General features: G+C 68.9%; 50 protein-coding genes and 1 pseudogene (1 of these 51 running past the window's edge). 31 read left to right on the top strand and 20 right to left on the bottom strand.

The window, feature by feature from the left end:
• The 4 genes from ACIBI9_RS46335 to ACIBI9_RS46320 all read right to left on the bottom strand — a co-directional run.
• Nucleotides 1–203: the start of an ATP-binding cassette domain-containing protein gene (locus ACIBI9_RS46335; RefSeq protein WP_397232651.1), read on the bottom strand. 586 nt of this gene lie to the left of the window's left edge; the window shows 203 of its 789 coding nt (coding positions 1–203); the start codon lies at nt 201–203; the stop codon falls past the left edge of the window.
• A complete protein-coding gene (locus ACIBI9_RS46330; protein WP_397232649.1) occupies nt 200–1,267 on the bottom strand; it encodes an ABC transporter permease in 1,068 nt (355 codons plus the stop codon). Before ACIBI9_RS46330 ends, ACIBI9_RS46335 begins: the two co-directional genes overlap by 4 nt.
• A 76-nt stretch (nt 1,268–1,343) precedes the next feature.
• On the bottom strand, nt 1,344–2,504 hold the full coding sequence (locus ACIBI9_RS46325; protein WP_397232647.1) for a sugar ABC transporter substrate-binding protein: 1,161 nt from the start codon (nt 2,502–2,504) through the stop codon (nt 1,344–1,346).
• 28 nt (nt 2,505–2,532) lie between these two features.
• On the bottom strand, nt 2,533–3,654 hold the full coding sequence (locus ACIBI9_RS46320) for an aldose epimerase family protein (RefSeq protein ID WP_397232645.1): 1,122 nt from the start codon (nt 3,652–3,654) through the stop codon (nt 2,533–2,535).
• A 302-nt stretch (nt 3,655–3,956) separates the two neighbouring features.
• Between ACIBI9_RS46320 and ACIBI9_RS46315 the strand changes: the two genes are divergently transcribed.
• The 4 genes from ACIBI9_RS46315 (at nt 3,957) to ACIBI9_RS46300 (ending at nt 8,931) form a co-directional block, all read left to right on the top strand.
• Complete coding sequence (locus ACIBI9_RS46315; protein WP_397232643.1) at nt 3,957–5,279, top strand: ABC transporter substrate-binding protein; 1,323 nt, start codon at nt 3,957–3,959, stop codon at nt 5,277–5,279.
• Between the two features lie 69 nt (nt 5,280–5,348).
• Nucleotides 5,349–6,227 carry a carbohydrate ABC transporter permease gene (locus tag ACIBI9_RS46310; protein WP_397232641.1) on the top strand — a complete coding sequence of 293 codons (879 nt, stop codon included), beginning with the start codon at nt 5,349–5,351 and terminating at the stop codon, nt 6,225–6,227.
• On the top strand, nt 6,224–7,057 hold the full coding sequence (locus ACIBI9_RS46305) for a carbohydrate ABC transporter permease (protein WP_397232639.1): 834 nt from the start codon (nt 6,224–6,226) through the stop codon (nt 7,055–7,057). Before ACIBI9_RS46310 ends, ACIBI9_RS46305 begins: the two co-directional genes overlap by 4 nt.
• Nucleotides 7,054–8,931, top strand: coding sequence for a glycoside hydrolase family 127 protein (locus ACIBI9_RS46300; RefSeq protein ID WP_397232637.1), 1,878 nt, complete (start codon nt 7,054–7,056; stop codon nt 8,929–8,931). The genes ACIBI9_RS46305 and ACIBI9_RS46300 overlap by 4 nt, the downstream gene beginning before the upstream one ends.
• Here the strand turns inward: ACIBI9_RS46300 and ACIBI9_RS46295 are convergent.
• The 3 genes from ACIBI9_RS46295 to ACIBI9_RS46285 all read right to left on the bottom strand — a co-directional run bounded on the left by ACIBI9_RS46295 (nt 8,879) and on the right by ACIBI9_RS46285 (nt 10,602).
• Nucleotides 8,879–9,937: a LacI family DNA-binding transcriptional regulator gene (locus ACIBI9_RS46295; protein WP_397232635.1), complete on the bottom strand. Its 1,059-nt coding sequence runs from the start codon at nt 9,935–9,937 to the stop codon at nt 8,879–8,881. The genes ACIBI9_RS46300 and ACIBI9_RS46295 overlap by 53 nt on opposite strands.
• Nucleotides 9,938–9,992: 55 nt before the next feature.
• Nucleotides 9,993–10,115: a hypothetical protein gene (locus ACIBI9_RS46290; RefSeq protein ID WP_397232633.1), complete on the bottom strand. Its 123-nt coding sequence runs from the start codon at nt 10,113–10,115 to the stop codon at nt 9,993–9,995.
• Nucleotides 10,116–10,251: 136 nt separating this feature from the next.
• Entirely contained in the window at nt 10,252–10,602 is a 351-nt protein-coding gene (locus tag ACIBI9_RS46285) for a hypothetical protein (RefSeq protein ID WP_397232631.1), read from the bottom strand.
• Nucleotides 10,603–10,658: 56 nt separating this feature from the next.
• On the opposite strand from ACIBI9_RS46285, the gene ACIBI9_RS46280 reads away from it, so the two are divergent.
• Nucleotides 10,659–11,606 (top strand): hypothetical protein, encoded by a 948-nt coding sequence (locus tag ACIBI9_RS46280; protein ID WP_397232629.1) that lies wholly within the window; start codon nt 10,659–10,661, stop codon nt 11,604–11,606.
• A 258-nt stretch (nt 11,607–11,864) separates the two neighbouring features.
• Nucleotides 11,865–13,058, top strand: a complete 1,194-nt coding sequence (locus tag ACIBI9_RS46275) for an NAD(P)/FAD-dependent oxidoreductase (RefSeq protein ID WP_397232627.1) — start codon at nt 11,865–11,867, stop codon at nt 13,056–13,058.
• A 25-nt stretch (nt 13,059–13,083) separates the two neighbouring features.
• Here ACIBI9_RS46275 and ACIBI9_RS46270 read toward each other — a convergent pair whose 3' ends face one another.
• Nucleotides 13,084–14,049 (bottom strand): DUF5937 family protein, encoded by a 966-nt coding sequence (locus ACIBI9_RS46270; RefSeq protein WP_397232625.1) that lies wholly within the window; start codon nt 14,047–14,049, stop codon nt 13,084–13,086.
• A 69-nt stretch (nt 14,050–14,118) separates the two neighbouring features.
• Between ACIBI9_RS46270 and ACIBI9_RS46265 the strand changes: the two genes are divergently transcribed.
• Nucleotides 14,119–14,961 carry an alpha/beta fold hydrolase gene (locus ACIBI9_RS46265; protein WP_397232623.1) on the top strand — a complete coding sequence of 281 codons (843 nt, stop codon included), beginning with the start codon at nt 14,119–14,121 and terminating at the stop codon, nt 14,959–14,961.
• 11 nt (nt 14,962–14,972) lie between these two features.
• Nucleotides 14,973–15,317, top strand: a complete 345-nt coding sequence (locus tag ACIBI9_RS46260) for a serine hydrolase (protein WP_397232621.1) — start codon at nt 14,973–14,975, stop codon at nt 15,315–15,317.
• A gap of 144 nt (nt 15,318–15,461) precedes the next feature.
• On the opposite strand, the gene ACIBI9_RS46255 is transcribed toward ACIBI9_RS46260, so the two are convergent.
• A complete protein-coding gene (locus ACIBI9_RS46255) occupies nt 15,462–15,923 on the bottom strand; it encodes a MerR family transcriptional regulator (protein WP_397232619.1) in 462 nt (153 codons plus the stop codon).
• A gap of 78 nt (nt 15,924–16,001) precedes the next feature.
• Between ACIBI9_RS46255 and ACIBI9_RS46250 the strand changes: the two genes are divergently transcribed.
• Complete coding sequence (locus tag ACIBI9_RS46250; protein ID WP_397232617.1) at nt 16,002–17,459, top strand: MFS transporter; 1,458 nt, start codon at nt 16,002–16,004, stop codon at nt 17,457–17,459.
• Between the two features lie 221 nt (nt 17,460–17,680).
• Here ACIBI9_RS46250 and ACIBI9_RS46245 read toward each other — a convergent pair whose 3' ends face one another.
• The gene (locus tag ACIBI9_RS46245; RefSeq protein ID WP_397232615.1) at nt 17,681–21,067 is read right to left on the bottom strand and encodes a SpoIIE family protein phosphatase; all 3,387 of its coding nucleotides are present in this window, start codon (nt 21,065–21,067) and stop codon (nt 17,681–17,683) included.
• A gap of 293 nt (nt 21,068–21,360) precedes the next feature.
• Between ACIBI9_RS46245 and ACIBI9_RS46240 the strand changes: the two genes are divergently transcribed.
• From ACIBI9_RS46240 to ACIBI9_RS46230, 3 genes are read left to right on the top strand one after another with little or no spacing between them, the layout of a single operon-like run.
• Nucleotides 21,361–22,752, top strand: coding sequence for an ABC transporter substrate-binding protein (locus ACIBI9_RS46240; RefSeq protein ID WP_397232613.1), 1,392 nt, complete (start codon nt 21,361–21,363; stop codon nt 22,750–22,752).
• A complete protein-coding gene (locus ACIBI9_RS46235) occupies nt 22,753–23,685 on the top strand; it encodes a carbohydrate ABC transporter permease (RefSeq protein ID WP_397232611.1) in 933 nt (310 codons plus the stop codon).
• Nucleotides 23,682–24,506, top strand: coding sequence for a carbohydrate ABC transporter permease (locus ACIBI9_RS46230; RefSeq protein ID WP_397232609.1), 825 nt, complete (start codon nt 23,682–23,684; stop codon nt 24,504–24,506). The genes ACIBI9_RS46235 and ACIBI9_RS46230 overlap by 4 nt, the downstream gene beginning before the upstream one ends.
• Before the next feature lie 205 nt (nt 24,507–24,711).
• On the opposite strand, the gene ACIBI9_RS46225 is transcribed toward ACIBI9_RS46230, so the two are convergent.
• Entirely contained in the window at nt 24,712–25,626 is a 915-nt protein-coding gene (locus tag ACIBI9_RS46225; protein ID WP_397232607.1) for an NAD-dependent epimerase/dehydratase family protein, read from the bottom strand.
• Between the two features lie 129 nt (nt 25,627–25,755).
• Complete coding sequence (locus tag ACIBI9_RS46220; protein ID WP_397232605.1) at nt 25,756–26,211, bottom strand: MarR family winged helix-turn-helix transcriptional regulator; 456 nt, start codon at nt 26,209–26,211, stop codon at nt 25,756–25,758.
• Between the two features lie 92 nt (nt 26,212–26,303).
• Between ACIBI9_RS46220 and ACIBI9_RS46215 the strand changes: the two genes are divergently transcribed.
• Nucleotides 26,304–26,747 carry a YybH family protein gene (locus ACIBI9_RS46215; RefSeq protein ID WP_397232603.1) on the top strand — a complete coding sequence of 148 codons (444 nt, stop codon included), beginning with the start codon at nt 26,304–26,306 and terminating at the stop codon, nt 26,745–26,747.
• 24 nt (nt 26,748–26,771) lie between these two features.
• Nucleotides 26,772–27,398, top strand: coding sequence for an NAD(P)-dependent oxidoreductase (locus tag ACIBI9_RS46210; protein WP_397232601.1), 627 nt, complete (start codon nt 26,772–26,774; stop codon nt 27,396–27,398).
• A 27-nt stretch (nt 27,399–27,425) separates the two neighbouring features.
• Here ACIBI9_RS46210 and ACIBI9_RS46205 read toward each other — a convergent pair whose 3' ends face one another.
• Nucleotides 27,426–28,127, bottom strand: a complete 702-nt coding sequence (locus tag ACIBI9_RS46205) for a helix-turn-helix transcriptional regulator (RefSeq protein ID WP_397232599.1) — start codon at nt 28,125–28,127, stop codon at nt 27,426–27,428.
• A gap of 116 nt (nt 28,128–28,243) precedes the next feature.
• Here ACIBI9_RS46205 and folE point away from each other — a divergent pair, with 116 nt between their 5' ends.
• Together folE and ACIBI9_RS46195 are read left to right on the top strand one after the other, a co-directional pair.
• Nucleotides 28,244–28,894, top strand: a complete 651-nt coding sequence (gene folE / locus ACIBI9_RS46200) for a GTP cyclohydrolase I FolE (protein ID WP_397232597.1) — start codon at nt 28,244–28,246, stop codon at nt 28,892–28,894.
• A 64-nt stretch (nt 28,895–28,958) separates the two neighbouring features.
• On the top strand, nt 28,959–30,179 hold the full coding sequence (locus ACIBI9_RS46195; protein WP_397232596.1) for an NAD(P)/FAD-dependent oxidoreductase: 1,221 nt from the start codon (nt 28,959–28,961) through the stop codon (nt 30,177–30,179).
• Between the two features lie 165 nt (nt 30,180–30,344).
• On the opposite strand, the gene ACIBI9_RS46190 is transcribed toward ACIBI9_RS46195, so the two are convergent.
• On the bottom strand, nt 30,345–31,004 hold the full coding sequence (locus tag ACIBI9_RS46190; RefSeq protein WP_397232594.1) for an HNH endonuclease family protein: 660 nt from the start codon (nt 31,002–31,004) through the stop codon (nt 30,345–30,347).
• A 159-nt stretch (nt 31,005–31,163) separates the two neighbouring features.
• Here ACIBI9_RS46190 and ACIBI9_RS46185 point away from each other — a divergent pair.
• The 5 genes and pseudogenes from ACIBI9_RS46185 (at nt 31,164) to ACIBI9_RS46165 (ending at nt 38,236) form a co-directional block, all read left to right on the top strand.
• Nucleotides 31,164–31,881 (top strand): annotated as a pseudogene (locus ACIBI9_RS46185) (hypothetical protein).
• Between the two features lie 512 nt (nt 31,882–32,393).
• Complete coding sequence (locus ACIBI9_RS46180) at nt 32,394–33,590, top strand: hypothetical protein (protein ID WP_397232592.1); 1,197 nt, start codon at nt 32,394–32,396, stop codon at nt 33,588–33,590.
• A gap of 72 nt (nt 33,591–33,662) precedes the next feature.
• On the top strand, nt 33,663–34,529 hold the full coding sequence (locus ACIBI9_RS46175; RefSeq protein WP_397232590.1) for a hypothetical protein: 867 nt from the start codon (nt 33,663–33,665) through the stop codon (nt 34,527–34,529).
• 34 nt (nt 34,530–34,563) lie between these two features.
• Nucleotides 34,564–36,006, top strand: a complete 1,443-nt coding sequence (locus ACIBI9_RS46170) for a LacI family DNA-binding transcriptional regulator (protein ID WP_397232589.1) — start codon at nt 34,564–34,566, stop codon at nt 36,004–36,006.
• Between the two features lie 151 nt (nt 36,007–36,157).
• Nucleotides 36,158–38,236, top strand: a complete 2,079-nt coding sequence (locus ACIBI9_RS46165; RefSeq protein ID WP_397232588.1) for a hypothetical protein — start codon at nt 36,158–36,160, stop codon at nt 38,234–38,236.
• Between the two features lie 140 nt (nt 38,237–38,376).
• Here ACIBI9_RS46165 and ACIBI9_RS46160 read toward each other — a convergent pair whose 3' ends face one another.
• Nucleotides 38,377–39,105: a FadR/GntR family transcriptional regulator gene (locus tag ACIBI9_RS46160; RefSeq protein WP_397232587.1), complete on the bottom strand. Its 729-nt coding sequence runs from the start codon at nt 39,103–39,105 to the stop codon at nt 38,377–38,379.
• Nucleotides 39,106–39,284: 179 nt separating this feature from the next.
• Here ACIBI9_RS46160 and ACIBI9_RS46155 point away from each other — a divergent pair, with 179 nt between their 5' ends.
• The 6 genes from ACIBI9_RS46155 to ACIBI9_RS46130 all read left to right on the top strand — a co-directional run bounded on the left by ACIBI9_RS46155 (nt 39,285) and on the right by ACIBI9_RS46130 (nt 47,598).
• Nucleotides 39,285–40,577 carry an enolase C-terminal domain-like protein gene (locus ACIBI9_RS46155; protein WP_397232585.1) on the top strand — a complete coding sequence of 431 codons (1,293 nt, stop codon included), beginning with the start codon at nt 39,285–39,287 and terminating at the stop codon, nt 40,575–40,577.
• Nucleotides 40,574–41,491: an ABC transporter permease gene (locus tag ACIBI9_RS46150; RefSeq protein WP_397232583.1), complete on the top strand. Its 918-nt coding sequence runs from the start codon at nt 40,574–40,576 to the stop codon at nt 41,489–41,491. Before ACIBI9_RS46155 ends, ACIBI9_RS46150 begins: the two co-directional genes overlap by 4 nt.
• A gap of 28 nt (nt 41,492–41,519) precedes the next feature.
• A complete protein-coding gene (locus ACIBI9_RS46145) occupies nt 41,520–42,458 on the top strand; it encodes a carbohydrate ABC transporter permease (protein WP_397232581.1) in 939 nt (312 codons plus the stop codon).
• Between the two features lie 34 nt (nt 42,459–42,492).
• Nucleotides 42,493–44,139, top strand: a complete 1,647-nt coding sequence (locus tag ACIBI9_RS46140; protein ID WP_397232579.1) for a hypothetical protein — start codon at nt 42,493–42,495, stop codon at nt 44,137–44,139.
• Nucleotides 44,140–44,155: 16 nt separating this feature from the next.
• Nucleotides 44,156–46,459, top strand: a complete 2,304-nt coding sequence (locus tag ACIBI9_RS46135) for a glycosyl hydrolase family 95 catalytic domain-containing protein (RefSeq protein ID WP_397232577.1) — start codon at nt 44,156–44,158, stop codon at nt 46,457–46,459.
• 335 nt (nt 46,460–46,794) lie between these two features.
• On the top strand, nt 46,795–47,598 hold the full coding sequence (locus ACIBI9_RS46130; protein ID WP_397232575.1) for a helix-turn-helix domain-containing protein: 804 nt from the start codon (nt 46,795–46,797) through the stop codon (nt 47,596–47,598).
• Nucleotides 47,599–47,603: 5 nt separating this feature from the next.
• Here the strand turns inward: ACIBI9_RS46130 and ACIBI9_RS46125 are convergent, their stop codons facing one another.
• On the bottom strand, nt 47,604–47,972 hold the full coding sequence (locus ACIBI9_RS46125) for a DUF4345 family protein (RefSeq protein ID WP_397232573.1): 369 nt from the start codon (nt 47,970–47,972) through the stop codon (nt 47,604–47,606).
• A gap of 358 nt (nt 47,973–48,330) precedes the next feature.
• Between ACIBI9_RS46125 and ACIBI9_RS46120 the strand changes: the two genes are divergently transcribed.
• On the top strand, nt 48,331–48,942 hold the full coding sequence (locus ACIBI9_RS46120; RefSeq protein ID WP_397232571.1) for a hypothetical protein: 612 nt from the start codon (nt 48,331–48,333) through the stop codon (nt 48,940–48,942).
• A 271-nt stretch (nt 48,943–49,213) separates the two neighbouring features.
• Here ACIBI9_RS46120 and ACIBI9_RS46115 read toward each other — a convergent pair whose 3' ends face one another.
• Both ACIBI9_RS46115 and ACIBI9_RS46110 read right to left on the bottom strand, forming a co-directional pair.
• Nucleotides 49,214–50,101 (bottom strand): transposase, encoded by an 888-nt coding sequence (locus ACIBI9_RS46115; RefSeq protein WP_397232864.1) that lies wholly within the window; start codon nt 50,099–50,101, stop codon nt 49,214–49,216.
• A gap of 156 nt (nt 50,102–50,257) precedes the next feature.
• Nucleotides 50,258–50,701, bottom strand: a complete 444-nt coding sequence (locus ACIBI9_RS46110; RefSeq protein WP_397232569.1) for a hypothetical protein — start codon at nt 50,699–50,701, stop codon at nt 50,258–50,260.
• A 156-nt stretch (nt 50,702–50,857) separates the two neighbouring features.
• On the opposite strand from ACIBI9_RS46110, the gene ACIBI9_RS46105 reads away from it, so the two are divergent.
• Together ACIBI9_RS46105 and ACIBI9_RS46100 are read left to right on the top strand one after the other, a co-directional pair.
• Nucleotides 50,858–51,088: a hypothetical protein gene (locus tag ACIBI9_RS46105; protein WP_397232567.1), complete on the top strand. Its 231-nt coding sequence runs from the start codon at nt 50,858–50,860 to the stop codon at nt 51,086–51,088.
• Between the two features lie 164 nt (nt 51,089–51,252).
• The gene (locus ACIBI9_RS46100) at nt 51,253–53,121 is read left to right on the top strand and encodes a WD40 repeat domain-containing protein (protein WP_397232565.1); all 1,869 of its coding nucleotides are present in this window, start codon (nt 51,253–51,255) and stop codon (nt 53,119–53,121) included.
• A gap of 109 nt (nt 53,122–53,230) precedes the next feature.
• On the opposite strand, the gene ACIBI9_RS46095 is transcribed toward ACIBI9_RS46100, so the two are convergent.
• Nucleotides 53,231–53,368, bottom strand: coding sequence for a hypothetical protein (locus ACIBI9_RS46095; protein WP_397232563.1), 138 nt, complete (start codon nt 53,366–53,368; stop codon nt 53,231–53,233).
• 381 nt (nt 53,369–53,749) lie between these two features.
• Here ACIBI9_RS46095 and ACIBI9_RS46090 point away from each other — a divergent pair, with 381 nt between their 5' ends.
• The gene (locus tag ACIBI9_RS46090; protein WP_397232561.1) at nt 53,750–55,156 is read left to right on the top strand and encodes a hypothetical protein; all 1,407 of its coding nucleotides are present in this window, start codon (nt 53,750–53,752) and stop codon (nt 55,154–55,156) included.
• A gap of 1,301 nt (nt 55,157–56,457) precedes the next feature.
• On the opposite strand, the gene ACIBI9_RS46085 is transcribed toward ACIBI9_RS46090, so the two are convergent.
• A complete protein-coding gene (locus tag ACIBI9_RS46085) occupies nt 56,458–56,910 on the bottom strand; it encodes a hypothetical protein (protein WP_397232559.1) in 453 nt (150 codons plus the stop codon).
• Nucleotides 56,911–57,167: the final 257 nt, after the last annotated feature.

Below are 57,167 nucleotides of genomic sequence, written 5' to 3'. Positions count from 1 at the left end.
ATGCGGCCGCCGTCGGGCTGGTGGAAGCCACAGATGATCTTCATGAGGGTGGACTTGCCCGCGCCGTTGTCGCCGATCAGGCCGAGCACCTCGCCCTTGGCCAGGCGGAGGTTGACGTCGCGGAGGGCGGTCACCGTGCCGAAGCGCTTGGAGACGTGCTCCACCCGCAGCCTGTCGACGGCGCCGCCATTCGGAGAGGTCACGTCTTGCCCGCCCTTCTCAGCCGGCTCAGGTACACGTTGGCGATCATCGCGAGCAGGATCGAACCCCCGAGGATCAGGAAGTACGGGTTGGCGGAGATGCCGATCAGGTTGAAGCCGTTCTGGAGCTCGGCCAGCACCAGCGCCCCCAGGGCGCCGCCGATGATCGTGCCGGAGCCGCCGGCGAGGGCCGTGCCGCCGATGACCGCCGCCGAGACCGCGGTGAACATCAGGCCGGTGCCGCCACCGAGATTCGGATCGATCGTGTGAACCCGGAACGCCTCCAAGATCCCAGCAAAAGCCCCCAAAGTGCCTGCAATCATAAAATTTCCGATCTTGATGCGTCCCGCCCGGACACCCGCCTCCTGCGCCCCCAGCGGGTTCCCGCCCACGGCGATCGTGTGCAGCCCCCACCGCGTACGCGTGAACAGCACGTGGAAGAACGCCACGATCACCAGCGCCCAGGCGAGATGCGCCCAGCCGGCCGCCCCCAGCCACTGCCCGATCCCGTTGTCCACGGACGCGGGGATCTCGGCCGGATAGGCGCCGGAGGTGGTCAGCACGATCCCCGTCACCAGGTAGAAGGTGCCCAGCGTGGTGATGAACGAGGGCACCTTCAGCACGACCGTGACGAACCCGTTCCCCAGCCCGATGACCGTGCCGGTCAGCAGAGCGAGCAGGATCGCCGGGACGGCCGGAAACCGCCAGTAGTCGATCGCGTAGTGCATCATGAACGGCGCCAGCGCCGCCACCACCCCGACCGACAGATCGATCTCGCCGCTGACCAGCAGCAGCACGATGCCGCAGGCGACGATGGCGGCGGGCGCGGCCGCCTGGGTGATGTTGACCATGTTGTCGCCGGTCAGGAACGCATCGGAGGCCGAGGCGAAGTAGACCCCCAGCGCCAGCGCCACGACCAGCACGCTCGCCTCGCGCCGCCGCAGGAACTCGTCCCTGATCCGCGGCAGGATCCGGTTCGCGCCGCGCCGCGCCCCGTCCGGCGCGGGCCGCCCGGCCAGGTCCGCGGGCGCCGGCGACTCGCGGATCTCATCGCTGGTGTCGGGCACGTCAACCTCCTCTGGAGGGTACGGAGGTACGGCTTGCGCCCAGGCGCCGACCGCGGACGCAAGCCGTTCGTCTCTTCTAGGAGGCGTGGGCGATGGCCCCGGACCGTTCGACCAGCTTCTGGGCGGTGTCCGAGCCCTCGAAGCGCGTCTTGGTGGTCTGGTACGGGCCCACGTTGTCCTTGGTCACGAAGAGCAGACCGGTGTTGGTCTCCGACGGGAACAGCAGACCGCCGGACAGCTTGTACAGGTAGAGGTAGAGCACCGGCAGGAAGCCCTGCAGGTAGGGCTGCTGGTCGATGGTGTAGTCGAGGTCGCCCGCCTTGATCGCGGCCAGCGTCTCCGGCACCAGGTCGAAGCCGCCGGCCACCTTGAGCCCTTTCGAGCGCAGGCTGTACTTCTTGACGACCTGCCCGATCGACTGCGTCGATCCGGCGTCGACGGCGAGCATCCCGGCGAGGTTGGGATGGCCCTGGGCGTACGCGTCGATGATCGACAGCCCCTTGGTGACGTCGGCGTTCGTCCCGACCGAATCGAACGTGATGGACTTGCCCGAGTCCTTGATCGCCTGCGCGGCGCCGTCGATGCGCGGCTGGATGTTCAGCGCGCCCGGGGTGGCGATGAACCCCACCACGTCACCGGAGTCCACCTGCTGGAGCGCCCGCTGGCCGAGGGCGTAGCCGGACTCGTACAGGCCCTGCCCGATGTAGGCCAGCCGGCTGGTGCCCTTGTCGTCGCGGGAGCCGTCCGCGTTGTACGACACGACCGGGATGCCCGCGTCCAGCGCCCGGTTGACCGGGTCGCGGAAGGCCGCCTTGTCCACGACGGCCACGGCTAACCCGTCGGCCTTGGCCGAGATGGCGGTGTTGGACGCGTTGACCATCTCGGCCACGATCGAGTCCTTCGAGCCCGTCCACTGGAACTCGGTGCCGAGCAGCGCGCACGCGTCCTGGGCGCCGTACTGGGTGGGGGTGAAGAACGGGTTCGTGGTGACGTGACAGACGAAGACGAACTTCCACTTGGGCGTGGACGGGAAGTCGCCGGCGCCGGCCGCGGCCGCGGTGCCGCCCGAGGCGGCGGGCCTGTTGCCGCCCGAGTCACCGGTGCACGCGCTGAGCAGCGCGGTGGCGGCGGCCGAGGCGCTGACGAGGCCCGCTCCGGTCAGGAGGCGACGACGCGCGACGCGGTTCAGGTTGAGCGTGTCGAGGGCCTCCTCGACCTTCGGATGGATGTCTTTCATGATCCTGCCTCAGAAGATCCGCGGGGATTCATGCGGTCGTGGAGAACGCGTAGATCGTCGTGGTCCGGTAGACGTCGCCGGGCCGCAGGACGGTGGAGGGGAAGTTCGCGTGGTTGGGCGAGTCGGGGAAGTGCTGTGACTCCAGGGCGAAGCCGGACCGCTTCGGGTAGAGGTGGCCGCTGGTGCCGCGCAGCGTGCCGTCCAGGAAGTTGCCCGAGTAGAACTGCAGGCCCGGCTGGTCGGTGATGACCTCGAGCACGCGCCCGCTGTCCGGCTCGACCACCGTGGCCGCTGTTCTGAGGCCCCGGCCGTCGAGCACGTAGTTGTGGTCGTAGCCGCCACCGCGCGCGATCTGCTGGTTCCTGCTGTTGATGCGCTCGCCGACGGCAGTGGGCTCGCGGAAGTCCAGCGGCGTCCCGCCCAGCCGGGCGATCTTTCCGGTGGGGATGAGCGTCTTGTCGACCGGCGTGTAGCGGGAGGCGTTGATCTGCAGCTCGTGGCCGAGGATCCGGCCGTTGCCCTCACCGCGCAGGTTGAAGTACGCATGGTTCGTGAGGTTGACGACCGTGGGCCTGCTGGTGGTGGCGCGGTAGTCCATCCGGATCTTGTTGTCGCCGGTCAGCGTGTAGACGACCGTGGTGCGCAGCGTCCCCGGGTAGTGCTCCTCGCCGTTCGGGCTGGTGTAGGTCAGCACGAGCCCCACGCTGTCGCCCCGTCTGAACGGCTGAGCCTTCCAGACCCGCTTGTCGAAGCCCTTGTTACCGCCGTGCAGGTGGTTGGGGCCGTCGTTGGTGGCCAGTTGGTACGTCCGGCCGTCCAGGGTGAAGCGCCCCTTGGCGATGCGATTGGCGTACCGGCCGGTGATGCACCCGAAGTACGGACTTTTCTTGACGTAGTCGGACAGGTTGTCAAACCCGAGCGTCACGTTGGCGAACCTGCCCCCGCTGTCGGGGACCTCGATCGACTGGAGGATGCCGCCGTAGGTGAGGACCCTCACCCGCATCCCTCTGGCGTTCCGCAGCGTGTAGATGTCGATCTTCTTGCCGTTGGACAGGGTCCCGAAGTGCTTCTTGGCGATGCTCGGCTCACCACCTGCGGCCTGCGCCCGGGGCGCGGCCGCCAGGCTCAGCGCCAGGGCGACCACGGCCACGAGGACAACCCTGACGGCAGTGGCGAGTCTGTTTCGGATGCGGGCGCTACTGGGCATGGACGCTCTCCCTTCGGATGCGCTGATCTACGTCCCCGATGGCTCGTGCGAGCCGCAGCCCTGCTCCCCTGCCCCCTGCATGGCGCAGACCAGCGTTGACCTGCGCACATGACTCCACCCGGCGAGCGGTGACTCGTGAATCACAAGATGAAAACGATTGTATGCAATCGTATTCATATCGGTTACGTTCCCATCAGCAGGGGGTCATGTCAACACCGGTCCACTCCGAAGAGAGGAGCCTGGCAATGAGGACCCGTCCCAGGTGGCCTGTCCGGGCGGCCGCGGCCGCGCTCTTGCTCGCAGCCGCCGCCTGCAGCAGCCAGGAGGAGCCGCCGCCCCCCGCGGCCAGTCAGGCGCAGGCCGCGACGACGACATGTGCCGGCAAGGGCGCCCTGACGATGTGGGAGCGCTCAGGCGGCAACAAGCAGATGGTGGACATGCTGGTCGAGGCGTGGAACACCAAGAACCCCGACTGCCGGATCAATCTGACCTACATCCCCCACACCGAGATGGTGGGGAAGATCGCTCAGGGTGTCGCCTCGGGCGACGTGCCCGATCTGATGGGCATGGACCTGATCTACGCCCCCCAGTTCGAAAAGGAGCAGCAGCTGGTCGACATCACCGACCAGATCAAGGGCTGGCCGGAGCTGAAGACCGCCAGCAAAGGGCACATGACGGTGGCGACCTACCAGAACCGGCTCTTCGGTGTGCCCCTCTACGCGGACGTGTCCGCCCTCTTCTACAACAAGGATCTTTTCGCCCGGGCCGGGCTCGACCCGAACAAGCCGCCCACCAGCCTGGCAGAGCTGCGCAGCTATGCCGACAAGATCACCGCGCTGGGCGGTGGCGTCAAGGGCTACTACCTGCCCGGCAACTGCGCCGGCTGCAACATCTTCACCGTAGGCCCGCTGATGTGGGCCTCCGGAGCCACCATCGAGGCGGCGGGCCCCGGTCAGGAGCCGCTGGTCGGCGACGGCGTCAAGCAGGTGCTGCAGTTCACCCGCGACATGGTCAAGGCCGGCAACGTCCCCGAAGGAGGCCGCGCGGAGAACGGTGAGACATTCCACCTCCAGTTCGGCTCCGGCAAGGTGGGCATGATGGGCACCGGCAACTTCAACATCACGCTGGCCCGCCAGCAGAATCCCAAGATGGATTTCGGCATCGCCCTGTTGCCCGGCATGGCGCCCAATTCCGCGGCCTCTTTCATCGGCGGCGACCTGGTGGTGATCCCCAAGGGGAGCAAGCGGGTGGACGACGCGGTCAACGTGATGAAATTCCTGCTCTCCGACGAGGTGCAGGTCGAGGTTTACGCCAAGGCACTCAACCTCACCACGCGAACCGACATGGTGGACAACAAGTACTTCAAGGCCGAGCCGTTGGTGCGTGACGTGGCCAAGGCGCTCACGGTGGGGCGCACGCCGTACACGGTCACGTTCTTCGAGCAGATCAACTCGCCGCAGGGGCCGTGGCTGAAGATGCTGCAGCGCGCCTATTACGGCAACGACCCCCTCGACACCGTCATCGCCGATGCCAAGAAAGAGATGAAGGCCATCGCGGATCGGTCGTAGGGAAATCTTCGCTGTGTCCGCCGGGCGGCCCACCGCCCGGTGGACCCCTGTTCCCCAAGAGGAGCTGTCATGCGCCACGGCCCGCGCGGCCGCCTGGTGGGATTCGCCTACCTGGCACCGGCTCTGCTCTTCGTGCTCGCCTTCACCGCCTATCCCCTGGTGCAGATGGCCTGGATGTCGTTGCACAACTGGTCCCTGCTGTCGCCGCCGAGATTCGTCGGGCTCGCGAACTACGAGCGGGCTTTCGACGACACCCAGTTCTGGGTCTCCTTCCGCTTCACCCTGCTCTACACCGCGCTCATCACCCCGTTCCTCATCGTCGGCGGCTACCTGCTGGCGCTGCTCACCGCCCGGAACACCGCCCTGCGCCGGCTCACCCGCACGGTGGTCTTCATCCCGGTCGTGATCGGTCTCGGGGTGTCGAGCCTGCTCTGGTACTGGCTGTTCAGCGCCGATTTCGGCCTGGTGAACCGGGCCCTGCAGGATCTGGGGATCATCGACGAGCCCGTGCTGTGGCTGGGGGTGGACGCCGGCGTCTCCAACTTCGCGATCAGCGCCTCCGTGGTCTGGAAGGTGATCGGCTTCGGGATGATCCTGTTCGTCGCCGCCATCCAGGCCGTGCCGACGGACGTGATCGAGGCGGCCCTCGTCGACGGGGCGAGCCACCGGCAGCGCGTCACCCGGGTGATCCTGCCGCTGACCCTGCGCACCGTCCTGCTGGTGAGCCTGGTGAGCGTGATCGGCTCGCTGCTCGCGTTCGACCAGTTCTACATCATGACCGCCGGCCAGCCGGGCAACGAGACGGCGACCTCGGTCTTCTACATCTACCTGAATTCCTTCCCGTACCTGAAACTCGGGTACGGCGCCGCCCTGTCGATGATTCTCGCCTTCACGACCCTCGTCTTCACCCTGATCCAGCTGCTGCTGGCCCGGCGGAGCCACCAGTGAAGGGACGCGGAAAATACCTGGTGGCGGCCGTTTGTCTCGCCGTCTGCGCCGTCATGCTGATGCCGCTGGCCATGTCGGTCCTCGCCTCGGTGAAACCCGCCGAGGAGGCGGCCGCCTCTCCCCCGACCTATCTCCCACACGGGCTCAGCTTCGACAGCTACACGCGGCTGTGGAATTACCAGGAGGGCCTGCCGGTCTACCTCGCCAACAGCTTGGGCACGGCGTTGCTGGCCATCGTCCTCACGCTGCTGCTGGCCGTTCCCGCGGCCTACGCGCTGGCGCGTTTCCCCCTCCCGGGCAAAGAAGCCATCTTCGTGGTGCTGCTGCTCGCGCTGATCATTCCTTACCAGGCTCTGCTCACGCCGATGTTCCTCATGTTCGCGAAGATCGGCCTGACCAACTCGCTGCTCGGCCTCGCGATCCTGCACACCGCCATCCAACTGCCGTTCAGCCTGTACGTGCTGCGCAACAGCTTCAGCGCCGTACCGAGGGAATTGGAGGAGGCGGCCATCATGGACGGCTCATCGTCGTGGGAGGCGTTGCGCTGGGTCTTCATCCCCGCGGCTGTGCCCGCGATCGTCACCACAGCGCTCTTCGCCTTCATCACGTCGTGGAACGAATTCCTCGGCGCGCTCGTGCTGATGAGCCGCAGCTCCAAGTTCACGCTGCCGCTGATCCTCGCCACGTCCAGAACGGAGACCAGCCTCGGCGGCACCGACTGGGGCATGCTGCAGGCCGGCGTCACCATCTCGATCATCCCGTGCGTCCTCGTCTATTTCTCGCTTCAGCGGTACTACGTGTCAGGTCTGATGAGCGGAGCCATCAAATGAACGCAGGCAGCGTGTGGCCGACCGCGGCGGCGAACTCCCGGCTGCGCCCGATCGAGGCGTCCGGCGTGGAGATCGTCGGCGGGTTCTGGGCGCGGCGGCAGCGGCTCAACCGCGAGAGGACGATCCCGCACGGCTTCGACCGGCTCCAGCGGTGCGGGGCACTGGACAACCTCCGGCTGGCCGCCGGCGGGCAGGGGTGGTACCAGGCCGAGGCCGACAGCGGCGGCTCGACCCTTCCGTTCCTCGACTCCGACGTCTACAAGTGGCTCGAAGGCGTCGGCTGGGAGCTGGCTCGTGGCGCGGACCCGGCGCTGGGCGCCGCGGCGGAGGAGGCGATCGGGGTGGTGACGGCGGCGCAGCGACCCGACGGCTATCTCAACAGCTTCGTCCAGGTGGTCCGGGGTGGCGCCCCCTATGGTGATCTGGCCTGGGGGCACGAGTTCTACTGCGTGGCGCACCTGGTCCAGGCCGCGATCGCCTGGCATCGGGGGCTCGGTGACGACCGGCTGCTCACCGTCGCCACGCGCGCCGTGGCCCACATCGACGCCGAGTTCGGCGCGCAGGGCAGGACCGGCATCGACGGGCATCCCGGGATAGAGATGGCGCTCGTGGAGCTCGCCCGGGTCACGGGTGAGGAGCGCCATCTCAAGCTCGCCGAGCGGATGCTCGGGCTGCGCGGGCAGGGGCTGATCGGCCAGGGGCGCTTCGGGGCCGAGTACTGGCAGGACCACGAGCCCGTGCGCGAGGCGGCGACCGTTGCCGGGCATGCCGTACGCCAGCTCTATCTGGACTGCGGCGCCGTCGACGCCGCCGTGGAACTCGGCGACGCGGAGCTGCTGGCCGCCGTTCGGCACCGCTGGAGCGATCTGGCCCGCAGCCGGACCTACCTCACCGGAGGGACGGGCAGCCGGCATCGCGACGAGGCCTTCGGCGACCCCTACGAGCTGCCTCCCGACCGTGCCTACACCGAGACGTGCGCGGCCATCGCGAGCGTGATGCTGGCCTGGCGCCTCCTGCTCGCCACCGGCGAGCCGGAATACGCCGACGCGATCGAGCGCGCCATGTTCAACGGAGTGCTCTCCGGGGTCTCGCTCTCGGGCGAGGAATTCTTCTACACCAACCCGCTGCAGCGGCGTACCCACCGCGCCGCAGAACCGGTCGGGCACAGCCGTCGCGCCCCGTGGTACGCGTGCGCCTGCTGCCCGCCCAATCTCATGCGCCTGTTCAGCTCCTGGCACCACTACCTGGCCACCGCTGACGAGGACGGCATCCAGATCCACCAGTACGCCGACGCCGACCTGACGGTGGGAGACGTCCGCCTCGCGATCCGGACGGAGTACCCGTGGCAGGGCCGCGTCACCGTCCGCATTGTCCGGACGCCGGATCGGCCGTGGACGCTCTCTTTGCGGGTGCCGGCATGGAGCCGCTCGGCCGCCGGCCCGTCGGTCCGGCATTCACGCCAGTGGAACGCGGGCGACAGCGTCGTACTCGACCTGGAGCCGGCGATCCGGGTCACCGTGCCCGACCGGCGCGCCGACGCGATCCGCGGCTGTGTCGCCGTCGAGCGCGGCCCCCTGGTCTACTGCCTGGAAACCGTCGACGCCCCGGCCGCCACGGAGCTGGAGGACCTGGCGTGGGACGACAGCCGCCGGCCCCAGGAGGTGCCGCGGCCCGACCTCGAACCTGCGATGATCGGCGTCGACGTCCCGGTCGTGGACCTGAACTCGACGGCACCCGTCGGCAATCTCACCGCCGGCGCGATCCCCTACTTCGCCTGGGCGAACCGGCGGGTGGAGGCGATGCGGGTCTGGATCCCGGTGATCAGCTCAGAGCCGGAGGCGCGGTCGAATCCCGCACGATCAGCGCCGGCTTGAATACCTCGAGAGCCGGCAGGCGCTGGGCCTCGGCCGGTTCCCGGGCCAGCGTGACCGCCTGCGTGACCGCGTGGCCGACGATCTCCGAGATCGGCATCCGTACGGTGGTCAGCGCCGGCACGGTGTGCGACGACATCAGGATGTCGTCGAAGCCGACGACCGACAGGCGGTCCGGCACTGCCCGGCCCAGGCTGTGCGCGGCGTGCAGCACGCCCATCGCCACCACATCGGTCGAGGCGGCGACCGCCGTGGGCGGGTCGGGCCGGTCCATCAGTCGCCGCAGCGCGGCATCGCCGCCGGCCATGGTGTTCGGGCAGCGCTCGGCATAGCCCGGCGGCACGGCGCCGAACCGATCACGCATGAACTCGAGATAGGCGGCCTCCCGCACCCGATATTCGTTGGGCAGCTCCGCATTGACGAAGGCGATCCTCTCGTGCCCGAGGGACACCAGATGGCTCAGCCCGGCCCGGATGCCGACCCGGTCGTCCACGTCGACGGTCGGGAACTCGCGCGGGCTCGTGCCCTGCCAGAGCGCGACCACCGGCACGATCGAGTTGCGCAGGTCGGCCAGGAGCTGCGGATGCTCCTGCATGTCACCGAGCAGTATCACGGCATCGGTGTGCCGGGTCTCCAGAACCGTGGTCAGCGAGACCGCCTTGTCGCCCGCCCGGCCCGGCACGTGTCCCAGCACGACGTTGTAGCCGTGCGCCATCGACTCGACGACGAGCACCTCTATCACCCCGGCGAAGAAGGGGTCGCTGAAGTCGCGCACCACGGCGCCGATGAGGTTGGTCGACGCACCGCGCAGCCCGCGGGCCAGCGGGTTGGGCCGGTAGCCCAGCTCCCGGGCCGTCCGCAGCACCCGCTGGCGCGTCTCCGGGGCGATGGGCACGGCGGTGGGCGCGCCGCTGAGGACACGGGACACGGTGCTCTGCGAGACGGCCGCCGCAGCCGCGATGTCACGCATGGTGGGCACGGGCCGCTTGGCCGGCTGCTCTTCAGACATCGAGACGACACTACATCACGATGCAGGCATACGATTGCGCCGCCCGTGGCCGCCGCTACGTCGCGGGCAGATTCACGGTCATCCACATGGGCCGGTGGTCGGAGGACTCGACCGGAGACCCCGGTACGCCGCAGGTGTGCGTGATGCCCGGCTGGGTGAACAGGTAGTCCAGCTTCACGGTCGCGTCGTTGTCGTGCGGGGTGGTCGTGTAGTACGTCCCGGGACCGGTACGCGGGGAGGACTGATCGGCTGCTGGGCGCGGAAGCTGCCGGTGGGGTCCTCGCCGCCGTTGCTGAAGTGCGCGTTGCAGAGCTTCACCAGCCAGGATTCGACGGTGGCACACACGGCCACCCGCCATTCGTCCCCTCCGCCGAGGGCAAATACTTGATTCCGTACCAGGTGTTCTCGTCGGGCACGGCGATCGCGATGCCGTAGTCACCGCGGCCGCGAACGCACTGCTTGTTGGGCGCGGCCGCCGGGTCGGTGCCCCGCTTGATCTTGATGGGCGCGAAGCGCACGTCCCATCCGCTTCCGTAGTGGGCCTCCAGCTCGCGTTCGAGCGGCTTGGCGAAGGAACTGCAGAACTCCTGGATGATGGCCGCGTCCATGGGGGCGCCGTGACCCAGCATGTGCCACCTGACGGCCGCGATCAGCGCCACCGCCACCGTCGCACAGTCACCGGCTTGACTCTGACACCGTGCGAGGCGGCACGGTGCAGGCCATGTCTGTCACTTATGTCGGCTCCGGGCCGTACTGCTACGCCAACTCCCTCGCGATGATCCTCGGTGACGAGGCACCGCCTCCGGCCGTGATCGAGGTCCTGACGGGCTCCCCCTACGGAATGCAGCTGATCGGCGGGCGCCTTCCGCTGTTCGACCCGTTCGGCTGGGATCCCGAGCTCGGGCTCGACGCCGCGATCGGCCTGCTCGGCTGGGAGTGCGAGCGCGTGGACGGCGGAACGGCCGAGGCGGCGCTCGACCGGCTGCACCGGGCCTGCCAGGACGGTCCGGTGCTGGCCGGGCCACTCGAGCTCGGCCTGCTGTCGTACCAACCCGGTTCGGGCAAGGCGGTCGGCGCCGACCACTACGTGGTGGTGCTGGAGGTGGACGACGACATCGTGCTCGTGCACGACCCGCAGGGCTACCCGTACGCCACGCTGCAGGTCGACGCCTTCGCCGAGGCGTGGCAGGCGGAGCTGATCCCCTACCTGAAGCAGCCGTTCCGGATGCGGTACGGATTCACCCGGCACGAGCAGGTCACCCCGGTGGAGGCGCTGCGCCGTTCACTGCCCGCCGGGCCGGCCTGGCTGGCCGGCCGGACGGACGTGGAGGTCCCTCCCGGCACGCTGGGGCAGGCAGCAGCCGCCGAGCGCACCGCCCGGCTGGTGGAGGAGGGACTGGACCCCGAGATCAGGCTGCTCTGGCAGGCGTTCGCCGTACGGGTGGGCGCCCGCCGCCTCAACGACCTCGCCGCCTGCTTGTCGTCCCTCGGCCTCGACGCGGGCGCGGCCATAGCCGTGGAGCAGGCCCGCATCGTCGGAGGGCTGCAGGGTCCCCTCATGTCGGGCGACGACGTGGCGCTCGCGGACGGCCTGCGCCGGCTGGCTCCGACGTACGAACGGCTGCGCGCCGCCCTGATCGCCGGCGGGGAGGCGTCCCCGGGAGCATGAGCAGCCACCGCGACTACTGCGGTCCCGTCGTCCACGGCCGAAGCCGTCGGTTCCTTCGGTCGCAGCTGCCCTTACCCGTTCGACAAGACAGCGCAGTGAACTGTGAGGTCGGCGCGTCGCCTCACATTCCGGGGCGCTGCGCTGTCGGATCAGTGAGACACCGTCCAGCAGGCGGACAGCGTCCACCGGCGGGTGCGCGGATCGCCGGCCACTTCGTGATGAAGACCCCTCACTGAGATCGAGAAGGGAAACCTCGCCATGTCCACTCCCGAACACCCCACCCTCCACAAGATCGTCGTCATCGGCGGCGGTTACGCCGGAACGCTCGCGGCCAACCATCTGCGGATGCGTGCCGACGTCGAGATCACCCTGGTCAATCCCCGCCCGGAGTTCGTCGAACGCGTACGGCTGCACCAGTTCGTGGCCGGCACCGGTGAGGCCACGGTGGACTACGGCACGCTGCTCGGCGAAGGCATCCGGCTGGTCGTCGACAGCGCCACGCGCATCGACACCGCCACCCGCACGGTGCGGCTGGCGTCGGGCGGTGCGCTGGACTACGACCACGTCATCTACGCCGTAGGCAGCACCGGGGCGATACCGTCGTCGGTGCCCGGCGCGGCCGAACTCGCGTACGACCTCGCCGAACTCGAGCCCGCGCAGCGGCTGCGCGCCAGGCTGGCGGAGCTGCCCCTCGATGCTCCGGTCACCGTGGTCGGCGGCGGGTTGACCGGCATCGAGACGGCCGCCGAGCTGGCCGAGCAAGGACGCGCGGTCACGCTGGTGTGCGGCCGGGCCCTGGCGCCGTCATTCGGCTCGTCCGCTCGCCGAGCCGTGGCCACGTGGCTGTCCCGCCACCGGGTCGCGGTGCTCGAGACCGACGTGGTGCGCGAGGTCCGGCCGGACGCGGTCGTCCTCGCCGACGGCGGGATACGTGCGAGCGCGGTGACCATCTGGGCGGGCGGTTTCGGCGTGCCGCAGTTGGCGGTCGCGAGCGGGCTGCGTACCGACGCGCTCGGCCGGCTGCTCACCGACGAGACGCTGACCAGCCTCGACGACGACCGCATCGTCGCGACCGGCGACGCCGCCGCCCCGTCCGGACGGCCGCTGCGGATGAGCTGCTACGCCGCCGGCCCGCTCGGGGCACAGGCCGCCGACACCGTGCTGAGCCGCATCGCCGGGACCGAACCGGCGGTGATCGGCCTGGCCTTCTCGGGGGCGTGTGTCAGCCTCGGCCGGCACACCGGTGTCCGACAGCTCGCCCGCAAGGACGACACCGCGGTGAACCTCTACGTCGGCGGCCGCATGGGCGCGGCGATCAAGGAGGTGACCTGCAACTTCGCGGTGAAGAGGATCCGCCGCGAGGCCCGCAGGCCGGGTTCCCTCATCTGGCTGAAGGGCGGCCCGCGTCCCGAGCAGCCGGCCCCCGCTCCGCGAGGCGCCACGACGCCGTGAGCACCGGCGGGCATGCCGGATCCCCTTATGGGGCTGAGATGCCCAACAGGTGGTCGGCCCGTTCCGTACGCAGGTGAAGCGCTGTCCGCCCCTTGCGATGCGTCGACACGAGACCCGCCCCTCGCAACGCGCCCAGATGTTGCGAGACCGCGCTTGGGGTGATGCCCAGGCGGGCGGCCAGAGCCGCGGTCGTCAAGGGGTCGGCCAAGGCGGCGAGCAGCGCCGCCCTCGTGTGCCCCAGCACCGGGGCCAAGCCCGCCAGCGCCGGCGGGGGCGGCTCCCAGAGCAGGCCGACGCCCACCGCCGGGTAGCGGATCGACGCGGCGGCGACCGGCGACTTGTCGACGCCCACGTTCGGCCAGTTGAAGATGCTGGGCAGCAGGACCAGGCCATGCCCGCCGGCGTCCACCGTGTAGACGGCATGCGAGGTGCGCCGGCCGTGCACCACCAGTTGGCCGCCGTCCCAGGCGATATCCCGGTGCAGCTCGGCGAACAGCGCCTGGACCCCGCCGTCCACCAGGGTGAGCGCCCGCTTGGCGACGTCGGCGTCCAGCACCGCCTGCATCCGGCCCCACTGCGGAGCGATCAGCAGCTCGTGGCAACGGTGGAGCGCCTGCGCCAGCCGCGGCAGCACCGCCGCCGGCTCGGGGACCTCCTCGGCCGGAACACCCACAACCGCTCCGTACTCGCGCCGGAAGAAGAGCTCCCCCGTGGCCCGCAGCACCTCCAGCTCCATGGCGATCGAAGGCAGCCGCTCCTGCGGCACCGGGAACAGGAACGACGGCATCGGTCCGGCGACAAGCGCCCGCAGCAGCGGCAGCTCGCGCTCATCCGCGATCAGCGGACGTGCCCTGCGCACCCAGGGCTGGTGCACCGCGTGCCCGCCCGTACCCAGCAAGATCCGGAGCGCGAGCACCGTCTCCCCCAGCGGCGAGACGGCGAACCGCACTCTGGCGACCGACGCCGCAGTGAACCTGATCTCGACCGCCATCCGCGCCGCCCATCATGTAGCTGTGGCTGAACGATAGCCATCACTTGCCGTCACCCCCAGGCTGCGGGCATGGAATTCTTCACCTCGTACGACGGCACCAAGCTGAGCTACCACATGTCCGGGGACGGCGCACCGGTGGTCTGCCTGCCCGGCGGGCCGACGGCCTCCGCCTACCTCGGCGACCTCGGCGGTCTGTCCGCGCACCGGCAGTTGATCCTGCTGGACCCGCGGGGCACCGGCCGGTCCGAGACCCCTCAGGGCACCGCGTCCTATCGCTGTGACCGGCTCGTCGCCGACGTGGAGGCCCTACGCGCGCACCTGAGCCTGGACCGGATGGACCTGCTCGCGCACTGCGCCGGCGCGAATCTGGCCGTGCGATACGCGGCCCGCCATCCGCAGCGCGTCAGCAGACTCGCGCTGATCACACCGAGCGTACGAGCCGTCGGCATCGCGATCGCAGGTGACCTCCGGCGCGAGACGGCTCAGCTGCGCCGAGACGAGCCGTGGTTCCCGGAGGCGTTCGCGGCCCTCGAAGCGATCGTGGCGGGCAAGGCCACGAACGACACCTGGCAGGCCGTCGCGCCGTTTTCCTACGGCCGGTGGGACGAGGCAGCCCAGGCCCATCACGCGGCTGACGCGGAGCGGCAGAACCCGGAGGTCATGACGGCCTTCGGTGCCCCAGGCGCCTTCGACCCGGACGCCACACGCACCGCGCTCGCCCGGTTCGCGGCGCCCGTACTGCTGCTCGCCGGAGAGGTCGATCCGGGAGCACCTCCTCCGGCCATGGCCGAGTTCGCCGGGCTGTTCCCGAACGCCGAACTCGTCGTTCAGCCCCGAGCCGGACACTTCCCGTGGCTCGACGACGCCGACCGGTTCGTGTCCACCGTCGCGGCGTTCCTGGGGTCGGCGTAGCACCGGCGGCAGTGACCCGTCCGTACGCAGCCGTCGGCTCCGCCGCCCTCGGCGGTCCTGCGATGACCAGGGATTCCATCTTCCGCCTCGCCTCGATCACCAAGCCCGTCACGGCCGCGGCCGTCATGATGCTGATCGAGGACGGCCTGATCGCGCTGGAGGACCCGATCGGCCGGTCGCTGCCCGACTTCCTGGCCGAGCGGCTGTTCGAGCCGCTGGGCATGACCGACACCGCCTTCCACGTCCCGGCGCGGTGGGCATCGCTCGCATCGACCCGTGGAACGTCCCCGGCCGCTACGGCCGGGTGGGCGGCACCAGCACCTCGGCCCACACCATCCCCTCCACCGGCACCGTGACCATCCTGCCCACCCAGGTCGCGGCCGACAGCCCGATCCCGGCCCCATGGCTGCGCGACTTCTGGCGCTACGCCGCCGCCTGGACCGCGGGAGCCAGGCGAGGCATGCGACCCCAAGGCGACGGTCCTTGGCCTGGGAACCTGCTCAGCCGGAATCCGCCGGGCGGCCTGGCGCCCACAGCCGGTCGGCGTCACCTGCGGCGAGCCGGCCTCGGTAGACGTCGATCTTGTGGTCGATGAGCCTGAGGTTCTCCTGTATCTCCGCGAGCTTGGCGATCATGTCGGCGCGGTGGGTCTCCAGGAGAGCGAGTCGTTCCTGCTCGTTGCCGTACCCGGCGGACACGAGCTCGGCGTAGCGCCGGATGGTCTTGATGGGCATGCCGGTGGCCCGCAGCTTCGTGCAGATGGTGATCCACTCGAGATCGAGCTGGTGATAGCGCCGGCGACCGCCGGCCGTGCGGCCGACGGGGGTGACGACCAGGCCGGCGCGTTCGTAGTAGCGCAGGGTGTGCACGCTGACTCCCGTGCGGCGGGCGGCCTCGGCGATGCTCAGGCCCGCCTCGGGGACAGCAGGCCCGTGTTTCGGCGGCCGATTGACTTCGAGCACGCTCTAAATCCTAGCGTCGAGTCAGTCACCGAATCTCCGCACTGCCGATCGCCGGCAGTGTCCTGCGATTGGATCCGCATGCCCGAATTGAGGCGACGCCGCCGATTCCTGGTGCTCGCGATCTGCTGTGCCAGCATCGTCGTCGTGGTGATGGACATCTCCATCGTCAACGTCGCGCTGCCCGCGATCCGCCGCGATCTGCACGCCTCGGAGTCCGACCTGCAGTGGACGGTCGACGCCTACACCCTGGTTCTGGCCGGCTTCCTCGTACTCGCGGGCTCCACCGCCGATCGGATCGGCCGCCGGCGGGTCTTCCAGGTCGGCCTCGCCGCCTTCGGGGCCGGCTCACTCCTGTGTGGCCTGGCGCCGAGCATCGGCTGGCTGATCGCGGCCCGGGCGCTGCAGGCCGTCGGCGGCACGATGCTCAACCCGGTGGCGCTGGCGATCACCGCCGACACGTTCCCGGACCCGGCCGAGCGGGCCAGGGCCATCGGCGTGTTCGGCTCGATGTCCGGCCTGTCGCTGGCGCTGGGTCCCATCCTCGGCGGCGCCCTGGTCGACGGCTTCGGCTGGCGCTCCGTCTTCTGGATCAACGTGCCGATCGTGGCCGCCGCGATCGTGTGCGCCGCGCTGTTCGTGCCCGAGTCGCGCGCCGCCCGGGCGCGCCGGTTCGATCCGGTGGGCCAGACTCTGGTGGTCCTGGTGCTCGGCAGCGTCGTCTACGCGATCATCGAGTCCAAAGGGCTGGGCTGGAGCTCACCGGTCATCCTCGGCCTGCTCGCCGTCGCCGTACTGGGTGTGCTGGGCATCCTCGGCTACGAGCCACGCCGTGCCGACCCGCTGCTGGACCTGCGGCTCTTCCGCAGCGTGCCGTTCAGCGCGGCGATCCTGATGGCGCTCTTCGCCCTGTGCGGGTTCAGCTCGTTCCTGTTCGTCTCCACGCAGTACCTGCAGGACGTACGCGGCATGTCGGCGCTGGCAGCCGGGCTGTGCATGCTCCCGGTCGGGCTGCTGGTCGTGGTGCTCTCGCCGCGCACCGGCCGACTGGTCGGCGCGCGCGGTCCCAAGCTCCCGCTGATGGTCTCCGGGGCCGCGCTGGCCCTGGGCGGCGCCACGTCGCTCTGGCTCCAAGCGGCGACCCCGCTGCCGGCCGTACTCGCGACCTATCTGCTGTTCGGAATCTTCCTGGGCACCGTCAACCCACCCATCACCAACACGGCGGTCTCCGGAATGCCCCGCTCGATGGCCGGGGTGGCCGCCTCATTGGCCTCCACCGGCCGGCAGACCGGCACCACCCTGGGCGTCGCGATCGCCGGAGCCATCGTGGGACCGGCCCTGGCCCACGGCGGAACGGCCTACACCAGCGCGGAGCACGGCGTGTGGTGGCTGGCACTCGGGCTCGGCTCCGGCATCCTGATGCTCGCGCTGCTCAGCACCGGGCGCCGGGCCATGGGCACCGCCGCGCGGGCGGCGGCACTGTTCGAGGAGGTGGACCATGGTCCGGAGTCTCGAACCGCCTCCCCACGCCGCCGATGATCGGCAGGAGCATCTACGACCCTGCGGATTGGATGCCCCGGCCGTCTTCAGCACGGCCGGGGCACTGCCGCGGGGCAGCCGATCGCTCCCCCTTGAACCGCCTACCCCACATGTCCAGATCAAGCGTTTTTGTCCGCTTTTCAGTAGGGAGATCCAGATCGAGGTGGCCAGCGCTCGGGCCGCGGCCGTGCGCGGGGGCCGCCTTCCGACTGTCACCACGTTCATGCTGGGGGTTGCAAGATCAGCGCGAGCATCGCCACGTCGTCATGAGCGGTGTCGATCCGCATCGCTGTCACCAAGTTCTCGCAGAGCGCCTCGGGGACATGCTGGACGGCCATACTCCGGCACAGCTGGGTCAGGCGATCGTCGAGGAGGTCGGCGGGCGTTTCCACCAGGCCGTCGGTGTAGAGCAGGAGCGTGGACCCGGCGGGGAGTGTGAAGGTCTCGGTGGTGTAGCGGAAGTTCGGGTCCACCCCGAGGGCGAGGCCATGGTGCACGGGCAGCGGCTCCGCCACGCCGTCGCCGCCGGCCAGCAGGGGCGGCAGGTGGCCGGCGTTGGCGAGCTCCAGCCGGCCGTTGGCAGGGTCGTAGAGCGCGTGGCACATGGTGGTGAGGCCGTGCTGGCCGCCCGCGGTGAGGAAGAGGCTGAGTCCTTCCAGCAGCGCGGCAGGAGACATGCCGTCCAGAGTGTAGGCGCGGGTGGCGCTGCGCAGCTGTCCCATCAGCGCCGCGGCCTCCACGCCCTTTCCCATGACGTCGCCGATGGTGAGACTGATGCGGCCGTCCGGCAACTCCACGGCGTCATACCAGTCACCGCCCACCTGATGGCCCGCGGCACCGGGAAGGTACAGGCTCACCAGCCTGCCGTATTCCAGCACGGGCAAGGACGGTGGCAGCAAAGATCGCTGCAGGCGGACGGCGATGCGGCGCTGGCGTGCGTAGCGTGCCGCGTTGTCCAATGCCTGGGCAGCGCGGTCGAGCAGCTCGGCCAGGTAGGGCCGTTCGCGGGGATCGTGTCCCGCTCGGGTCAGGCCGGCCAGACACACGACGCCGACGTGCCTGTCACGATGCGTCAGGTGCGTCACCCGCCGATCCCGCTCCTCAACGTCGGCGAAACCGAACCGGGGTGGTTCGCTGCTGTCCTCAGCACTGTCCTCGGTGCTGTGGGCCAGATACAGCGCTCTTCGATCCGGTTCCTCCGGATCGGGCTGCAGCCAGATGGCGCAGCTGCCGGCATAGGCGGGCACGAGCTGCTCTGCCAGGATGCCGCTGATGCGGAGGGGATCGAGGCTGGCGTTCAGCTGCTGGCTGATGTCGGCCAGCTTCTGGATGCGGTCGGCCGCGTCCAGGCGCTGGCGTGCGGTCTCCAGATGGGTGCGGACCCGGGCGACCAGTTCGGCCGTGGTGAAGGGCTTGACGAGGTAATCGTCGGCGCCGGCGTCCAGGCCTTCGATCGCGGACTCCTGGCCGGCACGCGCCGAGATCATGATCACGGGGATGTGCCGGGTGTTCTCATCTGCGCGCAACGCCTTCAGCAGGCCGAACCCGTCCAGGTACGGCATCATCACATCGGTGAGCACCAGGTCGGGCACGGCGTGGCCGACCGCCTCCAGGGCCTGGCGTCCATCGGCGACGCTGCGCACGCGCCAGTGTGGCGACAACACGCGCGTCAGGTAGGCACGCATGTCGGCGTTGTCGTCCACAAGCAGCACCTCCGGGCCCTCGGCCTGCCCGGCCGCGTCCTGCGGTGTCCAGCTCAGTGCCTCCTGCAGGTAGGCGCGAGCCGCCTGCTGACCGTCGGCCGTGGCCGCCGGCGGCGCGTCAAGCTCGGCGGCCTCCGGCTCGCCGGCCTGGGCGGGACCGGCCGATGCCGTCGGGGGCTGGTCAGTGCCGTACGGCAGCAGCACGGTGAAGGCGGAGCCGACTCCTAAGGTGCTGTCGGCCTCGATCGTTCCGCCGTGCAACTGGACGAGCTCACGGACCAGGGACAGGCCGATGCCGCTGCCCTCCCCGCTTCGGGCCGCGGTTCCCGAGACGCGATGGAACCGGTCGAACAGGCGGGGCACATCGTTCGCGGGGATGCCGACTCCCGTATCGGCCACGACCAGGCGCACGTGATCGCCGAGCGCGCGCAGGCTCACCGTGATCTCGCCGTCGAGAGTGAATTTGAAGGCGTTGGACAGCAGATTGAGAGTAATTTTCTCCCACATATCCGGATCGACGAGGACCGGCAGCGGCAGCGGCGGACAATCGATGCTCAGCCGCAGCCCGCCTCGCTCGACCGGCACCTGGAACAGGCCGGCCAACTCGGAGGTGAGCGCCGCCAGGTCGACCGGCTCCAGACGGGGACGCATCTGTCCGGCTTCGGCGCGGGAGAAGTCCAGCAGCGTATTGACCAGTTTGAGCAGCCGCAACGCGCCACGGTGAATCAGCTGGAGGCGTTCGCGGTCGTCCTGGCCCCAGGCATCCCCCTCCAGCAGGTCCTCCACGGGTCCCAGCAGCAGCGTCAGCGGGGTGCGGAACTCGTGGCTGATATTGGAGAAGAACATCGTCTTGGCCCTGTCCAGCGCCGCCAGCTGTTCGGCGCGGTGCCGCTCGGCCTCGAACGCGGTCGCGTTCGCGATGGCCGCGGACACGTGATCGGCCATCAGAGCGGCGAAGTTGCGGCAGGACTCATCCAGCGGCCGGCCGCTGTTGACCCCGGCCACCAGCAGCCCGGCCGGCTCCTCGGCGCCCGGCCGGGCGATCGGCAGGACCAGCGCCCGCACAGGTGCGTCGAAGCCGGCGCGGCCGAGCGCCGTCAGCAGCGGCGCGCCGGGGTAGGCCACCTCGACGATTCCGGCACGGGCCGCCGCCAGCGACCACGGAACATCCTGTCCCTCCAGGTCCACACGAGTCGGGCTCAGCTCGCCGCCCGGCGTCAGCCCGACCGTGCCGGCGAGCTCGGCCCGCTCGCCCTCCAGCAGGTAGAGCAGGGCGAAGGGAACGTCGGCGGGGTTGCGCGACAACACCCGGGCGGCTTGCTCGCACACCTGGGCCGCCGAAGGGCTTGCCGTGATGGACCGCTCGCCCAGCTCCCGCACCGTTGCCAGCCGCCGCTCGGCCACCACGCTCTGGGTCGTCTCGGTGACCGCGCAGAACACCCCACCCACCCCGCCGGACTCGTCCCGGATCGGACTGTAGGAGAAGCGGAAATACCCCTCCTCCCGGAACCCCGACCGCTCCAGAACCAGCAGCAGGTCATGCGCGTACGTGGCCTTGCCCTCGTACAGCACCTGCCCCAGCATCGGCCCGATGGTCGGCCAGATCTCCCGCCAGCACTCCTCCGCAGGCTGCCCCAGCGACAGGGGATGTTTGGTGCCCAGCACCGACAGATAGGCGTCGTTGTACACCAGCGCCAGTCGCGGCCCCCAGAAGATGACCATCGGGAACGCCGAGGTAAGGCAAATGCTCAGCGAACTACGCAGGCTCTGCGGCCACCCGTCCATCCCGCCGAAGGGAGTGGCGGCCCAGTCGTGCTCGCGCATCAGCGCGCCCACCGATCCGCCCGCTGCCAGCAACGCCTCCATCCCCGGGTCCGGTACCGTACCGCCTTCACGTAGGTCCATCTGGTACCGCCCTTGGGGATAGGTCGCGCTGGAAAGGACCAGCGTGCCCGCTGCCGCGGGACTCGGCCGGCAGCCGGAGCCCTGGCCGTCACCGCCGGCACGCTAAACAGATCGTACGGTCCCGGACAGGATGATCGAGGAGACGGGGATCCGGACTCCGGTCCCCGAGCCACGCGCCGGCCACCGCGGCCGGGAAGGCGAAGCGAGCTTTTCGGCGTGTACGTAACCTGGGCCTGGGCAGGGGTTTCGGGCGCCAAGCCGGGCGCATCGCTCGAGTGGAGGCGAACCCCCTGATGCGAAGTGCGATCGTCCGCTGGTCCGTTCTACCGGTGTCACTCGCCCTGACGCTCACCGCGTGCGCCAGGGGCACCGGGGGCGCCGCGGGCACGTCTCCCTCGGCCGGCCAGTTCAACCCCGGCGCCACGTACGGCGGCACCATCACCATCATGGGCTTCGGCGGCGAGGACGAGATCGGCTCGACCCGTGTCGAGCTGGCCGAGAAGTCGCTGGGCGGGGCGCAGGTCGAGATCGTCAAGGGCGACCTCGACCTCCAGCAGTTCCTGTCGGCCGTGGCCGCCGGCGACCCGCCTGACCTGATCTACGCCAACCGCGACCAGATCGGCACGTTCGCCTCCCGGGGCGCGATCGTCCCGCTGACGTCGTGCGTCGAGGGCGAGGGGATCGACGTCTCGATGTACAACAAGAGCGCTCTCGCGCAGGTCACGTTCGGCAACGAGGTCTGGGCCGTCCCCGAGTTCAACATGGTCCAGATCACGATGGCCAACGCCGACCTGCTCAGGGAGGCGGGACTGACCGTCGGCGACGTCAACGGCTCCGCCTGGGACCGGATCACCGCCGCCGCCCGGAAGCTCCACAAAGCACCGGGGGGCAGATTGCAGGGGGTCGGCTTCGACAGCAAACTCCCGGAGTTCCTGCCCCTGTGGGCCAAGGCCAACGGCGCCGACCTGCTCTCCCCCGACGGCAGGACCGCCCGCCTCAACAGCCCCCAGGTGGTCCGGGCGCTGGAGTTCGCCGTCGGCGTCTACGCCGCCCAGGGCGGCTTCGCCAAGGTCAAGGCCCTGCGCGACGCGGCGGACTTCTTCGGCAAGGGCAACCAGTTCGCCCGGAACGGGCTCGGCGCCATGCCGATGGAGCAGTGGTACGTCAACGTGCTCAACGACGTTTCGCCCAAGGCGCCGCTGGTGTTCGACACGTTCCGCACGCCGCAGGGGCGGCCGCTGGCCTACTCCTCCGGCTCGGCGTGGGCCATCCCCGAGGGCGCGAGGAACCCCGGAGCCGCCTGCCGCTTCGCCAAGACCATGACGCTCGTCGAGTCGTGGAAGGCCGCCGCGCAAGCCCGCCTCGGCAAACGCAAGGCCCAGGGCAAGCCGTTCACCGGCGTCCTCACCGGCAACGTCAGGGCCGACGCGGAGATCGAGAAGATGCTCACCTCGGGCGGCGAGCCGTGGGACTCCGGCGTCAAGGCGTTCTACGAGGCCGACAAGCACACCTTCAGCCTTCCCGCCAACCCGGCGGACGCCGAGTTCAAGACCGCTTGGCAGGACGCGGTGAACCGGGTGCTCAACGGCCAGGAGGAGCCGAAGGCGGCGCTCGACAGGGCTCAGATCGACGCGCAGAAGGCCCTGGACAAGGCGTGGGCCGGCTGGACGAAGCGTACGAACTAGATGTCCGCCTCGAGTGCCCGAGCGCAACGGCCGCGGTCCCTGCGGTGGATCGAGACCCGGGCGGCGCTGCTGTTCATCAGCCCCTGGATCATCGGCTTCCTGATCTTCACCGCGTGGCCGGTCGCCAACAGCGCCTACCTGTCGCTGACCGACTACGACGTCATCAACGACCCGTCGTTCGTCGGCCTGGACAACTATGTCGCCCTCTTCGAGGACCCGAAGGTGGGGCTGGCGTTGCGCAACACGTTCGTCTACACGGTGATGTCCGTGCCCGCCCAGCTGGTCGTCTCGTTGGGGCTGGCGCTGCTGCTCAACGGTGCCACCCGGGCGGCCGGTTTCTTCCGTACGGCGTTCTTCCTGCCCAAGATGACCCCGCCGGTCGCGATAGGCATCCTGCTGCTGATGTTGTTCAACGGCCAGAGCGGCCTGGTCAACGGCTTTCTCGGGATCTTCGGCATCGACGGGCCCGCCTGGACGACCGACCCCGACTGGGTCAAACCGGGCCTGGTGCTGATGAGCCTGTGGACCGTCGGCGCGTCGGTGGTCATCATCCTGGCCGCCCTGCGCGGCGTTCCCCAGGACCTGTACGACGCCGCCCTCGTGGACGGCGCCGGATGGTGGCGGCGCACCCTGCGCATCACCGTGCCGATGATCAGCCCGACGCTGTTCTTCCTGTTCATCGTGGACAGCATCAACGCCCTGCAGTCGTTCACCGAGGCCTACACCGCGTTCTTCGGAGCGGGCAACACCACCTACAGCAACGAGGCCGCCCTGTTCTACGTGATCTACCTGTTCCAGCAGGCGTTCGAGTTCCTGCACATGGGCTACGCCTCGGCGCTGGCCTGGGTGCTGTTCCTGGTGATCATGGCGGTCACCGCCGTGCAGATCCTGGTCACCAGGAGGTTCGTGCACTACGAAGGGCGAAACCCGTGAGGCGGCTCAGGAAGATCCTGACCTGGGCGGCGCTCAGCGCGTTCGCCGTCGCGTTCGTCTACCCCTTCGTCTGGCTGGTGAGCGCCTCCTTCAAGCCGCGCAGGGAGGTGTTCGACCACCGGATCCTGCCGGAGACGTTCACCTTCGACAACTACCTCCGGATCTGGCAGGAGGCGCCGCTGGCGCTGTGGATGTTCAACACGCTGCTGGTGACCGTGCTGGCCGCCACGACGGTGACGATCAGCAGCGCCATGGTGGCGTGGGGCTTCGCCTACTTCCGCTTCCCCGGCAGGAACCTGCTGTTCGGGGTCGTGCTGGCCACCATGATGCTGCCGGGCGCGGTCACCATGATCCCCGTCTTCCTCATCTGGAACTCGCTCGGCATGGTCGGAACGCTCACGCCGCTGTGGGCACAGAACCTGTTCGGCAGCGCGTTCTACATCTTCCTGCTGCGGCAGTTCTTCCTCGGGCTGCCGCGGGAGCCGTTCGAGGCGGCCAGGGTCGACGGGGCCGGCAACTGGACGATCTTCACCAGGATCGCGCTGCCGCTGTGCAGGCCCGCGGTCGTGGTCACGTTGCTGTTCGAGTTCCAGGCGGCCTGGACCGACCTCATGCGGCCGCTCATCTACCTGCGGGACGCATCGACCTTCACGGTGCCCCGGGGGCTGAAGGCGCTGCTCGACCAGTTCGGGTTCGGCGGCGAATGGCACTGGGAGGTCCTCATGACGGCCAGCGTGATCACCACGATCCCGATGATCATTATTTTCTTCCTCGGCCAGAAGCACTTCCTCCGCGGCATCGCGACGACGGGCGGCCGGTGACCCATGCCGGGCAGTCGGCCTGCTCGCCTGCCGTGGATGTCGGCTCCAGGTCACTCGTCCAGATTCGACGCGACGCTGTGCCCGCAGGAACTCCGATCGCTTTCCCGGTTTGACGACCATCCTGACGAGTGCTCCGTACATCAGACGCTCCTGATCTTGGCGGCGTCGTGCCGGCCGCTCTCTGCGGCCGGCTCCGGGCGGGGCGCTAGCGAGGGTTGTCGGCGCGCCAGGCGACGTAGTCGGCGACCGCCTTGGCGACGTCGAAGGCCGGTGCGAAGCCGGTGTCGTGGGTGAGCCGGGTGATGTCGAGATACGGGTTGTCGCCGGGGCCGGTCTGCCGTCCGGGCAGCAGGGCGATCGCGCGCCCGGCGTCGGGTGCGTAGCAGCTGTCGCCGCCGTCGTCGGCGTACAGCGACTGCGGCTGCTCACCGCGGAGCACGGCGCTGATGTACGGCGGGATGTGGTTGAACGGTGATTCCGGGTCCATCAGCGGTCCCCAGATGCTTCCGATCCGGAGCACGACCGGCTGGACCCCGGTGCCCTGGAGGCTGTGCGTGGCCAGTGGCTCGACCGCCTTCTTGAAGGCGACGATCAGGTGCGGCAGGTCCGCGGCGGGCAGCGCGAGCTCCTCGTGCCGGCGGGTCTCGCTCCGGCCGGCGTAGACGCCGAGGCTGCTCGCGACGGCGAACCTGCGCACGCCCCAGGTGCGGGCGGCGTCCAGCGCGTTGAGCAGGCCGGTCGTGTCCGTGCGGAAGTAGCGGACCGGGTCCTCGTCGGGGATGCTGCCGGCGAGGTGGACGATGTCGCTGATGTCGTGGCGATCGGCGAGGGCCAGCAAGGCGTCCCGGTCGGTGACGTCGAGGGACTCCACGCTGAATGGGTGGACCCCGGGATCTTGCGCTCCTTCCGGTTGCCCGGAAGTCTCCCGGCTTTGCCGCTCGACCGGCAGATGCCGATGTGGACTGTCAGCGGTGATATTTGCATCTGTTCCCGGAGGTCCCGCGGGTAGCGGGTGAGTCGAGCACTCCGTAGCCGGCGGATCCGGCGAACACGCCCAGCCCGGCCCACGTGCCGGGCGAGCGCGGACCTGCGCGCGGCCACCGGCCGCCACCCACCCCATCGGCGACACCATCACGGCCCCCGGTGTGCGGACTCGCGTCTACCCGGCAGCCGGGGGCACCCGCGGTGCGGAGCCGATCGGCCCCTCCGCGTCACCCGCCCCACCTCGCAGGCGACGACGTACAACCGCTCAGGAGTCGGATCGCAGGTGCTCGGCGGCCTCCTGGTAGGCCTGGGCGGCACGGTCGAAGTAGTCGAAGAGGAGCGCGCGCTGCTCGGCCGAGTAGCCGGCGACGATCTCGCCGACCTTCTGCCGGGCGGGGGCCATGACCTGGTCGAGCTCGGCGGGTTTGCCGATCGGTTCGACGATCACCTTGCGGCGGTCATCGGGCTCGGGGACGCGGCGGACGTAGCCGGCCTGCTCCAGCCGGTCGATGAGCCGGGTGGTCGGCCCGGTGGTCAGCCCGGTGCGCGCACCCAGCTCGCCGGGGGTCATCGGGCCGGCCAGCTCCAGGATGTTCAGCGCGTACAGATCCGTCGCGCCCAGGCCGCACGCTTTGGCGCTGGCGTGGCCGTGCAGCATCAACGCGCTGAGGTAGCGGCGGTAGGTACGGCTGGCGTCCGCCTGTGCCGGTGGAGTTGACACGTGATCCCCTACTCCCTAATCTCTTCTTTAACGAAGAGAAATCTTCAAGGAACAAACTTCCTCCTTGAAGCTATCACGAGAGGGGCATCGCCATGAACACCACCACCGACCTCGCCGCCATCCACACCGTCCTCCAGAACAGCCAGGACGCCTGGAACCGCGGCGACGGCGCGGGCTACGGCGCCTGCTTCACCGACGACGCCACCGACGTCACCTTCGTCGGCACCGTCTACCACGGCGGCGCCGAGATCGGGCGCGCCCACCAGGCCCTGTTCGACAGCTTCCTCAAGGGCACCCAGCTCGTCGTGGAGATCCTCGACATCCGCCGCTACGGCACCGACACCGCCGTCGTCCTCACCCGCGGCGAGGTCGCCAAGGGCACCCCCAAGAAGCTCGGCAAACTCGCCACCTACATCCTCGTCCGCGACACCGACGGCCAGTGGCGCATCGCCGCCGTCCAGAAGACCAAGCACAAGGCCCTCATGGAGGCCGTCTCCTTCAAGTTCCAGCCCGCCACCAAGCCCGCCGCCCACTGACCACCGGCACCTGGAACACACCCCATGACCTCCATCGCCGTCATCGGCGCGGCAGGACGCACCGGGCGAGTCATCGTCGAGCAGGCCCTGGCCGCCGGTCACCACGTCACCGCGATCGCCCGCCGTCCGCAAGCCCTCCCCGCGGCCCGCCCCCGGCTCACCCCGCACATCGCCGACGCCCAGATCCCCGGCTCGCTGCAGGGACTGCTCGACGACCACGACGCGGTGATCTCCGCGCTCGGCGCCACCGGCCGCGGGCCCACCACCGTCTACTCCGCGGGCACCTCCGAGATCACCTCAGCCCTCAAGCCCGGCGCCCGGCTCCTCGTGATCTCCTCAGCCGGCCTCGGCGTCCCCGCCGACGCCGGACCCGGCACCCGCCTGGCCGCCCGCCTCCTGCACCACCTCATGCGCCACACCTACACGGACATGGCCCGCATGGAGGACCAGCTCGCCGCCGGCAGCCTGACCTGGACAGCCGTACGCCCCACCAGACTCACCGACCATCCGGCCACCGGGCGCCCCCGCGTCTCCATCGACGCCGCCGCCAAGGTGGGCCCTCAGACCTCCCGCGCCGATCTGGCCGCCTTCGTCCTGAACGCGATCGACGACCCCCGCACCCATCGCACCGCGGTCGCCATCTCCTCCTGACCGCCCATGTCCCGAAAGTGCCACTGACTAGCCGGTTGGGTGGAGGCGGACGCAGCAGTGTTCGGGGGCGGGTTCCAGGCGGGCCGTGACGCCTGTCGCGGCGAGGCCTTCGAGGAGGCCGGCGAGGAGGCAGAGGTTCATGCCGCAGACCAGTTCGGTGTGCTGCCGGGCCAGGCTGTGGAAGGGGCAGTTGACGAGGGTGATGGCGTCGCCGGCGGCGCGGGGCTCGAATCCGAGGGTTTCCAGAGCTTGCATGACCCCGGCGCGGGGGTCGGCGGCGGCGGAGGTGGTGGGGCGGGCCTGCCGGCCGAGCTCTCTGCCCAGTTCGTGGGCGCGCCGGTCGAGCACGGCGCGCGGGGGTTCCCCTGAGGTCTGCGCTTCCTGAAGAGCGTCGGCGAGCAGGTGGGCGGCGGTTTCGTAGCGCCGGTCCGGCAGGGAGATCGTGATCTGCCCGGGCGCGCGCCGGTAGAGCTTCGACGGGCGGCCGGCGCCAGGGCCGGTGCGGCCGGTGCGGCGTTGGTAGACGGCTTCGAGCAGCCCTTCGGTCACCAGTTTGTCCAGGTGGAACGAGACCGTGTTGCGTGGTGCCTGCACGGCGTCGGCGGCCTGGTCGCGGCTCACCGGCGCGGGCTGTCTCACCACGAACTCATACAGGCGGCGCCGGGTCGGCTCGTCCAGCGCCGCGACGGCGGAGACGCGTGCCGGCCACGCCTCGTCGACTTCGCTCATTCTAAAACCCATTCCCGTTGACTAAATCACGGAGTCCCTTCTAATGTTAACGAAACTCGTCAATAGAAGGAGGGGTTCATGATGCGCTGCGCATCCGACGACTGCGGGCGGGCGGCATGAGCGAGTCCGTGGCGCGGCCGGCCGGCGATTCGTCTCCCCTCGCGTCTCCGGACCACCAGCAGCGACGCCTGCGGGTGGTCCGGGGACGCGGCGGTGTGGATCTGGAGGCCGCGCAACGGGCGGTGACCGACCTGCTGATCGCGCTGGGCCGGGACGCGGAGTCCGAGCACCTGGCCGACACGCCGAGGCGGGTCGCGAACGCCTATGCCGAGTTGCTGGCACCGCGCGAGTTCAACCTGACGACCTTCCCCAACGAGGAGGGGTACGACGAGCTCGTCCTGGCCCGCGACATTCCGGTGCAGTCGTTGTGCGAGCACCACCTGCTGCCGTTCCAGGGCGTGGCGCACGTGGGCTATCTGCCCGGCGACCGCATCCTGGGGTTGTCGAAGCTCGCCCGTGTCGTCGAGCTGTTCGCCCGCGATCTGCAGGTGCAGGAACGGCTGACCAAGCAGGTGGCCGACTGGTTGCAGCAGCACCTGGCGCCCAAGGGCGTCGGCGTGGTGATCGAGGCCGAACACCTGTGCATGTCGATGCGCGGCGTACAGGTCCGCGGGTCCCGCACGGTGACGTCGGCCCTTCAGGGGCTGCTGCGCGAGGATCCGCGCTCCCGGCAGGAATTCTTCGCGCTGACCGGAGTCCACGCCTAGCCCCTCGTACGGGCCCCCTCCCTTCCACCGACGCGTTGCCGAACGAGCAGACAGGAGATTGACGATGCCGGCACCAGCCACGTTCGTGATCGCCGGAGGCGGCCTGGCCGCGGCCAAGGCCGCCGAGGCGCTGCGCGCGGAAGGGTTCGACGGTGCGATCGTGCTGGTCGGCCGGGAACCGCACCTGCCCTACGAGCGGCCCCCGCTGTCGAAGACCTATCTGCAGGGCGGCGGCGAACGACAGAAGATCTTCGTGCACGACGCGGGCTGGTACCGTGACCACGCCGTCGACCTGCGCACCGGCGTCACGGTCACCGAGGTCGACAGGACCGCTCATCAGGTGACGCTGTCCGACGGTGGGCGGCTCCGGTACGACAAGCTGCTGCTGGCCACCGGGGCCGGCCCGCGCCGCCTGACCGTCCCCGGTCACGACCGCGACAACGTGCTGTACCTGCGTACCGTCGACGACTCCGACCGCCTGCGTGCCACGCTGTCCGCCGCCACCAGGATCGCCGTCGTCGGCGCCGGCTGGATCGGCCTGGAGACCGCCGCCGCGGCCCGCGCCGCCGGCGTCGAGGTCACCGTGGTGGAACAGGAGCGGCAGCCGCTGCTCGGCGTCCTCGGCCCCGAGATCGGCGCCGTCTTCGCCGGCCTGCACCGTGACCATGGCGTCGACCTGCGGCTCGGCGCCCGCCTCGGCGCGGTCACCGAGGCCGGCGTACAGCTGGCCGACGGCACTCACATCGACGCGGACGCCGTGGTGGCCGGCATCGGCGCCGTCCCCAACGCCGAACTGGCCGCCGCCGCGGGGCTGACGGTCGACAACGGCGTCAAGACCACAGCCGACCTGCGCACCAGCGACCCCGACATCTTCGCCGCCGGCGACGTCGCCAGCGCCTACCACCCCCGCCTGGGCAGGCACATCCGTGTCGAGCACTGGGCCAACGCGCTCGACCAGCCCGCCGTGGCCGCCCGCGCCATGCTCGGCCGGCAGGCCGCCTACGACCGGCTGCCTTACTTCTACACCGACCAGTACGACCTGGGCATGGAGTACGTCGGCCACGTCCCGCCCGGCCTCGCCCACGACGTCGTCATCCGCGGCGATCTGACCACGCGGGAGTTCCTCGCCTTCTGGCTCCGGAACGACACGGTGATCGCGGCCATGAACGTCAACATCTGGGACCAGACCGACCAGCTCAAGGCCCTCGTCCAGGCCGCCTCCCCGGTCGACCGCACCGCACTCGCCGATCCCGCGGCCCCGCTGGACGGGCTCATCCGTTCCTAACCGCCTCCGGTCATGGCCCGGCTGCTCGAGCAGCCGGGCCATGCCAGACCGGGCAGTCGGCTCAGGCGGGTGAGCTGTCAGGGCCGGACCGGAGCGCCCTGTCATGGGTGATCGAGTGGCCACACGGACTGCCCGCTGTCGGCGCTGCGAGGTCATGGGAATCGGTCAGCGCCCCCGGCAGGTGCGGAGCATGTTGAGCAGGGCCTTCTTCTCCTTTCTTGTCACGAAGAGCCTGTAGTGGTGCTTCACGGTGATCCATGAGGTCGCGTAGCGGCACCAATAGGCGCGGCGTGCCGGACGCCAGCTCTGCGGCCCCTGGCCGCCCTTGGCGATGTTGGCGGAGTGGCTGACGACGATCAGTTCGGGTCGGGTGAGGTCGTTGGCGAAGGCGCGCCTGCGTGCCTGGCTCCATCTGCTGGCGCCGGAACGCCAGGCGTACGACAGCGGCACGACGTGGTCGACGTCCACATGCTTCTCGCTCTTCAGCCATTTGCCGTCGTACGGGCTGTACCAGAGGCCCTTGACGGGGTGGCACGCGGCGTTCCTGCGCACGCGTCGCCCGTCGCGGGCCAGCACCGTCTCCCGGGTGTCGCACTTCCCCCTGTGGTGCGCCCATCGGGGCTGGAAGCGCCGGTGGGCATAGCCCCGGATTGATAACGCCTTGGCGACCTTCAACTGGGACAACATGCGGCGGGCGAGCGCGGCGCGGGCTTCGGCCTGCGGCCGCTGGCTGGTGTCGGCCGCCGCCGCCTGCGGGATGGCGATGATCGGGAGGACCAAGAAGGTGAGCACGGCCACGTGGATCGTCCGACTCAAACGGATCATGGTTCCATCCATACCCGGTAACTCCCCATCGCGGGCGGCGCCACTCGTGTGAGTGCCGGCGCCTCCCTCGTGCGGATCGGCTCCGGTCAGGTCGATCTCAGCGCTGACGGTGAGGTGTCGCCGTCGGTGTGCCAGGCGACGGCGGCTGGTCCGTAAGGGGTGTCGAGGCGGGCCGAGGCAAGGGTGAGGCCACCGGCGGGTGGGGTGCGACGCGCAGGCGGCGGTGGGGGCAAGGCCGGCGACCGTACGGTTCGCGCTGCTCGGGGCCGCTCCAGGAGGTCGAAGGTCAGACCCAGGGCGGTAGGCGTCTGGGCTGTCGCAGGCCAGCCTTCTGACGGGGTGACGAACTCGTGGCGGAACGCCTGCCGCACTTGGCGAGCAGGGCCGCCGTCTCAGCCAGGACGATGGCGCTGCGGGCGTGGAAGGCGGTGCGCCGGTAGAGCCTCCAGGGGACGAGTACAGCGGCGCTCGCCCCAGGCGGCGGGGCCGGCCCATGAGGTGTCGGGGTCGTCTCCGAAGAACAGCGGGACCCACGGCACGAACGGCGGCGTCAGGCCCAGCGGCGGCGCGGGGGGCTGGCTCTACAGCGCGGACGGCCTGCTGATCTCCACCAGGCTGCTGACCGCCACCGGCACCTACTCGAACAACCACGCCGATGGCACCCCCACCCTGCAGGCCGACCTGCTCGGCGACTGGCGCGAGGAGGTCCTCTGGCCCCGCGGACAGCACGGCGTTGCGCCTGTCCAGCAGCCCCCATCCCAGGCGCTACGGGATCCGCACGCTGATGCACGATCCCGTTTACCGGCTCGGCGTCGCCTGGCAAAACGTCGGCTACAACCAGCCACCGCACACGAGTTTCTATCCGGGCAACAAGTAACAAGTCAATTCTTCCGCCTGCATCCATTCAACGGCGCAACAATTCTTGACGCATCCTCGCCCCTCCCGCACATTCTCCGGAGCGACTGCCGCGTCCTGCAATCGCGCTGCCGGCTGGGCGCATCGCGGTCGTCCGTCCCACCTGCTCTGCACCGCCGTCCGATTGCCCTACTGCACACACAATGCAACACATTGACTGACCGCTTGACACGATCGCCGCGCATATTTAAGGTCGCGTTGACGAGGCGACGTGAAACGTTTTTATCGAGGTCAGACGCGCCCGGCGGCGAAGCGCGGCCGCCATCTCCCCACCCCCATCAACGGGAGAAAACAATGCGTATCGAAAAGCGCCGACGTTCCGCACCGCAACGGCCACCGCCGACAGCGCCTCCACCCTGACTGTCGCTCCTGCCATGCGGCGAGCACGGCGCCGCCAGGATCGCGGACCTCGTCCTGCAAAGCGTGCATGAACGAAACCTGACGCTCGTCCGCTACCCCCACACGGAGAGTCCGATGACAACAGCCACCACCGCTGCGCCACGCCCGCTCAAGGGACAACGCCGTCGATTCACCCGGATCATCGCCGCGCTCGCCATCCTGTCGGCCGGCGCCGGGGCCGGTGTCGTGCTCGGCCCGCCCCCGGCGTCCGCCGCCGCCTGCGGGGAGGGCACCTTCCAGTCGCAGGTGACAGTCAGCGGCAGCACCTGGACCGCCCGCAACAGTGCCGGCAGCAGCGTCTACACCGGCACCGACTTCCGGGCGGCGGTCCAGGCCGGCATCGGCAGTCTCACCGCCGGGCGCACCTCGATCCAGCGGGTCGTCGTGCGCGGCAACGGCACGATGAGCGCCGGCAGCCGGATCTCGCTGCCGAGCTACACCTCCCTGTCGGTCTGCGGCACGATCAACGTAACCGGCTCCGGTTCCGGCGACTACGCGCCGATCTATTCCCGCGGCACCTCGAACATCGAGGTCCCGTACCTCAACGTCACCGGGACCCCGATCTACGGCATCTTCCTGCGCAACGTGACGAACGTCTGGCTCGGCCAGATCGACATGCGGCTCGGCGCGGGCCTCGGCGTGCGTATCGACAACCGCGGCGACACCAGCCAGTGGACCCGCAACGTACGGGTCGACACCGTGTACGTGCAGGGAGCCAGCTCACACGCGATGGAGACCTACGGCGTCGACGGTCTCACCGTTGGCACCGTGACAGCACGCAACGTCGGCGAGTCCGGTCTGCTGCTCAACCAGACCATCAACGCGACGGTCGGCACCGTCGACGCCGACAACGCCGGCGCCGGCACGGGGTACGCGGCCTTCCGCATGGCCAACCGCAACGGCCGCGTCGGCAGTGCCTACCCGAACAACATTCGCCTAGGCACCGTCAAGGCACGCGGCGGTGGCCGGGGCATCTTCTGCGTCTCGGAGAGCGGCGGCGCCACCATCGACCGGGTCGACATCGCCAATACCGGCAACAACTCGGTTCTGGTGGAGAACTGCTACAACGTCGTCATCGCCGGAGTGTCGGGCACGATCAGCGGCGGCGGCGAGGTCCGAATCGCGGCCCGTACGGAGTTCGCTCCGTCGTCGGGCATCAGGTTCCAGAACCTGACGGTCACCAACACCAACATCAGGTGGAGCCCCTGCACAGGCAGCAACAACACGATCAGCAACGTGACCCGTGTCAACTCGACGCTGACCTGGTGCTGACCCATCCGCGCCGGCAGTCCGCCGCTCCGGCTGCCGGCGCGATTACCTTCGCTCGGACTGACAGGAGAGACCATGCGTAAGGTCCGCTTCTTAATCGTCTCTGCTTTAGCGCTGTCCCTGTCCCTGTCCCTGTCCCTGTCGCTGGTCGCCCCGAGCGCCGCCTCGGCCGCGGTGATCGGCCCGGCCGGGTGCAGCGCCCGGGTCGGCACGGCGGCGGCCGCCACCGCCGCCGCGACCACGACCGTCTGGCTGGCCGGCGACTCGACCATGGCAAACCCCAGTGCCACCTGCCCCGTGGGCTGGGGCACCGAATTCGACTCGCTATTCCACAGCAACATCGTGGTCAACAACCTCGCCGTCGCCGGGCGCAGCATCCAGACCTGGCTCTACGAGGGGAACGTCACATCGACCATCGGCTCGGACGGCGAGTGCGTTCTCAGCTCCACCACCTACTCGTCCCGATGGCAGCAGGTGCTCACCGGCATGAAGGCCGGTGACTACCTGTTCATCCAGTTCGGCATCAACGACGGCTCGACGACCTGCCCGCGCCACGTCGGCACCGCGCGCTACCAGCAGCTGATGACGACGATGGCGCAGGCGGCGCTGGCCCGCGGCGCCCACCCGATCCTGCTCACCGCCGTCGCCGCCATCACCTGCTCGGGCAGCACCGCGGTCAAGAACCGCGGCTTCGTCCCCCAGACCGTCGCTGCCGGCACCGCCACCGGCTCCCCGGTCATCGACCTGCAGACCCTCAGCGTCGACTACTACAACTCCCTCGGCCTGTGCCCCAACAACGGTGACTACACCTCCGGGCTGCTCGGACAGTTCTTCTGCAACGACCACACCCACTTCGAGGCGTACGGCGCCCGGCGGATCACCCGGCTGGTGACCGGCGCGCTCCGAACACAGAAGATTCCGCTCGCCGAATCCCTGCTGTAGCACCCGCCGACAGCCCGTCCGAGAACGAGCGTCCATGAAAGGCCGCACAATGTGGACGTCGCCGGTGGCCCTGGCGGCCGTGACGGCGCAGGAACCCGCCGCCTCGCGCGATGGACGTCGGCCGGGACGCCCACCGACCGCAACCTCGACTTCGCGGGCCGATGAGACACCACGAACCCGACGGCATACCTGCGCGTCGGGTTCACCTGCAGCACGGTGGCGCTCCAGCAGCAGGGCTGACCTTGTACGCCGGGGCGCGCACCCGGATCGCGCTCAGCGGCGCCTGCCTGCGCGAACTCGCCGCAGCCGAGAGCACCCGCTGCTTCGGGCTGGAGGGCCGCTACACCAAGCCGGCCATCCATTGTCGATACGTATCGACGAGCACAGGAGTGCGGGCCGCAGGGCCGCAAGTTACGCTTTGACCATGAGCCGTCGGGGTAATCGATCCTTGCCGACCAGCAAGGACGTCGCGGCACTCGCGGGGGTCTCGCAGAGCACGGTCTCCTACGTGATGAGCGGCAAACGCTCCATCTCACCGGAGACGCGGAAACGGGTCGAGGACGCGATCGCCCGCCTGACGTACGAGCCCAACGCGGGGGCTCGGGCGCTACGCGAGCGTCGCTCGAACGTCATCGCGCTCGTGGTGCGGATGTCGGAGGAGGTCGACGGGGCGGACACGGTTCCTTACGTCGACGCGGTCGTCGAGGAGGCCGGAAAACGCGACATCGAAGTCGTTCTGGTCACCGGAAAGGCGGAGCCGGATCGATTGACCCGGTTGGCCAAGCGCTCGATCTGCGACGGCATGGTCCTGATGGACATCCGTCAGCACGACGATCGAATTCCCGTCGCGGCGAGTCTCGGAGTGCCGGTCGTACTCATCGGCACACCGCGGGACAGTCATGGGCTGCAGTGGGTCGATTTCGACCACCGTCGGGCCGCCGAGCTCCTGGTGACCGAGCTCGCCGAAACCGGGCATCGTCACGCCGTCTTCATCAACGAAGACTTCATCAGTGAAGCGCCGGGGGTGGAGTCGGAGTATCACTTCCACAACGAGTTCCGCGCCGGACTGGCGGGCGCCGCCGACACCTGCGGCATCGATCTGGAGCTGGTGCGCCCGCGGCGTCCGGGTTGGACCGGGATCAGCGAGGTGGCCGAACGGCTGTTCCGGCGGTCGGGCGATCGCCTGGGACTCATCGCCCGGACGCCGAAGGTCGTCGGCTGGGCCTTCCAGATCGCCGCCGTCCATCGTCTGGTTCCGGGGCGGGACTTCTCGCTGGTCGGCCTGTGCACCGACAACGTCGCGCTGAGTTACAGCGTTCCTGTCACCAATGTCTCGCCCCAGCCCCGCGATACGGTCAGGGTGGCGATGTCGGTCCTGTTCGACAAGCTGGACGGCGTCGTCCCGGACGGCGAGGACCGTCATCTCGTCGGGCCACGCGGTCTCACGCGGCGGGCCAGCACCACGGTCTTCTCCTAGGATCCTGGCGGCACGCCAGGTCGCCGACGTTCCGGCTGAAGAGGACGTCAAGCCGCCGACACAGGCTCAGGGCCGGAAAGTTTCTCTTGCGTGACAACTACCTGACGTGATGTAGTGACCCGGCATTCGATACGTATCGACAATCCGCCGATTGGGGTTGAACGTGGCGCGCAGGTTCGAGTTCGGCGAGGGAAGCGTCCTCCTGGGGCAGGACGGCGCGCCGGTGTCGTTCGAGCACACCGCCGACCCTGGCCGGGTCTATCTGCTGGACGAAGCGCTGGACGCCTGGCACGGCCCCCACCACTCCTGGGGATCCGGTTTCGTGATCACTCCGGAGAGATCCGGCCGCTGGGCGTCCCCGGTCGACCTCGACTGGCGTGTCGACGGTGTGACAGCTCGGCACCGGCCGCTTGCCGGGCTCGGGCTGGAAGTCACCCGGCGGGCGGCCGGCGGGCATTTCACCGAGACCTACACCTGGACGAACACCGGCGACCACGAGATCGCCATCACGGGGCTGGCCGTCAACACGCCGATCCGCGACCTCTACGACGGGGCGACGACCTCGCTGGCACGCAGCTGCCATGCGCACCTGTTCACCGGAGGCGCGTGGTCATGGCTGCTGGCCGAGCCGATGTCGGGGACGGCGCCGCTGCTCGGCGTGATCGTACGAGAAGGCAGCCTGTGGGCGTACTCGGTGGAGTCCCGCAACAGGCATACCTCCTCGGATGCCCGGGGGCACCTCCTGGTCCATCCCACTGACCATGCCCGGAACCCGGACGCGTTCGGCGGACAGCCGGTCCTGACGCTGGCACCCGCCGAGAGCTACACGCTGACCTGGGAAATCGCCTGGTACGACAGCCGCGAGGCCTTCCTCGACGGCACGGACGCGCCGGCGAGGTTGCCGACGTTGACCGCACCGGTCGGCGACGCCTTACGGGTGGAGCTCGCCGACGGGGTGAAGCTCGTCCCCGGGGACGGTGTCACCGACGACAGGGTCGTCGCTTCTCGTCACGGCGTCACGTACATCGATCTCGAGCGCGACGGGCGGCGGAGCCGGACCGGGGTCGCCTTCCTGGCGCCGACGCGTGACCTGGTCGAGGCTCGGGTCAAGCGCATTCTGCGCGACCACCGCCCGGACGAGCGACCCGAGCCGGATCGGTACGCGTTCGTACCGGTTGACACCCGCACCGGGCTGCGGCAGACCGAGAACGCCTGGCCGGACTGGGGCCATGGGGGCGAGCGGATCGGCATGGCCGTGCTTCTCCAGCAGGCCCGGCTCCGAGGCTGGGGCGACCAGCCGGCGATCGACGATGCCCTGCGCGGGTTCGCCGGCTTCGCCCGCCGGCGTCTCGTGCGGCCGGACGGCTCGGTGGGACGGACTGCCAGACCGGGTACGGAGCCGCTCCGGCTCTACAACACCCCGTGGCTGGCGCACTTCTTCCAGACGCAGTTCGACCTCTACGGCGACGCCGCAGATCTGGATTTCGCGGCGTCGTTGCTGGAGGCCAGCTATGCGCTGGGTGTGTCCGATCACCTCTCGATCGGGCACGCGGAGGCGATCGCCGCGGTGGCTGCGGCCCTCGCAGGGGAGGGCGACCTGGAACGTGCGGCCTCGCTGCGCAAGGCCTTGATCGGGCACGCTCGCCGGTTCGCCGACCTCGGAACCGACCTGCCGGCCCACGAGGTCACCTACGAACAGTCAATGGTCGCGCCGCTCGTCAGCCTGCTCGCGATCGCGTACACGCTCCAGCCCGACGACTCCTTCCTCGCGGCCCTGCGCACGGCTGTTCGATGGCTGCGCGCCTTCGGTGGCCCGCAGCCGCACGTGCGGCTGCGGGACATCGGCATCCGCCACTGGGACGGCTACTGGTTCGGCATCGACCGGCAATGGGGCGACACCTTCCCGCACTACTGGAGTGTCCTGACCGCCGTCGCGCTGCGGCAGTTGCCAGACGAGCTGGCGAACGAAGAGACCCGTCGCACAGCGGACGCGGTCTTCGCCGCGAACCTCGTCGACTTCACCACCGAGGGCAATGCCACCTGCGCGTTCATCATGCCCAGTTGCGTCGACGGCCGACCGGCACACCGAGCCGACCCGCTGGCGAACGATCAGGACTGGGCGCTGGCCCTGCTCCTGAGATCCGACAGCAGCTCACCACGGACCAGGTTCACCGCCGTCCCCACGAACGGGGCGCTTTGTCACGGCCCGAGTTCAGGCCACGACGCATGATCATGTTCGCCTTCATGGTGACCGTGTTCGTCAGCGTCGGCATGATCCCGACCTGCCGATCTTCGCGGCCACAGCCGTCATCTCTGTTCTCGGTCACCTCGTAGGAACGGACCCTGAGCGGCCCACCGGATAGCCCGCGATCAGGCGGGGTGACGGTTCTGATTGGCGGGGCGCCACTCGGGCTGCCACTCCTGGATGTGCGCCCGTAGCCAGGTCTCGGTTGTCGTGATGTGCATCAGCGCAGCGGCCTGGGCTCGAATCGCGTCAGCGGCGACCAGCGCGTCGTAGATGGCCTCGTGTTCGATCAGCGTACGACCGGCGGCGTCGGCATCGAGGAGCCCGCGCCACACGCGGGCGCGCAGTGTCCGGCTGGCGATTCCGTCGAGCAGAGCCGACAGCGTCTCGTTGCCCGTTGCCGCCACGACGGCGCGATGGAACTCGGCGTCGTGGTGGTTGAGCAGCTCGACGTCGTCCTCGGCCTTGCGCATCGCGTCGAGATGCGCTCTGACCTGGGCCAGTTGCTGTTGGGTGATCCGAGTGGCCGCCAGCCCGGTGGCGGCGGGTTCGAAGAGGCGGCGTACTTCGGTGAGCTCCAGCATGGTCTCGCCCCGGAGCAGCTCGACCGCCTCGGCGATGCCTTCTTGGAGGAGAAGGCGCGGCTCCAAGCTGGTGACGTAGGTCCCACTGCCACGCCGTACTTCGAGGACGCGCGCGGCCACGAGCGCCTGCACGGCCTCACGCATCAGATTGCGTCCCACGCCCAGTTCGGCCGCGAGTTGCTGCTCTGGTGGCAGCTTCGAACCGGGCGGCAGCTCGCCGGACTGGATGAGCTCCCGGATCCGGGCGATGGCCCTGTCGGTCAGCGACATGCCCGGAGCGTAGCAGGTAATCCCATGTCTCCACCTAAGACATCCCATGGCTTCGAGGGATTATCCGCATGAATCGGCCGTTTCTGCCACATCTCTAGACCCGATGTGCAAGGTGAGCTATAAAGACATCCCATATCTACGAGATGTCTTCCAGATGTCTGACGCGGAAGAGGGCCCGCATGACCCATGCGCGAGAAGTCATCACAGCAATCGAGGCGGTCGACGTCCGCTTCCCCACCTCGCAGGAACTCGACGGTTCGGATGCGATGAACCCCGAGCCGGACTATTCGGCCGCCTACGTCACCATCCGAACCAGCGAGGGGCGGGAGGGGTACGGCCTGGCGTTCACGGTCGGGCGCGGCAACGACGTACAGGTCGCCGCGGTGCGGGCGCTGGCGCCCCTGGTGACCGGCCTGCCGCTCGACCGGATCCGTTCGGACATGGGCGGGTTCTCCCGGCTGCTGACCGGTGACAGCCAGCTGCGGTGGCTCGGCCCGCACAAGGGGGCGATCCACATGGCCGCCGCCGCGATCATCAACGCGGCCTGGGACCTGCACGCGCGTATCGAGGGCAAACCGGTCTGGCGCCTGCTGGCGGAGATGACGCCGCGCCAATTGGTCGATCTCGTCGACTTCCGGTACCTGCGCGACGCGCTCACCCCGCAGGAGGCGCTGGAGATCCTCGAACGGGCGGAGCCCGGTCGAGCCGAGCGGATGGACGATCTCCTCGCCCACGGCTATCCGGCCTACACCACGACACCGGGGTGGCTGGGCTACACCGACGAGAAGCTGGTCCGCCTGTCGAAGCAGGCCGTGGCCGACGGGTTCACCCTGATCAAGCTGAAGGTCGGCGCCGACCTCGACGACGACGTACGGCGGCTGCGGCTGGCCAGGCAGGCGGTGGGACCTGACATCCTCATCGCCATCGACGCCAACCAGGCGTGGGGCGTGGGCGACGCGGTCGAATGGCTCGAGCCCTTGGCGGAGTTCGACCCGTACTGGATCGAGGAGCCCACTTCCCCGGACGACGTGCTGGGCCACGCCGCGATCCGCAAGGCGGTCTCGCCCATCAAGGTAGCCACCGGTGAGCACGTCGCCAACCAGGTCATGTTCAAGCAACTGCTGCAGGCGGACGCCGTCGATGTGGTGCAGATCGACGCCAGCCGGGTGGCCGGGGTGAGCGAGAACGTGGCGATCCTGCTGCTGGCCGCCAAGTACGGCGTCCCGGTGTGCCCCCACGCGGGTGGTGTGGGGCTGTGCGAGATGGTGCAGCACCTGGCGATGTTCGACTACGTCGCGGTCAGCGGCAGCACAGAGGGCCGGGTCATCGAGTACGTGGACCACCTGCACGAGCACTTCGTCGATCCGGTGTCGATCCGCTCCGGCCGCTACGTCGCGCCGACCTCTCCGGGCCTGGGTGCCCGGCTGCACCCCGGATCGGTGGAGACCTATCGCCACGTGGAAGCGCCATGAGTTCCCTGAAGCAGGACGCGATCCGTAGCTTCCGCCGTCGCTGGCAGCTCTACCTGCTCATCCTGATCCCGCTCGCCTACTTCGTCGTCTTCAAGTACGTCCCGATGGTCAACGCGGTCATCGCGTTCAAGGACTACAGCGTCATCGACGGGATCTGGGGCAGCCCGTGGGTGGGGCTGAAGCACTTCCTGGCCTTCTTCGACAATCCGGTCTTCTGGACCCTGGTGCGCAACACCTTCCTGCTGTCGGCGTACTTCCTCATCGCCAGCTTCCCCATCCCGATCATCTTGGCGCTCGCGCTCAACGAGGTCCGGCAGGGGCTGTTCAAGCGCACCGTCCAGATGGTCACCTACGCGCCCTACTTCATCTCGACCGTCGTGATCGTCTCCATGACCATCCTGATCCTGTCGCCGAGCATCGGCCTGGTGAACGACGCGATCGGCCTGTTCGGAATCAGTTCCATCGACTTCCTCGGCGATCCGGACTACTTCCGCCACATCTATGTCTGGAGTGACATCTGGCAGACCGCCGGGTACTCCGCCGTCGTCTACATGGCGGCTCTGTCGGGGATCGATCCCGGCCTGTACGAGGCCGCCAGGGTCGACGGCGCCAACCGCCTGCAGAAGATCATCCACGTCGACCTGCCGGGCATCATGCCCACGGCGGCGATCGTGCTGATCCTCGGCGTGGGGAACATCATGGCGATCGGATTCGAGAAGGCGTTCCTCCTGCAGAACCCGCTGAACCTCAGCCAGTCCGAGATCATCGCGACCTACGTCTACAAGACCGGGCTGCTGAACGCCGACTTCAGCCAGGCCACAGCCGTCGGCCTGTTCAACTCGGTCGTCAATCTCGGCCTTCTCGTCGCCGTCAACTTCGTCGCCAAGCGCGTGTCCGGGTCGGGTCTGTGGTGACCGGCGCCGTGGAAGAGAGGACCCGGCAATGACTGTGACGACCGCAGTCCGCAAGCCGCGGACGACCGCGCCCGCGCAGATCGGCGGCGTGCGGGACTCCCGCGTCGACCGCCTCTTCATGGCGGCCCTCTACCTGCTCCTCGTGACGTTCCTCGCAGTGGTCCTGATCCCACTGATCTACATTGTCGCCAGCTCTCTGAGCAGCCCTGATGCGGTCTCCTCGGGGCAGGTCGCCCTCTGGCCGGTGGACTTCAGCCTGCGCGGCTACGAGGTGGCGCTGTCCGATCCGCAGATCGTCACCGGATTCGCCAACTCGTTGTTCTACACGGTCGTGGGCACGCTGATCAGCGTCGCCCTCACCATCGCCATCGCCTACCCGCTGTCCAGGAAGGACTTCTTCGGCCGCAACCTCATCACTCGCGTCATCGTCTTCACGATGCTCTTCGCGGGCGGTGTCATCCCGACCTACCTGGTCGTCAAGTCGTTCGGGATGATCGACACCAGGTGGGCGCTGATCGTCCCGAACGCGATCGGCGTCTGGCAGGTGATCATCGCTCGCACCTATCTGCGCCACGCGATCCCGGAGGAGCTCTACGAGGCCGCCGAGCTCGACGGCGCCGGCGATCTGCGCGTCCTGTGGTCGGTGGTCCTGCCGCTGGCCAAACCGATGATCGCGGTCATCGCGCTGGTGTACGCGATCGGCCAGTGGAACTCCTATTTCGACGCCCTGATCTACCTCAAGAACGACGACCTCTACCCGCTCCAGCTCGTCCTGCGGAACATCCTCATCCTCAACACCCAGGGCGACAGCAGCATGGACGCCGCGACCATGCTCGAACGCCAGCAGATGGCCGACCTGCTGAAGTACTCCCTCATCGTCATCTCCACCGTCCCCGTCCTGCTCATCTATCCCTTCGTCGCCCGCCACTTCACCAAGGGCGTCATGCTCGGGGCGCTCAAGGGCTGATCCACACCCCCCAACTGTCACACGAGGTGCTGACATGCAGTCCAAGATCAGAAAGCCGCTCGCCGTCCTCACCGCCGCGGGCCTCCTGTCACTAGCCGCCTGCGCGGGCGGCCAGGAGGATAAGCAGCAGGCTGCGGGCACGATCACCGTCTTCGCGCCCCAGGGCCCCGAGTACGACCTCGCCAACAGCACGTTCACCAGACATCTCCAGCAGAAGCTCGGCATCAAACTCCAGTTCCAGACCACCACCTACGACGCCGCCGCGGCCAAGGAGAAGCGTCAGATCTCCCTGGCCAGCGGCGACTTCCCCGACGTCTACATGCTGATCGCGTGGGTCGACGTGTTCAGCCAGTCGGAGCTGTTGCGCCTGGCCAAGCAGGGCGTCCCGGTGCCGCTGAACGATCTGATCGACAAGTACGCGCCGAACATCAAGAAAGCCTTCGAGCAGTCGCCCGAATACAAGAAGATGGCGACCGCGCCGGACGGCAAGATCTACGGCCTGCCGCAGTGGAACGACTGCTTCCACTGCTCCTACTCGGCCAAGCTGTGGATGAACTCCGCCTGGCTCAAGAAGCTGAACCTCAAGCAGCCGACCACGACGGAGGAGATGCGGGAGGTCCTCAAGGCGTTCAAGACCAAGGACCCCAACGGCAACGGCAAGGCCGACGAGATCCCGATCAGCGGCAGCACCTCCGACACGCTGCTGTCGTACTTCATGAACGCCTTCCTGTACGACCCGCAGGCCGGTGGCACCTACCCCTCGACCCTGACCCTCGGCAACGGCAAGGTGCAGTTCCAGCCGGCACAGCCCGGATGGCGCGAGGGCTTGCGCTACGTCGCCTCGCTGTACAAGGACGGGCTCATCGACAAGGGCGCCTTCACCCAGAACAGCGATGCACTGAAGGCCAAGGGCAACCAGGCCGACGCGGCGATCGTGGGTGCCGCGACCGTGCAGCATCCGGGCATCCTCGTGTCGGACGGCCTGAAGGATGACCGCCGCAGGCACTACGACGCCGTTCCACCGCTGACCGGCCCGACCGGGATCAATTACACCGCCTACAACCTGCCGAGTGTCCCCGGGGCCGCGTTCGTCATCACCAGCAAGGCCGGCGAGCAGACCCGGATCGCCGCGATCAAGATGCTGGACTACGTCTTCACCACCGAGGGCCACCTGCTCGGGGAGTTCGGCGAGGAAGGCGTCTGGTGGACCAAGCCCGCCTCCGGCGACGTGGCGCTGGACGAGAAGCTGACACCGCTGTTCAAGACGATTCCCGCCAAGCCCGACGCCAAGATCGACAAGGCGACCAGGCCGTGGGGCGCCATGGCGCAGTACTACGCGCCCAAGGAGTTCCGCAACGCGCAGGTGCAGTCGACCGACATCTACTCCCCCGACGGTTACGAGCGCAGGCTGTTCGACGCCACCAAGCTGTATGAGGGCAAGGAGCCGAAGGACCAGATCTACCCCTACTGGAACGTCTGGATCTCGCCGGACGTCGCCAGCGAGGTGGCGACCCTGCAGACCAACATCGAAACCTTCGCCACCCAGTCCAGCCTGCAGTTCGTCACCGGACAGAAGAACATCGACGACGACGCCGCCTGGAACGCCTACCTCAAGGGCCTGAACGATCTGGGCCTCCCCCGCTATCTCGAACTCCAGCAGCAGGCCTACAAGGGCCAATAGGCACAGAAAGAAGCCGATGTCCACACGCCACCTCATCCAGCTGTCCGCTCCCGCCGCCCACTTCCACGACGGCTTCCCCCTGGGCAACGGCGCCCTGGGCGCGATGCTCCACGGCAGAGCCGGCGCCGAGCGCTTCGACCTCAACCTCGACACGCTGTGGTCAGGTGGCCCGTTGCCGGCCGAGGAGGGGGCCGCGCCCAGCGGGCTCCTTCCGGAGCTGCGAGAGGTCATCCGCAAGGGCGACTTCCTCCAGGCGGACGCCCTGGCCAGGCGGATGCAGGGGCCCGGCCGGACCGAGTCCTACCAGCCGCTCGGCCGGCTGGACTGGCGTTACGCCGCCGACAGCCGGGGCGACGGCTACGGTCGTGAGCTCGACCTCGCCCATGCGATCGCCACCACGCGCTATCACGGCGACAGCGGCCAGGTCGAGCTCTCCGCCTTCGTCTCGGCACCCGCCAACGTCCTGGTCGCCTCGGCGACCGGCGGCGGCCCGCTCGCGTTGCCTTCGTTCACCAGCCCCCATCCCGGCGTGCACGTGTCCGAGTTCGACGAGGGCGGTGCCCGGTGGCTGGTGGCCACCGGAAGGGTGCCGGCGCACGTCGTACCCAACTATGTCGACCAGCACCCCGCGATCGTCTACGCCGACGACGAGCCCGACCCGGACGGGACGGTCGCCGCCGGCATGGGCTTCGCCGTCGCCGTGGCACTGCAGCGGACCACGTCAGGGGAGGTCCGCCTCATCGCCTCGGCGGCCGGCGGGTTCCGCGGCTTCGACCAGCGCCCCAGCGCCGATCTCACGGCGCTCGCCGAAGAGGCGCGCGGCCATGTCGCATCCGCGCTCACCAGCAGCACGGAGGAGCTACGAGCCGAGCACATCGAGGACTACCGAGGCTACTTCGACCGGGTAGACCTGGACCTGTCCGCCTCACCGGACGCCGCCCGCGCCGAGCTCTTCTACCACTACGGCCGCTATCTGCTGATTTCCAGCTCGCGTCCCGGCACCCAGGCCGCCAACCTCCAAGGCATCTGGAACGCCGATGTCCGCCCCGGCTGGAGCTGCAACTACACCACCAACATCAACGTCGAGATGAACTACTGGCCCGCCGAACCCACGGGCCTGCAGGAGCTGCACGGGCCGCTGCTGGAACTGATCCGCGACCTGGTCGCCACCGGCGCGACCACGGCGGAACGCTACTACGGGGCCGCCGGATCAGCCGCGCACCACAACACCGACATCTGGCGCTTCACCACGCCCGTGGTCGGCGAACCGTGGTTCACCACCTGGCCTTCCGGGCTGCTGTGGCTGGCCGCCCACGCGTGGGATCACTGGGAGTACGGCGGTGACGGCGACCTCGTGCTCCCGATCCTGCGCGCCGCGACCGAGTTCGCCCTCGACATGCTCGTCCCCGACGAGAACGGCCGGCTCGTGATGAGCCCGTCGACCTCGCCGGAACATCGCTTCCTCGTCGAGGACTCCCACGCCGCCACCTCCGAGGGCGCGGCGATGGATCAGGAACTCATCCGCGAGGTGCTGACCCGCTACACCCGGCTGATCTCCGACGCCCTCGCCGAGCGCGCCCGCTCGGCGCTGGCTCTCCTGCGTCCGGTCGCCATCGGCGACGACGGCGCGCTTCTGGAGTGGTACGGCGAGCGGCCCCCGCACGAGCCCGGTCACCGGCACGTCTCCCATCTCTACGGCCTGTACCCGGGCACGCGCATCACCGAATCCGGCACTCCGCGCGACTTCGACGCGGCACGCCGCGCGCTGCGCACGCGACTGGAGAACGGCAGCGGCCACACCGGCTGGAGCCAGGCGTGGATCCTCTGCCTGGCCGCCCGCTTGCGCGACGCCGAACTCGCCGAGCGGTCGATCTCGATCCTCCTCGATGAGCTCAGTTCCGAGTCCCTTCTCGACCTGCACCCCCACCGCAACTGGCCGGGCGGCAACATCTTCCAGATCGACGGCAACTTCGGCGCCGTCGCGGGCATGACCGAGCTGCTCGTCCAGAGCCACGAGCAGCTGATCAGCCTGCTCAAGACGCTGCCGCCCAGCTGGCACACCGGATCCGTACGCGGCATCCGCTGCCGCGGCGGCCACCGCGTCGACCTCACGTGGGCCGACGGCACCCTCACCGGCGCCACGATCACGATCGGCGACGTCGACGAGGTGGTGGTCGAAGTCCCGGACTCCACCCCACCGCTCACCGTCACCGGCGGTCGCAGGATTCCCGTCCATGAGCTGCCCGGCGCTCCCGCAGGACGGCGACGCCTCAGCTGGGCCGCCACCGCGCACGCCCGCTACCGCCTCACACCGGAATGAGCCGATCGGCACGGGCGGTGCCGCCACCTGCGACGCCGCACTCTCGCAGAGGGCATACGGCGATTGCTGCGGACACCCCCCACGTGGTACTGCCAGCAGTTCGGCCTACCCTTCGTCGCACAGCACTCCCGGCCCGCTGGCAGTCGAGCGCCGTGGTCGGAGGACATCCGGGTCGACATCGACCACCCACACACCGTAGGAACGGGAGCGGAAGCGATCAGCAAACAGAACCTGCAGCACCGGTCACGTCAGCATCCCCGTGACGGGGGCAGCGGAGCGCACCGTATTCTCCTTCACACGTTCCCGGCTTTCCACTCAGCCTGCAGGAGACTCCGATGCCGGCGCCTTCACGAACCCGTCGCGCCGCCGCTGCCGAGGCCGCGGTGTGGCTGTGGCCGGGCCGCGCCCTGTACGCCGGACCGTCCCTGCGACTGGGACCGCACTCCGGTGCGGTCGCGTGCCTGGCCGTGGGCGTGGACGCGCCCTTCACCGTTCACCCACCGACCGGTGGCGAACTGCGGGCGCGCACCGCGCTCGTCGCCCCTCGGGTACGCCACCAGCTCACGGCGTCCGGCGACCGCATGGTGTTCCTCTATCTCGACCCCGGCTCGGCGGACGACCGGGCGTGCCGCGACTGCTTCACCGCTGGCGAGGAGAAGATCCTGGCCGAGCATCAGCACGAGGACGACCTGCTCGCCCAGGCGGCGAAATTGTCCCCGCACACTCCCGTCCCGCAGGTCACCGCCTGGATCGTCAAGGCCACCGGCCGCGCCCGGACGTCGTACGCCGACCCGCGGATCACGGCCGCGACCCGGCGGCTCATCGACTCCGGCCGGCCGCTGCCGGCGGCGCCGCTGGCGGCCCAGCTGGGATTGTCGGAGTCCCGCTTCCTGCGGCTGTTCAGGGATGGCACGGGTACGTCGTACCGGCGCTTCCGGCTATGGGCGCAGATGCACCGGGCCGCGCGGGCACTGGCGGCGGGCCACAACCTCACCCGCGCGGCAGCCGACGGCTACTTCGCCAGCCCGTCCCACCTGAGCACCGCGTTCCACGCCATGTTCGGCCTCGCGCCCAGCGCCCTGCTCTCCCAGGACCTGACGATCCACTGCCTGGACCCATCACCTGACGCCCTCTCCTGACGCCGTCACCCGAGGCCGGCCAGCAACGCGCCTGCGGCGGCGGCCTCCACCCAGAAGTAGCACCAGACGGGATAGAACGCCGCCGGCCGCTCGACCGCCCGCCCCACCAGCCGCCCGAAGGCCATGCCCAGCAGGGACACGGCGACGGTGACGACCACCCCCGCGCGTATCCCGCCCACGTCGGCAAGCGCCATCAGCAACAGTCCGCCGACGGCCACGCCGAAACCGCCGTACACCGCCCGGACCTCACTGCGCGCTTCGGCCGAGTCGGCGATCATCCGGAACGGCCTGATCAGCGCGGCGGGCGCGACCAACCCGAACACACCCATCCCGAGAAAGAAGACCGCCACCACGACGATCACCACAGTCTGCACGACAACGCCTCCGGATCCGACGACAGCGAACGAGGCAGCCCAGCATGCCTTCGACGCTCCGCGCAGCGCTTCCACGAACCTGCCGCAGCGGTCGGCAGGGTCAAGATGATCCAACAGAAGAGGGCTGTCGCAAGGGGGTCAGGCTGGGGTTGGAGTGGCCTGGCATGCCGCCTGACCTGGCCGGAAAATTGATCGGCACCCGCAGCGTTCTCATACCCAACCGCGCCGGCGATGGGCCGGCCAGCGTCGGGCTCGCCCGGTTCCCGGCCCCTGTCATCCCTGGCCGTCCGGTTGCTCGGCGCTCCACCAGCGTGTAGGCCAGAGGTGTCGCCCAGCACCCCGAGAAGGGACGAGCCGCATGATCTTCCGCCGGTCCAAGCGGCAGAACACGGACCAGCTCCTAGCGAAGTACCTCTCCAACAGGGAGAAGGTTCGATCATGGATCAGCGGTTGGGATTGTCCTGAGATCGATTGGCCGGGGTCAGACGAGATCCCGCACCCCTGGGGACTGCCGCGCGGCAGCGAAGAGCAGTGGCTGCAGCGTCACGGTCCCTTCCCCGGCGAGTACCACTGGCTTCTGGAGGCCCGCCCCCTGACGCCGGACATCTCCCAGGTTTGGGCGATCTGGCGGTTCGGCGAAGAGCACATCTTCGACCAGCTGGAGATCGAGTTCCGCTGCGTGCCCGACCCCGGCTACCTGGCCGAGAAGCTCACGCTGGCCGCGCACGCGGCCGACCTCAAGGGGTGGCGAGAGGAGGACAAGCGCGCGCTTCATGACTGGCTGCTCGATGGGCTCGACAGCCGCCCGCTGGGCGAGGGAGTACGAGGACAGAAGCGGACAGGGTTCATCCTCTTCGGCTTGACCCGCCTACCGGTCGACGCGACCACGATCAGCGCGCATCTGCGGATGACGTTGACGGACACCGCTCTGAACGGCTCGCCCCTGAATGCTGAGGGCGAGCCGCTTTGATCGTGTACCGCGTCAACACCTGCGCATGGGTACCAAGCCGAGGACGTACCGGCGGAGGCGAAGACGCTCAAGGAAGAGCCGGCCGCGATGCTGCCGTTCGCCTCGTTACTGATCGAATTGGACGCACGCAACGCCGGCAGGAATCACCACCACCTCGACCCGCTTGAGCGCGAGCCGACTCCGAACAGGGAACATGAGCAGGAAAGTGGACATCGCCCTGGACGGGGCGCCCGAGACCGGCGGCGAGGAAGACAACGCACGTGACGGCGACTCATCGTCGAGGAGGTGACCTCCCTGGGGGAAGCCAGGGGCACGCACCCGCCTGTGCACGGGCTGGTGTTGGCGTTCGGCACGCGCCGTGTGTCCGTCCACCGGCCGCCACGCAAACTACTGCCCGGATCGTGGCCGACGGACGTCGACCGGAAGCTCCGGGGAGGCCCCTACTGCCGGATCTGTACGACGCCCTCATGCCAGGCGACAGACGAGGCCATGGCCCTGCTGCTTCCGTTAGCGGACGCGGCCGCCAACAGCTGCACCAGTGAGGCCGCAACGTTCGCCCGTCAGAACCTGGCCAGGCTGCACAATCCCGGCTGGAGCCCATGACCGCTTCGTGGAGCCATTCGGCCCCAGGCGCCGGAAAATGCACCTGCGTCCCGAGGCGCACGGGCATGCACCAAGCACGGCGGCATCCGTGGCCCACCTCCGGGTACGGCCCCTGGCCGCTCAGGCCGGTCGCAGAAACCGCCAACCGCCAGGAGGCCGGCACGCCCGCGCCAAGCGCAGCCGACACCATCGCCGTGGCGAACGCGGGCTTGGTGGCGAAGGCGATCTCGTCCGGGACGCCGACCGCCTGGCACCGGTCGGGGTCGGCCAGCTGGTCGTGCGGGGGCAGGTAGAGCCGCCGATCCAGCAGCGCCCGGCCGCGTGGGGTGGCGTAGACCAGGAAGACGCCGGTGTGGCAGTTCTCGATGCGGCCTGCGGTGCCGTCGCATCGCCGCTGCACGCCAACCGAACCGGGCCCGGCAGCAACGAAAGCGCGGACCACCTCGGCCTGCTGCAGCCCCTGTGGACCGATAAGGCCGGCGGGCGCGGCACGACGTGGTTCGACGCGGCCGAACCGACCGGCGATCCGGGCCGCCGGCTCGTTGAAGATGACCATCCAACCATCAGGGTCCACGCCGTGGTCCGCGACCACCGCACGATCTTTGATGATCTGCACCGACTCCGAATGATCACGCGGTGGCCTTCGCGATGTGATCGCGTCACTGGAGTACTGGTTTCAGAGGGCTCGCACCTGATGGCGGGGCCGCCCTCTTCAGTGCCACGGCGCGAGGAGGTGGGCGGGGTCGTCCTCGATGGAGAGTTCACGTCGGCGCAGGCCGTAAGTCGAGCAAAAATACACGTCCTTCTCCAGGTGGAGAGCCGTAAACGGTTCCGGGCTCATCAGGGTTTCGTCTGGCTTGATGGTGTACGTGGCGTCCACCACCTCGCCCCCTGGGCGCCGGCTGCTGATCGTGGCGAACCGGAATTCATCTTCCGGATCTTGCCATTGACCGGCAATGTGCGACTCGTAACGGAGATGCACAACCGCGGGCTCAGGGCAGTGCCAGCGGAAGCGGCCGACGTCTATTCCGCCGACGAAGTTCGCCCATGCGCTCCAGCCGCGACCGTCCGGCAGGAAACCCATCCAGCTGGTTTCCATGAGGCCGTAGTCGTAAGGGCCGCTGTCCCACAGACCTAGCAGATCCTCGTCGTGCATGGTTGTCAGGGTGCACTGCCTGTGGCGGTGGCGCAACGGATGACCAAGGACCTGAAGCGCCCGGTACCGCGACGGAGGCAGTGCTGCACATCACGGCCGCCGCCCTGGGCGTTGTTGTACAGCCCTCTTGCATGTGCGCACTTTGGAGACTAAATCTTGGCAGCAGCCTGCTGGAACACCCGCACCCGGCGGGCTGAGCTCAACAGGTCGGAATTCCTCTGGCTCCGGGATATCGGCCTCAGACCGGGGCGCGCCGCATGGGAGCTCGACGACATGCCCGCGTTCGCGTTCGAGGCGTACCAGCGCATCGCCGGCGACTTCCAGAACTGGTGCGCGACCAATGGCGGCACCATGCTGCCCGCCCCGGAGGCGACGCCGGCGACCTGACCCTCATGGGCCGGGGGGGGCGGGCCCGACCCGTGTGTACCCGGCCCGGACGATCGCTTCTGAGAGTTCGAGGCAATGGTGTCTCTTACCTTGGAGTCGGCCCTCGTACCTTCCCACTCCGCATCCATTAACCTGATGATCCACCGAGGTGGTGGAGGGGCAGCGTGGACGGGGACGGCCGTGAGCTCGGCGAACTGCTCGCCCGGCTCGACGCCGGAGGGCCGCTGCTCGGCCGGTTACGACGCAGAGGAGCGGCGCGCGCTCTCGCCCGGACGGCGTCACCGGCCGCGATCGCCGGGCTGGCCCGCGCGTACGTGTCCGGCCGCGACAGCCGTGTCGTCGCGATCGCCGAAGAGGTGCTCACCGGTCTGGACGATCAGGAGAGCGTCGACGCGGTATGCGACGTGCTGGTCGAGACCGGTGACGAGCGGCTGTTCGCGCTGGTCACCAGGGCTGGCCATCAGCATTCGGACCCGATGCGTCAGACGGCGCTGCTGTTCCTGACCGGCAACACCGAATTCGACACCGGCAGCCGCGGGCTGGCTGCCGCTCTTGCCGCGGCCGACGAAGAGCTACGCGCCCGGCTGGCCGACCGTGCTCGCGTCTCGGCCCGCATGGATTGGGTACGGGCGATCCTCGGGAAGGAACGCCTCGACGAAGTGATCGGCCCCGAATGGGACGCCGTGATCGCGACATTGAGCGCGCACGAAGCATGGGAGCAGATGTGGCGGCTGGTGACGCACGCCCCGCCGCAGTGGAGCGTACGCATGGTGCGGACGCTCGCCGAACAGGAGTGGCGGCCGGAAGACCAGACGGCCTTCGCCGAACTGGCCGAACTGGCGAGCCGCTGCGCCGGAGACCCGGCCAAGGGCTACGCGGACACACCGCTGACCAAGTACACCGGTACTCTCCACCGGCTCGTCGTCACGCCCGACGGGACACTACTCGCCGGTGCGGTCCTCGCATCGGGCGTACGTCTCTGGCACCTCCCCTCAGGCGCGCCCGCCGGAGCCCTGGCCGACGAGGGCCACTGGACCGATCTGCGGGTCTTGACCAACGGTGACCTGATCGCGGGCAGCGGCCCCGACATGGTACGTATCTGGCAGCTTCCCTCGGGCAGGCGGGCCGGCACCATACCGATCCCGCCGGACATCGAAGGCACGCCCCACCACGCCAGGATCGCCACAACGGCGGAAGACGAACTGCTCGTGACCACGGGCACCGGGTGGATGCGGATCTGGCGGCCACCGTGGACCGAGCCGGGGCGGCGGATCGGCGAACTCACGCTGGCCGACCACCGCCCCTGGCTCCTGGCGAACGGCGGCCACGTGGTCGGCGCCACAGCGGGCGGCATCGAGATCGTCGACCTGTCGTCGGACGAACGGATCAGTTGCCCGCCAGGCCACAAGGGCGCGGTCCGCTGCCTGGTGGCGACGCCGGACGGCCGCCTGGTCGCCTCCAGCGGCCGCGACGGCACGGTGCGGTTGTGGCGGCTGCCCGGCGGCGAGGCGGCAGGCGTCCTCACGGGCCACGTCGGACAGGTCGGCCACCTGGCGGTCGCACCGAACGGGAAGTTGCTCGCCAGCACGGGCAAGGACGGGACGGTCCGCCTGTGGCGTCTGCCATCGGGGAAGCCGGCGGGCGTGCTGCCCCATCGGGCCACGCACCTGGAGTTCGCCCCGGACGGGAAGCTGCTGGTCAGCGCCGGAGAGGGGCCGATCCGGCTGTGGCGGCTGCCGTCCGGCGAGCCGGTCGGCGAGCTGACCGGGAGCAAGGGCCGGGTGACGTCGCTGGCGGTGACGCCTGACAGCGGGCTGCTGGCCGGCGGCGCCGACAGCGGCGGCCTGCGTCTGTGGCGGTTGTGGCATCCCGCCTTGACGACGGCCTGCCGTACCCCGCTGAGCCGGCTCGACCCGCATGCCACCGACCGCCTCGAATCGGCCTGCCGTGGTCGTGCGGAAGCCGAGCGGGACTGGGCACGGATGATCGCGGCACTGGTGCGGTGGCGTGCCATCGGATGGAAAGCGCGGTGACTTCGCCGGCCGCGACGAGTTCCGCGTGGGCCTGTTGAAGTTCCAGCGTCAGTTCGGCGATCGCGCGGCGGAGCGCCGCATCGACGGCTCGTTCTGCGGCGAGCTCGGCTCAGGCTTGGGCGAGTTGCTTGTTGAGCTTGGCGTCCTCCTCGATGAGGGTCTGGCCCGCCGCATGCCGATTCGTGGACGCGTTGGGCAACGGCTGCTCGTAGGGGTTCGATCGGCCGTGAAACTCGAGCCTCCCCATCGAAGCCGAATCTATGCAACCGCGCCGCGAAAAGGGATTTATCGGCACATAAGGCCGATAGTCAAGAACGCATGGTTGCCCGCCTCGCTACTACACCTACGGCAAGACATCCACCACCAACCGCGGAATGTCCGAAGCAAACCGCGAGCCGCACGCCAGGGCGGCGGCCGAACACGGACATAGACGCTCGGTTCAAGCTCCCCCTTAGATTCGCGAGCGAGGTTCCCCAGAACTGTGCGGCAGTGCCCCGCGACGCACTGTAGGTGCTCGAAGAGACACGAGATGTATTGGGCGTTGCATCAGATATCACATCTATTGACTTATGCCTCAAACATCCATGATCGTTCTCTCATGAATCCCCCTCGAGAAGGGGCGTCCCGCGTGAGTCAGACGTCCCGAAAGTTTCGTGCTCTCCGGCGCCGCGGCCTGATCTTCGTCGCACCTGCTGCCCTGATAGGGGGATTGCTGGTCGCTGCTCCTGCGGCAGCGCAGCCCGAGTCCGAGTCCGATGTGATCGTCCTCACCTCCGATCAGCAGACGCAGATCGCGCGTCCCACACTGGACGCGATCAAGGCCGACGCAACGCAACGCGGTGTGCCCCTGGAGGCCGCCTTAGACGAATATCTCTCTGGGGCCCGCATGAGCCTCACTGCCGAACTTGAACCCGACGGGCCCGCGGATACGCCGGAAGTGAATGTCGACGACTTGACGGCGGGCGAGCTGGAAGACCTGCGGCTCATCGCCACGCAGGACGGGATCAGCTTCGAGGAGGCCGTCGCAGCACACGGCTGGCAGGGTACGTTCAACGACGTCGCGGACGAGATCGAGGCGAGCTACGGGACCGAGTTCTCTGGTGCGGCCCGCAGCCAGGATGGCAAGAGCGCATGGTTCGCGTTCAAAGGCGAAGTCCCCGAGGGGGCCGTCGCGCTGGCCAGAAAACTGCCGGTGGAAGTGAAACTGCAAGGCGGACGCGGATTCACGGAGGCCGACCTGGAACAGGCGAGCCTGACCGCGCGCGATCAGGTAGCGGCCAAGCCCGAGGTTGCCAGCGTGGCCACCTGGTACGACATCGAGACCGGGACCATCGGCGTCGGGGTGCAGCTGCAGCCGTCGATCGCGAGAGACGCTTCCGCCATCGAGCAGATCACGCCTCCGCAGCCGCAGATCCCGGGTGTCGGCCTGGCGGTATCGCTCATGGATGAGGTGACCGCCCCTGAGGACAAATACATTCGCGGTGGCGGGTTGTATTCGGGGTGCACCGCCGGTTTCAACCTGAAGTACAAATCCAGTAACACCAAGCGCCAAGGCACCGCCGGCCACTGCGCACGCGGGAGTGCCGGCGCGACCCAGACGTACAGCAATCACAGCCAAGCAGGCGGCAGCACCACCATCAAACGAGTATGGAAACACGAGGGCCGATACGGAGACCTGGCCTACTACACGGTCGGTGGCAAGACCCCGACCCGCACGTTCTACCACAACTGGAACAAGACCCGGTATGCGACCGAACGAGGTGGCCGCCCGCGACGGGGCACACGGATCTGTCACTTCGGAAAGACAACCGGCGGGAGCTGCGCCAGCGTCGCCAACAGCGTCGTCAACGTCGGCGATATAGAGGGAATGGTGCAGATGGACCGGAACGTCAGCGAGCCAGGCGACTCCGGAGGCCCGTGGTTCTATGGCGGCACTGCCTACGGCGTGCACTACGGCAAGGTCGGCGGCAAGTCAACGTTCACTCCGACGCTGCGCTTCGACTCGGCTCGCGACTACCAGGTGTGGATCAAATAACCGATCCTCCGCCGCCTTCCAGGAGTTACCCGCGCGCATCTCGGTGATCTGAGTCTCTCGTAGGAGACACCCGTGAAAGGCCCTGTGCCGCTCGGGGTGACACCCAGAAGAGGGTGAATTATTCCGGTGCCCCGCAATCCTCTGCCATATGAGTCATCTGTGCAGGGGAACGGTGGTGGCGCGCAGTGCCTGAAGCGCGCCACCACCGCTTACACCTGCTGCGGCTTCCGCAAGGTGTCCCTGGCCGCGTCAGCGTAAAGCCCGGCCCGCTGATCTTTGGATGGAACGATTGCGCGGACGCCGGCGCCCGGGTCGCCCAAGGCCGGAAGATCGGCACGGTCGGCAACAACATCAGCCCGCACCTGCACTACGAGGTGCGCCGGGGCAGGACAGTTGCGTGGATGTCCGGGACGAGTTCGAAGAGCCGAGCGAAATGCTACCCGGCACTCGTCACGTCCCCGTAGTGTGCGTGAACGCGGTGACACCGTGGTCATCTTGGCCTACCAGGGCTCCACCAACGGCTCCGGCAACTTGGTCAAGATGGTCAACCATCCCCCGTCCCTTGACCAGCTCACCGACTGCGCCTGGGGTGACGCTCCCCCGCAACGTGCCTCGCGCAACCTGCACAGTTACCTCTCCAAGCTGCGTACGTTCCCTGCCCGCCGCGTGGGCCGGTGGGACCCGGCGCGGCAGCCGCGGCTATGTCCTGCGGGCCAAGGAGAGTGCGGTGGACCTGCACCGCTTCCGCGCCCTGCCGGCTCAGGCGCGCGCGAGCGACGACACCGAAGCCGTACGCGCATAAGGTGCAGGGGCCGCGCCGGCTTCCCTCGCCACCGCCGGTGTTCATCGGGCGCCGGCAGGACCTGGCCGTGCTCGACGAGGCGCCGACGGTGACGATCGGTGGTACGTACCGGCGCCGTCGGCAAGACCATGGCCGGCCCTCCGCTGGGCATATCGCGACCTGGACCGCTTCCCTGACGGCCAGATCTGCCTGGACCTGTGCGGATTCGACGTGGCGAGCGCCCCTGAGGGCCAGGCGGGGTAGAGCCGGACTTGGTAGTGGTCGAAGGCGGCTTCGTTCTTGCCGGTCTGGAAGCATTCCTCGATCGTCCAGCGGGTTCCGGCCACCTCGACCAGGCGCTGTGATGGCGTTGGCCGCCGGGTGCGGCACAGGTAGAGGGCCAGGTCGCGGGGAGTGCTGAGGGAGCGGCGGGATGAGCAGGCGGTGCGCCGGATCAGCCGGAATCCCTCACCGGAAATGCAGCGCAGGATGGACGACCTACTCGCCGAGCAGGGAGGCGTCAAACGCCGGCGGTGTGCCCCGCGCAGCGCATGCTCTTGCCCTTCTTCACGAACGTGGAGTCGACGACGAGATAGAGCTTCCTCTTGGCCGGGACCTTGACGTCGACGACGATGTCGTAGGAGACGTCGTTGGAGGCATGCTTCTCCTGGAGCGTCTCCTCGAAGACCTTCCTGTCCTTGCCGCGCCGTTCGACCATCAGGCGAAGGTGTGCGGTCTTCAGGCGGATCGGCACCTCGGAGTCCCATCGGTAGATGATGTCGGAGACGCGGTGGTACCCGCCGGACGTCCTGTACTTCATCTCGAAGTCCGCTTTCTGGCCATCACTCATCGTGCAACTTGCCTTGACGTGGTGCCCCGGAACAGCGGTGGCGTGCGCGGCGGAGGCCAGCAGGACGAGTGACAGGCCGGCCCCGCTGAGCATTGCCGCGGCCTTCCCGACGATGTGCGTCATTTCGCAAATCCCCTTCACGTGGCTCGTGTCTGTGGTTGAGGTTGGAGGCGGGGTGTTGAGGACGGGTTGAGGATCTGTTGGAGCGGGCTGAGGTGGTCGGAGTGGACATGGACCTCTGCTCCGGAGGTTGGCCGGAGCGGGCCATCCGGGTATCGCCGCTTTGGGCCTGTACGGAGTTGAGATCAGGGGGATTCGCCTGCGCCTTGGCCTGGATCCTGGTAGGCCAACGGCATGGCACGTGGAGACCTCACCGACGA

The sequence above is a fragment of the Nonomuraea sp. NPDC050451 genome, assembly GCF_044458585.1.
Note: the sequence above shows the minus strand (reverse complement) of the source record. Positions and strands in the feature narration are given on the sequence as shown.

Bases quoted from the DNA above. Each gene is read 5' to 3' on its own strand.
- ACIBI9_RS46325 (WP_397232647.1), bottom strand. From the start codon at position 2,504: ATGAAAGACATCCATCCGAAGGTCGAGGAGGCCCTCGACACGCTCAAC.
- ACIBI9_RS46315 (WP_397232643.1), top strand. From the start codon at position 3,957: ATGAGGACCCGTCCCAGGTGGCCTGTCCGGGCGGCCGCGGCCGCGCTC.
- ACIBI9_RS46310 (WP_397232641.1), top strand. From the start codon at position 5,349: ATGCGCCACGGCCCGCGCGGCCGCCTGGTGGGATTCGCCTACCTGGCA.
- ACIBI9_RS46300 (WP_397232637.1), top strand. From the start codon at position 7,054: ATGAACGCAGGCAGCGTGTGGCCGACCGCGGCGGCGAACTCCCGGCTG.
- ACIBI9_RS46295 (WP_397232635.1), bottom strand. From the start codon at position 9,937: ATGTCTGAAGAGCAGCCGGCCAAGCGGCCCGTGCCCACCATGCGTGAC.
- ACIBI9_RS46280 (WP_397232629.1), top strand. From the start codon at position 10,659: ATGTCTGTCACTTATGTCGGCTCCGGGCCGTACTGCTACGCCAACTCC.
- ACIBI9_RS46275 (WP_397232627.1), top strand. From the start codon at position 11,865: ATGTCCACTCCCGAACACCCCACCCTCCACAAGATCGTCGTCATCGGC.
- ACIBI9_RS46270 (WP_397232625.1), bottom strand. From the start codon at position 14,049: ATGGCGGTCGAGATCAGGTTCACTGCGGCGTCGGTCGCCAGAGTGCGG.
- ACIBI9_RS46265 (WP_397232623.1), top strand. From the start codon at position 14,119: ATGGAATTCTTCACCTCGTACGACGGCACCAAGCTGAGCTACCACATG.
- ACIBI9_RS46250 (WP_397232617.1), top strand. From the start codon at position 16,002: ATGCCCGAATTGAGGCGACGCCGCCGATTCCTGGTGCTCGCGATCTGC.
- ACIBI9_RS46245 (WP_397232615.1), bottom strand. From the start codon at position 21,067: ATGGACCTACGTGAAGGCGGTACGGTACCGGACCCGGGGATGGAGGCG.
- ACIBI9_RS46240 (WP_397232613.1), top strand. From the start codon at position 21,361: ATGCGAAGTGCGATCGTCCGCTGGTCCGTTCTACCGGTGTCACTCGCC.
- ACIBI9_RS46235 (WP_397232611.1), top strand. From the start codon at position 22,753: ATGTCCGCCTCGAGTGCCCGAGCGCAACGGCCGCGGTCCCTGCGGTGG.
- ACIBI9_RS46225 (WP_397232607.1), bottom strand. From the start codon at position 25,626: ATGGGGTGGGTGGCGGCCGGTGGCCGCGCGCAGGTCCGCGCTCGCCCG.
- ACIBI9_RS46215 (WP_397232603.1), top strand. From the start codon at position 26,304: ATGAACACCACCACCGACCTCGCCGCCATCCACACCGTCCTCCAGAAC.
- ACIBI9_RS46210 (WP_397232601.1), top strand. From the start codon at position 26,772: ATGACCTCCATCGCCGTCATCGGCGCGGCAGGACGCACCGGGCGAGTC.
- ACIBI9_RS46205 (WP_397232599.1), bottom strand. From the start codon at position 28,127: ATGAGCGAAGTCGACGAGGCGTGGCCGGCACGCGTCTCCGCCGTCGCG.
- folE (WP_397232597.1), top strand. From the start codon at position 28,244: ATGAGCGAGTCCGTGGCGCGGCCGGCCGGCGATTCGTCTCCCCTCGCG.
- ACIBI9_RS46195 (WP_397232596.1), top strand. From the start codon at position 28,959: ATGCCGGCACCAGCCACGTTCGTGATCGCCGGAGGCGGCCTGGCCGCG.
- ACIBI9_RS46190 (WP_397232594.1), bottom strand. From the start codon at position 31,004: ATGATCCGTTTGAGTCGGACGATCCACGTGGCCGTGCTCACCTTCTTG.
- ACIBI9_RS46180 (WP_397232592.1), top strand. From the start codon at position 32,394: ATGACAACAGCCACCACCGCTGCGCCACGCCCGCTCAAGGGACAACGC.
- ACIBI9_RS46175 (WP_397232590.1), top strand. From the start codon at position 33,663: ATGCGTAAGGTCCGCTTCTTAATCGTCTCTGCTTTAGCGCTGTCCCTG.
- ACIBI9_RS46170 (WP_397232589.1), top strand. From the start codon at position 34,564: ATGAAAGGCCGCACAATGTGGACGTCGCCGGTGGCCCTGGCGGCCGTG.
- ACIBI9_RS46160 (WP_397232587.1), bottom strand. From the start codon at position 39,105: ATGTCGCTGACCGACAGGGCCATCGCCCGGATCCGGGAGCTCATCCAG.
- ACIBI9_RS46155 (WP_397232585.1), top strand. From the start codon at position 39,285: ATGACCCATGCGCGAGAAGTCATCACAGCAATCGAGGCGGTCGACGTC.
- ACIBI9_RS46150 (WP_397232583.1), top strand. From the start codon at position 40,574: ATGAGTTCCCTGAAGCAGGACGCGATCCGTAGCTTCCGCCGTCGCTGG.
- ACIBI9_RS46145 (WP_397232581.1), top strand. From the start codon at position 41,520: ATGACTGTGACGACCGCAGTCCGCAAGCCGCGGACGACCGCGCCCGCG.
- ACIBI9_RS46140 (WP_397232579.1), top strand. From the start codon at position 42,493: ATGCAGTCCAAGATCAGAAAGCCGCTCGCCGTCCTCACCGCCGCGGGC.
- ACIBI9_RS46135 (WP_397232577.1), top strand. From the start codon at position 44,156: ATGTCCACACGCCACCTCATCCAGCTGTCCGCTCCCGCCGCCCACTTC.
- ACIBI9_RS46130 (WP_397232575.1), top strand. From the start codon at position 46,795: ATGCCGGCGCCTTCACGAACCCGTCGCGCCGCCGCTGCCGAGGCCGCG.
- ACIBI9_RS46120 (WP_397232571.1), top strand. From the start codon at position 48,331: ATGATCTTCCGCCGGTCCAAGCGGCAGAACACGGACCAGCTCCTAGCG.
- ACIBI9_RS46115 (WP_397232864.1), bottom strand. From the start codon at position 50,101: ATGGTCATCTTCAACGAGCCGGCGGCCCGGATCGCCGGTCGGTTCGGC.
- ACIBI9_RS46110 (WP_397232569.1), bottom strand. From the start codon at position 50,701: ATGCACGACGAGGATCTGCTAGGTCTGTGGGACAGCGGCCCTTACGAC.
- ACIBI9_RS46095 (WP_397232563.1), bottom strand. From the start codon at position 53,368: ATGGGGAGGCTCGAGTTTCACGGCCGATCGAACCCCTACGAGCAGCCG.
- ACIBI9_RS46085 (WP_397232559.1), bottom strand. From the start codon at position 56,910: ATGACGCACATCGTCGGGAAGGCCGCGGCAATGCTCAGCGGGGCCGGC.